Origin of the sequence: Hymenobacter guriensis, from assembly GCF_015773195.1 — a bacterium.
GTDB lineage: Bacteria > Bacteroidota > Bacteroidia > Cytophagales > Hymenobacteraceae > Hymenobacter > Hymenobacter guriensis.
Genome location: NZ_JADWYK010000007.1, coordinates 114,187 through 169,734, shown reverse-complemented (window position 1 = coordinate 169,734; position 55,548 = coordinate 114,187). Strand labels below are relative to the sequence as shown.

Annotated in this window: 54 protein-coding genes and 4 tRNA genes (2 of these 58 cut by a window edge); 31 read left to right on the top strand and 27 right to left on the bottom strand. The window is 58.9% G+C overall.

Annotated features, from left to right (window positions below):
* The 4 genes from gltX to I5L79_RS13195 form a co-directional block, all read right to left on the bottom strand.
* On the bottom strand, nt 1-430 hold the start of the coding sequence (gene gltX / locus I5L79_RS13210; RefSeq protein WP_196955528.1) for a glutamate--tRNA ligase. It extends 1,118 nt beyond the left edge of the window; 430 of the gene's 1,548 nt are visible here — the first part of the coding sequence; it begins with the start codon at nt 428-430; its stop codon lies off the left edge, out of view.
* 108 nt (nt 431-538) lie between these two features.
* Complete coding sequence (locus I5L79_RS13205) at nt 539-1,153, bottom strand: pentapeptide repeat-containing protein (RefSeq protein WP_196955527.1); 615 nt, start codon at nt 1,151-1,153, stop codon at nt 539-541.
* Nucleotides 1,153-1,338, bottom strand: coding sequence for a hypothetical protein (locus I5L79_RS13200; protein ID WP_196955526.1), 186 nt, complete (start codon nt 1,336-1,338; stop codon nt 1,153-1,155). Before I5L79_RS13200 ends, I5L79_RS13205 begins: the two co-directional genes overlap by 1 nt.
* A 137-nt stretch (nt 1,339-1,475) precedes the next feature.
* The gene (locus I5L79_RS13195) at nt 1,476-1,865 is read right to left on the bottom strand and encodes a RidA family protein (protein ID WP_196955525.1); all 390 of its coding nucleotides are present in this window, start codon (nt 1,863-1,865) and stop codon (nt 1,476-1,478) included.
* Nucleotides 1,866-1,928: 63 nt separating this feature from the next.
* On the opposite strand from I5L79_RS13195, the gene I5L79_RS13190 reads away from it, so the two are divergent.
* Nucleotides 1,929-2,597, top strand: a complete 669-nt coding sequence (locus I5L79_RS13190) for a 3-hydroxyacyl-CoA dehydrogenase family protein (RefSeq protein ID WP_196955524.1) — start codon at nt 1,929-1,931, stop codon at nt 2,595-2,597.
* A gap of 70 nt (nt 2,598-2,667) precedes the next feature.
* Here I5L79_RS13190 and glmS read toward each other — a convergent pair whose 3' ends face one another.
* The 3 genes from glmS to I5L79_RS13175 all read right to left on the bottom strand — a co-directional run bounded on the left by glmS (nt 2,668) and on the right by I5L79_RS13175 (nt 6,931).
* Nucleotides 2,668-4,503 carry a glutamine--fructose-6-phosphate transaminase (isomerizing) gene (gene glmS / locus I5L79_RS13185; RefSeq protein ID WP_196955523.1) on the bottom strand — a complete coding sequence of 612 codons (1,836 nt, stop codon included), beginning with the start codon at nt 4,501-4,503 and terminating at the stop codon, nt 2,668-2,670.
* 105 nt (nt 4,504-4,608) lie between these two features.
* Nucleotides 4,609-6,135 (bottom strand): DUF4270 family protein, encoded by a 1,527-nt coding sequence (locus tag I5L79_RS13180; protein WP_196955522.1) that lies wholly within the window; start codon nt 6,133-6,135, stop codon nt 4,609-4,611.
* Nucleotides 6,119-6,931, bottom strand: coding sequence for a glycogen/starch synthase (locus I5L79_RS13175; RefSeq protein WP_196955521.1), 813 nt, complete (start codon nt 6,929-6,931; stop codon nt 6,119-6,121). The genes I5L79_RS13180 and I5L79_RS13175 overlap by 17 nt, the downstream gene beginning before the upstream one ends.
* A gap of 128 nt (nt 6,932-7,059) precedes the next feature.
* On the opposite strand from I5L79_RS13175, the gene panC reads away from it, so the two are divergent.
* From panC to I5L79_RS13140, 7 genes are all read left to right on the top strand, one after another.
* Nucleotides 7,060-7,911 carry a pantoate--beta-alanine ligase gene (gene panC, locus I5L79_RS13170; protein ID WP_196955520.1) on the top strand — a complete coding sequence of 284 codons (852 nt, stop codon included), beginning with the start codon at nt 7,060-7,062 and terminating at the stop codon, nt 7,909-7,911.
* Between the two features lie 106 nt (nt 7,912-8,017).
* Nucleotides 8,018-8,365: an aspartate 1-decarboxylase gene (gene panD, locus I5L79_RS13165; protein ID WP_196955519.1), complete on the top strand. Its 348-nt coding sequence runs from the start codon at nt 8,018-8,020 to the stop codon at nt 8,363-8,365.
* A gap of 122 nt (nt 8,366-8,487) precedes the next feature.
* Nucleotides 8,488-9,522 carry a lysylphosphatidylglycerol synthase transmembrane domain-containing protein gene (locus I5L79_RS13160; RefSeq protein WP_196955518.1) on the top strand — a complete coding sequence of 345 codons (1,035 nt, stop codon included), beginning with the start codon at nt 8,488-8,490 and terminating at the stop codon, nt 9,520-9,522.
* A 64-nt stretch (nt 9,523-9,586) separates the two neighbouring features.
* Nucleotides 9,587-10,069: a D-glycero-beta-D-manno-heptose 1-phosphate adenylyltransferase gene (gene rfaE2, locus I5L79_RS13155; RefSeq protein WP_196955517.1), complete on the top strand. Its 483-nt coding sequence runs from the start codon at nt 9,587-9,589 to the stop codon at nt 10,067-10,069.
* Nucleotides 10,070-10,128: 59 nt separating this feature from the next.
* Nucleotides 10,129-10,821, top strand: coding sequence for a zinc metallopeptidase (locus tag I5L79_RS13150; protein WP_196955516.1), 693 nt, complete (start codon nt 10,129-10,131; stop codon nt 10,819-10,821).
* 204 nt (nt 10,822-11,025) lie between these two features.
* Nucleotides 11,026-12,165: an acyl-CoA dehydrogenase gene (locus I5L79_RS13145; protein ID WP_196955515.1), complete on the top strand. Its 1,140-nt coding sequence runs from the start codon at nt 11,026-11,028 to the stop codon at nt 12,163-12,165.
* 156 nt (nt 12,166-12,321) lie between these two features.
* Nucleotides 12,322-13,248 (top strand): helix-turn-helix domain-containing protein, encoded by a 927-nt coding sequence (locus tag I5L79_RS13140; RefSeq protein WP_196955514.1) that lies wholly within the window; start codon nt 12,322-12,324, stop codon nt 13,246-13,248.
* A gap of 142 nt (nt 13,249-13,390) precedes the next feature.
* Here I5L79_RS13140 and I5L79_RS13135 read toward each other — a convergent pair whose 3' ends face one another.
* Genes I5L79_RS13135 through I5L79_RS13125 form a run of 3 tightly spaced genes read right to left on the bottom strand, consistent with a single transcriptional unit; the run spans nt 13,391 to nt 15,269 of the window.
* A complete protein-coding gene (locus I5L79_RS13135; RefSeq protein ID WP_196955513.1) occupies nt 13,391-14,152 on the bottom strand; it encodes a geranylgeranylglyceryl/heptaprenylglyceryl phosphate synthase in 762 nt (253 codons plus the stop codon).
* Nucleotides 14,130-14,882: a hypothetical protein gene (locus I5L79_RS13130; RefSeq protein WP_196955512.1), complete on the bottom strand. Its 753-nt coding sequence runs from the start codon at nt 14,880-14,882 to the stop codon at nt 14,130-14,132. Before I5L79_RS13130 ends, I5L79_RS13135 begins: the two co-directional genes overlap by 23 nt.
* A 9-nt stretch (nt 14,883-14,891) precedes the next feature.
* Nucleotides 14,892-15,269 carry a phage holin family protein gene (locus tag I5L79_RS13125; protein WP_196955511.1) on the bottom strand — a complete coding sequence of 126 codons (378 nt, stop codon included), beginning with the start codon at nt 15,267-15,269 and terminating at the stop codon, nt 14,892-14,894.
* A gap of 156 nt (nt 15,270-15,425) precedes the next feature.
* Between I5L79_RS13125 and I5L79_RS13120 the strand changes: the two genes are divergently transcribed.
* Nucleotides 15,426-16,574: a J domain-containing protein gene (locus I5L79_RS13120; RefSeq protein WP_196955510.1), complete on the top strand. Its 1,149-nt coding sequence runs from the start codon at nt 15,426-15,428 to the stop codon at nt 16,572-16,574.
* An 8-nt stretch (nt 16,575-16,582) separates the two neighbouring features.
* Here the strand turns inward: I5L79_RS13120 and I5L79_RS13115 are convergent, their stop codons facing one another.
* The 3 genes from I5L79_RS13115 to I5L79_RS13105 all read right to left on the bottom strand — a co-directional run bounded on the left by I5L79_RS13115 (nt 16,583) and on the right by I5L79_RS13105 (nt 19,706).
* Entirely contained in the window at nt 16,583-18,139 is a 1,557-nt protein-coding gene (locus I5L79_RS13115; RefSeq protein ID WP_196955509.1) for an FAD-dependent oxidoreductase, read from the bottom strand.
* 117 nt (nt 18,140-18,256) lie between these two features.
* The gene (locus I5L79_RS13110) at nt 18,257-19,369 is read right to left on the bottom strand and encodes a fatty acid desaturase family protein (RefSeq protein ID WP_196955508.1); all 1,113 of its coding nucleotides are present in this window, start codon (nt 19,367-19,369) and stop codon (nt 18,257-18,259) included.
* Between the two features lie 264 nt (nt 19,370-19,633).
* Nucleotides 19,634-19,706, bottom strand: a tRNA-Phe gene (locus I5L79_RS13105).
* A 166-nt stretch (nt 19,707-19,872) separates the two neighbouring features.
* Between I5L79_RS13105 and I5L79_RS13100 the strand changes: the two genes are divergently transcribed.
* The 5 genes from I5L79_RS13100 (at nt 19,873) to I5L79_RS13080 (ending at nt 26,347) form a co-directional block, all read left to right on the top strand.
* Nucleotides 19,873-21,246 carry a 4Fe-4S dicluster domain-containing protein gene (locus tag I5L79_RS13100; RefSeq protein ID WP_196955507.1) on the top strand — a complete coding sequence of 458 codons (1,374 nt, stop codon included), beginning with the start codon at nt 19,873-19,875 and terminating at the stop codon, nt 21,244-21,246.
* A 152-nt stretch (nt 21,247-21,398) separates the two neighbouring features.
* Entirely contained in the window at nt 21,399-22,253 is an 855-nt protein-coding gene (locus I5L79_RS13095) for a (Fe-S)-binding protein (RefSeq protein ID WP_185890103.1), read from the top strand.
* A gap of 195 nt (nt 22,254-22,448) precedes the next feature.
* Entirely contained in the window at nt 22,449-22,955 is a 507-nt protein-coding gene (locus I5L79_RS13090) for a hypothetical protein (RefSeq protein ID WP_196955506.1), read from the top strand.
* Between the two features lie 101 nt (nt 22,956-23,056).
* A complete protein-coding gene (locus tag I5L79_RS13085) occupies nt 23,057-25,000 on the top strand; it encodes an OmpA family protein (protein ID WP_196955505.1) in 1,944 nt (647 codons plus the stop codon).
* Nucleotides 25,001-25,195: 195 nt separating this feature from the next.
* Nucleotides 25,196-26,347 (top strand): DUF4476 domain-containing protein, encoded by a 1,152-nt coding sequence (locus tag I5L79_RS13080; protein ID WP_196955504.1) that lies wholly within the window; start codon nt 25,196-25,198, stop codon nt 26,345-26,347.
* Between the two features lie 260 nt (nt 26,348-26,607).
* Here the strand turns inward: I5L79_RS13080 and I5L79_RS13075 are convergent, their stop codons facing one another.
* Entirely contained in the window at nt 26,608-27,075 is a 468-nt protein-coding gene (locus I5L79_RS13075; protein WP_196955503.1) for a DUF4293 domain-containing protein, read from the bottom strand.
* Between the two features lie 91 nt (nt 27,076-27,166).
* Here I5L79_RS13075 and I5L79_RS13070 point away from each other — a divergent pair, with 91 nt between their 5' ends.
* From I5L79_RS13070 to I5L79_RS13055, 4 genes are all read left to right on the top strand, one after another.
* Complete coding sequence (locus I5L79_RS13070; RefSeq protein WP_196955502.1) at nt 27,167-28,369, top strand: thiolase family protein; 1,203 nt, start codon at nt 27,167-27,169, stop codon at nt 28,367-28,369.
* A gap of 113 nt (nt 28,370-28,482) precedes the next feature.
* On the top strand, nt 28,483-29,274 hold the full coding sequence (truA, locus tag I5L79_RS13065; RefSeq protein WP_196955501.1) for a tRNA pseudouridine(38-40) synthase TruA: 792 nt from the start codon (nt 28,483-28,485) through the stop codon (nt 29,272-29,274).
* A 240-nt stretch (nt 29,275-29,514) separates the two neighbouring features.
* Nucleotides 29,515-31,287, top strand: a complete 1,773-nt coding sequence (locus I5L79_RS13060; RefSeq protein ID WP_196955500.1) for an ABC transporter ATP-binding protein — start codon at nt 29,515-29,517, stop codon at nt 31,285-31,287.
* A 19-nt stretch (nt 31,288-31,306) separates the two neighbouring features.
* Complete coding sequence (locus I5L79_RS13055; protein ID WP_196955499.1) at nt 31,307-31,831, top strand: hypothetical protein; 525 nt, start codon at nt 31,307-31,309, stop codon at nt 31,829-31,831.
* 66 nt (nt 31,832-31,897) lie between these two features.
* Here I5L79_RS13055 and I5L79_RS13050 read toward each other — a convergent pair whose 3' ends face one another.
* From I5L79_RS13050 to I5L79_RS13040, 3 genes are all read right to left on the bottom strand, one after another.
* Nucleotides 31,898-32,560 carry an outer membrane beta-barrel protein gene (locus I5L79_RS13050; protein ID WP_196955498.1) on the bottom strand — a complete coding sequence of 221 codons (663 nt, stop codon included), beginning with the start codon at nt 32,558-32,560 and terminating at the stop codon, nt 31,898-31,900.
* A 173-nt stretch (nt 32,561-32,733) separates the two neighbouring features.
* Nucleotides 32,734-32,807 (bottom strand) — tRNA-Pro (locus I5L79_RS13045).
* A 90-nt stretch (nt 32,808-32,897) separates the two neighbouring features.
* Nucleotides 32,898-32,971: transfer RNA gene (locus I5L79_RS13040), tRNA-Pro, on the bottom strand.
* A 216-nt stretch (nt 32,972-33,187) separates the two neighbouring features.
* Here I5L79_RS13040 and I5L79_RS13035 point away from each other — a divergent pair.
* Both I5L79_RS13035 and I5L79_RS13030 read left to right on the top strand, forming a co-directional pair.
* Nucleotides 33,188-33,721 (top strand): T9SS type A sorting domain-containing protein, encoded by a 534-nt coding sequence (locus I5L79_RS13035; RefSeq protein WP_196955497.1) that lies wholly within the window; start codon nt 33,188-33,190, stop codon nt 33,719-33,721.
* A 78-nt stretch (nt 33,722-33,799) separates the two neighbouring features.
* Nucleotides 33,800-34,945 (top strand): NAD(P)/FAD-dependent oxidoreductase, encoded by a 1,146-nt coding sequence (locus I5L79_RS13030; protein WP_196955496.1) that lies wholly within the window; start codon nt 33,800-33,802, stop codon nt 34,943-34,945.
* 82 nt (nt 34,946-35,027) lie between these two features.
* Here I5L79_RS13030 and I5L79_RS13025 read toward each other — a convergent pair whose 3' ends face one another.
* Complete coding sequence (locus tag I5L79_RS13025; protein ID WP_196955495.1) at nt 35,028-36,818, bottom strand: ABC transporter ATP-binding protein; 1,791 nt, start codon at nt 36,816-36,818, stop codon at nt 35,028-35,030.
* A gap of 306 nt (nt 36,819-37,124) precedes the next feature.
* Here I5L79_RS13025 and I5L79_RS13020 point away from each other — a divergent pair, with 306 nt between their 5' ends.
* From I5L79_RS13020 to coaE, 8 genes are all read left to right on the top strand, one after another.
* Nucleotides 37,125-38,216 carry a Glu/Leu/Phe/Val dehydrogenase gene (locus I5L79_RS13020; protein WP_196955494.1) on the top strand — a complete coding sequence of 364 codons (1,092 nt, stop codon included), beginning with the start codon at nt 37,125-37,127 and terminating at the stop codon, nt 38,214-38,216.
* A gap of 114 nt (nt 38,217-38,330) precedes the next feature.
* Nucleotides 38,331-39,515 carry a transcription antitermination factor NusB gene (gene nusB, locus I5L79_RS13015; RefSeq protein ID WP_196955493.1) on the top strand — a complete coding sequence of 395 codons (1,185 nt, stop codon included), beginning with the start codon at nt 38,331-38,333 and terminating at the stop codon, nt 39,513-39,515.
* Between the two features lie 130 nt (nt 39,516-39,645).
* Complete coding sequence (locus I5L79_RS13010) at nt 39,646-39,960, top strand: YtxH domain-containing protein (RefSeq protein ID WP_196955492.1); 315 nt, start codon at nt 39,646-39,648, stop codon at nt 39,958-39,960.
* A 120-nt stretch (nt 39,961-40,080) separates the two neighbouring features.
* On the top strand, nt 40,081-41,085 hold the full coding sequence (locus I5L79_RS13005; protein WP_196955491.1) for an isocitrate/isopropylmalate dehydrogenase family protein: 1,005 nt from the start codon (nt 40,081-40,083) through the stop codon (nt 41,083-41,085).
* A 241-nt stretch (nt 41,086-41,326) separates the two neighbouring features.
* Entirely contained in the window at nt 41,327-41,854 is a 528-nt protein-coding gene (locus tag I5L79_RS13000; protein ID WP_196955490.1) for a DUF1573 domain-containing protein, read from the top strand.
* Nucleotides 41,855-42,009: 155 nt separating this feature from the next.
* Nucleotides 42,010-42,348, top strand: a complete 339-nt coding sequence (gene yajC / locus I5L79_RS12995) for a preprotein translocase subunit YajC (protein WP_196955489.1) — start codon at nt 42,010-42,012, stop codon at nt 42,346-42,348.
* A gap of 30 nt (nt 42,349-42,378) precedes the next feature.
* Nucleotides 42,379-43,347, top strand: a complete 969-nt coding sequence (locus tag I5L79_RS12990) for a YbbR-like domain-containing protein (RefSeq protein WP_196955488.1) — start codon at nt 42,379-42,381, stop codon at nt 43,345-43,347.
* A 10-nt stretch (nt 43,348-43,357) separates the two neighbouring features.
* Nucleotides 43,358-43,951 (top strand): dephospho-CoA kinase, encoded by a 594-nt coding sequence (gene coaE, locus I5L79_RS12985; RefSeq protein ID WP_196955487.1) that lies wholly within the window; start codon nt 43,358-43,360, stop codon nt 43,949-43,951.
* Between the two features lie 73 nt (nt 43,952-44,024).
* On the opposite strand, the gene I5L79_RS12980 is transcribed toward coaE, so the two are convergent.
* Both I5L79_RS12980 and I5L79_RS12975 read right to left on the bottom strand, forming a co-directional pair.
* Nucleotides 44,025-45,197: a GNAT family N-acetyltransferase gene (locus tag I5L79_RS12980; RefSeq protein ID WP_196955486.1), complete on the bottom strand. Its 1,173-nt coding sequence runs from the start codon at nt 45,195-45,197 to the stop codon at nt 44,025-44,027.
* Nucleotides 45,198-45,380: 183 nt separating this feature from the next.
* A tRNA-Val gene (locus I5L79_RS12975) sits at nt 45,381-45,458 on the bottom strand.
* A 409-nt stretch (nt 45,459-45,867) separates the two neighbouring features.
* Between I5L79_RS12975 and I5L79_RS12970 the strand changes: the two genes are divergently transcribed.
* The gene (locus I5L79_RS12970) at nt 45,868-46,785 is read left to right on the top strand and encodes a TerB family tellurite resistance protein (protein WP_196955485.1); all 918 of its coding nucleotides are present in this window, start codon (nt 45,868-45,870) and stop codon (nt 46,783-46,785) included.
* Between the two features lie 77 nt (nt 46,786-46,862).
* Here I5L79_RS12970 and I5L79_RS12965 read toward each other — a convergent pair whose 3' ends face one another.
* Together I5L79_RS12965 and I5L79_RS12960 are read right to left on the bottom strand one after the other, a co-directional pair.
* Nucleotides 46,863-48,005: a mechanosensitive ion channel family protein gene (locus I5L79_RS12965; RefSeq protein WP_196955484.1), complete on the bottom strand. Its 1,143-nt coding sequence runs from the start codon at nt 48,003-48,005 to the stop codon at nt 46,863-46,865.
* 118 nt (nt 48,006-48,123) lie between these two features.
* The gene (locus I5L79_RS12960) at nt 48,124-49,350 is read right to left on the bottom strand and encodes a Glu/Leu/Phe/Val dehydrogenase dimerization domain-containing protein (RefSeq protein WP_196955483.1); all 1,227 of its coding nucleotides are present in this window, start codon (nt 49,348-49,350) and stop codon (nt 48,124-48,126) included.
* A gap of 243 nt (nt 49,351-49,593) precedes the next feature.
* Between I5L79_RS12960 and I5L79_RS12955 the strand changes: the two genes are divergently transcribed.
* The gene (locus tag I5L79_RS12955) at nt 49,594-49,902 is read left to right on the top strand and encodes an ArsR/SmtB family transcription factor (protein ID WP_196955482.1); all 309 of its coding nucleotides are present in this window, start codon (nt 49,594-49,596) and stop codon (nt 49,900-49,902) included.
* A 133-nt stretch (nt 49,903-50,035) separates the two neighbouring features.
* Here I5L79_RS12955 and hemA read toward each other — a convergent pair whose 3' ends face one another.
* Nucleotides 50,036-51,313, bottom strand: a complete 1,278-nt coding sequence (hemA, locus tag I5L79_RS12950; protein ID WP_196955481.1) for a glutamyl-tRNA reductase — start codon at nt 51,311-51,313, stop codon at nt 50,036-50,038.
* 296 nt (nt 51,314-51,609) lie between these two features.
* On the opposite strand from hemA, the gene I5L79_RS12945 reads away from it, so the two are divergent.
* Nucleotides 51,610-52,800, top strand: coding sequence for a HAMP domain-containing sensor histidine kinase (locus tag I5L79_RS12945; protein ID WP_317191381.1), 1,191 nt, complete (start codon nt 51,610-51,612; stop codon nt 52,798-52,800).
* Nucleotides 52,801-52,896: 96 nt separating this feature from the next.
* Here I5L79_RS12945 and I5L79_RS12940 read toward each other — a convergent pair whose 3' ends face one another.
* The 4 genes in view from I5L79_RS12940 to I5L79_RS12925 are tightly spaced (at most 51 nt apart) and all read right to left on the bottom strand, a layout consistent with a single transcriptional unit that may run on beyond the window.
* A complete protein-coding gene (locus tag I5L79_RS12940; RefSeq protein ID WP_196955480.1) occupies nt 52,897-53,982 on the bottom strand; it encodes a lipocalin family protein in 1,086 nt (361 codons plus the stop codon).
* 51 nt (nt 53,983-54,033) lie between these two features.
* A complete protein-coding gene (locus I5L79_RS12935) occupies nt 54,034-54,729 on the bottom strand; it encodes a carboxypeptidase-like regulatory domain-containing protein (RefSeq protein ID WP_196955479.1) in 696 nt (231 codons plus the stop codon).
* A 33-nt stretch (nt 54,730-54,762) separates the two neighbouring features.
* Complete coding sequence (locus I5L79_RS12930) at nt 54,763-55,485, bottom strand: carboxypeptidase-like regulatory domain-containing protein (protein WP_196955478.1); 723 nt, start codon at nt 55,483-55,485, stop codon at nt 54,763-54,765.
* 7 nt (nt 55,486-55,492) lie between these two features.
* Nucleotides 55,493-55,548, bottom strand: partial view of a carboxypeptidase-like regulatory domain-containing protein gene (locus I5L79_RS12925; RefSeq protein WP_196955477.1) — the 3' portion only. It continues 667 nt past the right edge of the window; the window shows 56 of its 723 coding nt (coding positions 668-723); its start codon lies off the right edge, out of view; its stop codon occupies nt 55,493-55,495.

The following is a 55,548-nucleotide window of genomic DNA, read 5'->3' as shown; positions in this document are numbered from 1 at the left end:
TGCGCATCTGGGTGCGCGTGATGCTGTTGTACTGCGGGTTGGGCACTTTGGCCGCCGTGAGGCGGGCGCGCATGGCATCCAGCTCCTCGGGCGTATCGAAAGCGTAGTACGCGTAGCCGTTGTCGATCAGCTGCTGGGCGTACTGGCGGTACATGGGCTTCCGCTCGCTCTGGCGGTAGGGCGCGTGCGGGCCCGGCGTTTCGGCCCAGGGGCTTTCGTCGAGCTGGATGCCGCACCACTCCAGGCTCTGGCGGATGTAGTCCTCGGCGCCGGGCACAAAGCGGTTCTGGTCGGTATCCTCGATGCGGAGCAGCATTTTGCCACCCAGCTTGCGGGCTAACAGGTAATTATAGAGCGCAGTGCGCACGCCGCCGATGTGCAGCGGCCCGGTGGGACTGGGCGCGAACCGCACCCGTACTTCTCTTTCCATACAATACAGCTGATTCGCGCCCGGTACACGTGCCGAAACGCGCCGCAAAGGTACGATATCCAGTGAGTGAATCGGTGACTGAGTGAATGAGTGAGTTTTTGCTACGACTTAACCCTCAATCACCAGTTCATACTGCTCGAGCAGACCGGGCAGGCTGCTGAGCGCAAACCGGGCCTGTTTGACGTTGTTGATGGCCGGGTCGAGCGATACGCCCTGGGCGGTGGTGAAGTCGGCGCCTGGCAAGCTGGTCTGGCTGAATACAGCCCGATGGAGCTGACTGTCCTGAAAAACGGCGCCCGCCAAGTCGCAGCGGGTGAAGTCGGCTTCCTGGAGGGAGCAGCCCACAAAGCGCGTATTGGGCATCACCTTGCCCCAGAACGAGGCGTAATCGAGCTGGCACTGGTCGAAGTGCACGTCGAAGAGCAGGTCCCGGCACGCGGTAAACTGCAGCCCCAGAAGCTTGCAGCCCGCAAAGGCCACGTTCTGCAGGGCCGTATTGGCCAGCGTAGTGCCCGCCAGGTTGCAGTTCTCAAACAGACACTCGCTGAACCGCCGCCCCGACAGATCGGCCTGGCTTAAATCGAAGCCGATGAAATGGTACTGCTCAAACTCCCGCTGACCTACTAACTCGGGCGGCAGCACGCGCGTTAGCACGTTTTCGGGTGGAAAATATTCGGGCTTGCGCAGGGGCTTGGCTGGCTTGCGGGCAGCGGGTCGGCGCATCAGTCGCGGTTTTTGAAGCTGAGCCACAGCACCAGGCCCAGCAGCGTGGCGCCGCCGCGAATGGCCCAGGCCGTGCTCGGCCCCCATTGTTCAATCCAGGTCAGGAACATGAATTTCAGGCCTAGAAACGGCAAAATCAACGATACCAGTCCGATAATAAATAAACCGAGTCCCAGTTCTTTCATGGTTTTCAGAGGATAAGGTGAAACGTGATGAGGAAATGAATTGATGAGTAAACGGTCATCAATTCATCTTTAGTATGGTGCCAGCAACCGCATGACGGCTGACTTTTTTACCCTCTCACGTATTACCCGTAACCTTTTCATTCCCCCACGGCCACGCAGGAAATTTCCACCTGCACGTCTTTGGGCAGGCGGCTTACCTCCACGGTTTCGCGGGCGGGGGCGTAGTCGGCCTCAAAGTAGCTGCCGTAGATTTCATTGATGAGGCCGAAGTTGCCCAGGTCCTTCACGAAGATGCTGCACTTCACCACGTGGCGGAGCGTGAGGCCGGCTGCGTGCAGCACGGCTTGCAGGTTGCGCATTACCTGGTGCGTTTCTTGGGCTACGTCGCCGTTGCCTACGAGTTGGCCGGTGGTGGCGTCCAGCGCAATCTGGCCCGAAACGTACACGGTATTGCCCGCTTGAATGGCCTGGCTGTAGGGGCCGATAGGAGCAGGAGCGTCGGAGGAGAAGACGATGGTGTGCGACATAGAGCGGGAAGTTTTCGTGGAAGGGGAAAGCCTATCTTTGAGCTAAAGTAAGCTGAAAAATTCATGCACCTGTTCATTGTGGAGGGCCTGCACGTGGCCGACGAGCTGCGCCGCAAGTTTGGCGAAACCCATACCTACGACTTCTGCCCCGCCGCGGCCGCCGACCTGCTCCCGCGCCTCGGTGCCGCCGATGTGGCCTTTGATCTGCGCGACTGGCCCGAGCTGCACTACGAAAAGCCTCGGCAGGCGCTGTTCTACAATACCACGGCTCGCAGCTTGGCGCAACTGTTCCACAACGAAGAGCCGCCATTCGGGCCGGTCTTCGGCTTCTGTGGTCTGCCCACGCTCATCGACCGGAAGCTGCTGGAGGTAAGCTTGTTCCGGCCTGATGATTCCATTAAGCTAGCAGAGGTATGCACCGCCCTGGGCTCTGATTTCCGGGTAGTGCAGGACCGCGTGGGGATGGTCACACCGCGGGTCATCTGTATGATTATCAACGAAGCGTGCTACACCCTGCAGGAAGGCACTGCTTCCGTCAAAGACATTGATTTGGGCATGAAGCTGGGTACCAACTATCCGCACGGCCCGTTTGCGTGGGCCAACGCCATCGGCGTAAGCCGGGTGTACGAAACCTTGGAAAATCTGTACCTCGACACCCACGACGAGCGGTATAAAGTCTGCCCGCTGCTCAAAACCATGTACCTGCGCAATGAGTCTTTCGAGTTGGGCTGATCCGTAAGGCAACAAACGTAAAAAGCCGCCCCGTGCTCACAGGGCGGCTTTTTCATGTATCTGTTACGGGTTACTCTACCGTTACGGACTTGGCCAGGTTGCGGGGCTGGTCTACGTTGCAGCCGCGCATTACGGCAATGTGGTAGGAGAGCAGCTGCAGCGGCACCACCGATACCAGCGGCATCAGCACTTCGCTTGTAGCCGGCACTTCAATAGTGAATTCAGCCATGCTTGGGATAGTGGTGTCGCCTTCCGTTACCACGGCAATGATGCGGCCTTTGCGGGCTTTCACTTCCTGGATGTTGCTTACTACCTTTTCGTAGGAGCTGTCCTTGGTAGCAATAACCACCACGGGCATGTTCTCGTCAATCAGGGCGATAGGGCCATGCTTCATCTCCGCGGCCGGGTAACCCTCGGCGTGGATGTAGCTGATTTCCTTTAGTTTGAGGGCGCCTTCCAGGGCTACGGGGAAGTTGTAGCCGCGGCCCAGGTACAGGAAGTTCGGCACGTCCTTGAACGTCTCCGAAATGCGCTCAATCTGGTCGTTCAGCAGGAGCGCCTTTTCCACTTTCGCGGGGATGCTGCTCAGCTCTACCATCAGCTCACGCAGCTTCGAGTCGGTGAGGGTGCCGCGCTTATGGCCCACAATCATGGCCAGCAGGGTAAGCACCGTTACCTGTGCGGTAAAGGCTTTCGTGGAGGCTACCCCAATTTCCGGGCCGGCGTGGGTGTACGCTCCGGCGTCGGTGGCGCGAGCAATACTGCTGCCCACCACGTTGCAGATCCCGAAGATGGTAGCGCCCCGGCTCTTGGCCAGCTCAATAGCGGCCAAAGTATCAGCCGTTTCACCGGACTGCGAAATAGCAATAACGATGTCGCGCTCCGTGATAATGGGGTTACGGTAGCGGAATTCCGAGGCGTATTCCACCTCCACCGGAATCCGGGCCAGGTCTTCCAGCAGGTATTCGGCTACCAAGCCAGCGTGCCAGGAGGTGCCGCAGGCCACGATGATGATACGGTCAGCATTTACGAACTTACGCTCGTAGGCCCGCACACCACCCATGTTCAGGTGGCCGGCTTCCAGCTCCAGGCGGCCCCGCATCGAGTCGAGGATAGAGCGGGGCTGCTCGAAGATTTCCTTCAGCATGAAGTGTTCGTAGCCGCCTTTCTCAATGCGGTCCAGCTCCAGTTCCAGCGTCTGGATGTACGGCGTCTGCTTAACGTCTTCCCGCGAGCGAATTTCCAGCTCACCGTTCTTGATAACCGCCAGCTCGTAATCATTTACATAGATTACCTCGTTGGTGTACTCAATGATGGGCGTAGCATCCGAAGCCAGGAAGAATTCGTCCTTGCCCACGCCAATCACCAGGGGCGAGCCTTTACGGGCCGCAATCAGCTGGTTGGGGTTGTCTTTGCTGAGCACGACAATAGCATAAGCGCCGACAACTTCGTGCAGGGCCAGGCGAACGGCTTCCTCCAGGGAGCAGCCGTTCTGCTTCTGGATTTCCTCGATCAGGTTGACGAAAACTTCGGTGTCAGTGTCTGAGTGGAACACGTGGCCCTGCTGCTGCAGGTGCTGCTTCAGCGCCGCGTAGTTTTCGATGATGCCATTGTGAATGATGGCAATGCGCTCCGAAGTGGAGTAGTGCGGGTGAGCATTTACATCGTTCGGCTCGCCGTGGGTAGCCCAGCGGGTGTGGCCCATACCAATGTTGGCGTGGGTGTCCTTTTCGGCGATAAACGCTTCCAGATCCGCTACTTTCCCTTTCTTCTTGTAAACGCTCAACTGGCCGTTGAGCAGCGCTACACCGGCTGAGTCGTAGCCGCGGTACTCAAGGCGGCGCAAGCCTTTAATAATGATAGGGCAGGCTTCACGATGCCCGATGTATGCTACAATTCCGCACATGGCAGTTTGAAATGAAAATTGACAACAGAAAAAAACGACTGGGGCCGGCCAGGCAAAAACCTTACCAGCCAACCAGCCGACAAAAATGCAACAAAAAAAGTTTGATTAGAGCCGCGAGTAGTAGACGCGAAGCTTAATGTTGTTAGCGTCCAATACAGCCCGGTTGAGCGTTAGGTTGTTGGCTATAGCTAAGGTTGTAGAAGAGGCATCTCCGTTGGTACGGGGCGTCACTAAATTGGAGAGCAGACGCGGCGAAGCCGTTAAGACAAAGCCTGCGGGTTTTTCGCCCAGCGTATTATTCAGGTACGCCTGGATATAGCTGGTTAACAGTACGCTGTAGCCTTTAGTGGCGGAGCCGGAGTCATAAAAGTCCACGGGGGCAGCGTTGCCGGAAGAGGTGGGGGAGAAGCCGCTTGCCTGCACTACCCGGTCTATCTCCTGGTTGTCGATAACGCGCGTTAAAATTTGGTTGTTTTTGTTGACTTCGTACAAGAAAGCCTGCAATGGATACGCAAACCGGGCATTGGCGTAAGGCCTGGCCGGAATGATGAGCTCGGCTCGGTTAACCACAATGTTCTTCTGCTGGGCCAATTCCGCCAGACCACTCACGTAGAGCTTGGTAGCTATGCCTGTGCCTTCCTGTAGATACGTCAGGCCATTGGTATTGGCCGACGGTACAGAATCCTTGTCAGATACTAGCGTAGCCAGTGCACCATTAAGCTGCGTGGTAAGCTGCGTGAAATAGCGGGGCGCGTTTGGATCCGGCTGCCCGGTAGCGCTGCTGCTGGAAGCATTGGCGTACCGGATGATATACGTGCGTTTTATGGGCACATCTGGCTGCTTGGTTTTACCGGCCCGGTAATAAACAATGGCCCGGGTGGCAGTGGTGCGGCCAAAACGCAGAATGCTGCTCGCGTAGCTTGCATTAGGCTGCAAGGAAAAGCCTGGCAGCAAATTATTAAGTGCGGCCTGATTGAAGCCAGGGGTATTGAGCGCCGTAAACAGAGCCGTCGTAAAAGCGGTGCTCTGTCCACTCTTTACCAATGGGAGCCGAATGACGTTCAAAGGGCCCGCATCTACAATTTTAGTCGTCGTGTCCGTAGTAGAAGACGGGTTTACACGCTGCCGGGCCATCTGTCTGCGGTTGGTTTTGACCGCTACATTCGTGGCCAGCGCTACGTCAGTTGGCAAAGAGCTGGAAGAGTTATAGGTTGTGCGGCTGTCCAGGGGCGCGGCCAGCTTATACACATCGAAGCGGGGAGCCACGGTGGTTGGGCCATAGATCTGGTCGAACCCAAAGTACAGAACCACGGAGTCGAGCTGCGCCCCCGTAAACAGGGCCGGAATGGAATCGTTGCTTACCTGTGCCTCAAAAAACGTGCGGGCAGTGATAGTACCGAGCGTGGCGTCCTGAAGGCGCCCCACAAGGTAATGATTGCGACCAGTAGTAGGCAGCGAATCCTGCTGAATAGTGGAGGCCGTGACGGCCAGGTCTTTGAACTCAGTGGTCAGTGGGGTGGAGCCCGGAAGCTCCAGTCCTACTGTATTCGGGTCTTCACAGGCGGTGAGCAGCAGAGAAGCGGAAAAGAAAATGGCTGCCGCCCGCTGGAAGGACCTAGTTGGCCAATTCATTATACAGCGCGTAGTAAGAGGTAAGCAGGGTATCATCGGCCGCTACCTGGCTGATGCACCGTTTCTGGGAGTACTCGTTGAACAGCGCGTTCAGGTTGTCGCTGAAATCCTCGTCCGATTTCACCACGGAGTCGGCGTACTGCATCCCAATTTTGATGAACCCACCAAAGTCAGCCGATTTCAGCTGCTCCAGCATTTCATCATCGATGTCCAGCATTTTGGCCTTCTCGATGATGTCGCCTTCGAATTTGTGGGCAAACTCGTTGTTGTAAATCGTGAAAATCGACTTGGCATCCTTGAAAATCGGGTCCTTTTTGTAGGTCGTTTTCAGGTACATCGGAATCAGGCCCGTCATCCAGTCATTGCAGTGAACGATGTCGGGGGCCCAGCCCAGCTTCTTCACCGTTTCGAGCACGCCCTTGCAGAAGAAGATAGCCCGCTCGTCGTTGTCGGCGTGGAACTGGTTGTTTTTATCAACCAGCACCGACTTGCGGTGGAAGTAATCCTCGTTGTCGATGAAGTATACCTGCAGCTTCGCGTTCGGAATAGATGCCACCTTGATAATCAGCGGCTTTTCTTCCTCGCCCACGGCAATGTTGATACCCGAGAGGCGCACTACTTCGTGCAGGCGGTTCTTGCGTTCGTTGATAATGCCAAAGCGTGGGACGAAAATCCGAATTTCCATGCCCATTTCCTGCATTCCCTGGGGCAGCATCCGCAGAAACTCCGCTACCTTGGTCGTCTGCAAAAACGGATTGATTTCCGTGGCAGCATAGAGTATTCTCAGCTTAGACATACAGCTTCCTGGGGTTTTTAATGGGAGGACACACTTTTGGATGCACAAAATTAAACAATTTTAGGCGAAAATTCAATGTAACCCGCCCGAGCGTTGCCATTGCAATGATGAAGCGGCCTTGTTTGTCTATGGAGATTCTGCAAACCGCAGCCGGGTTGCAAGACCGCACCGAATTGTGGCGGCGGGCCGGCTTGCGTATTGGGCTGGTGCCTACCATGGGTGCCCTGCACCAGGGGCACCTGCAATTGGTGCGCGCTGCTGCTCAGCAAAACGATGTGGTGGTGGTCAGCCTGTTCGTGAACCCCACCCAATTCAACAACCCCGAGGACTTCCGGCTGTACCCGCGCCTGCCCGAGGCCGATGCCAAGCTGTTGGCCGGCACGGGCTGCACGGCGCTGTTTGCCCCCTCGGTGGAGGAAATGTACCCGCAGCCCACGCTGCTGCGCTTTGATTTCGGAACCCTAGAGCGCGTGATGGAAGGCGCGCACCGGCCCGGGCACTTCAACGGCGTAGCTACGGTCGTAAGCAAGCTGTTTCACCTGAGTCGCCCGCACCGGGCCTATTTCGGGCAGAAGGATTTGCAGCAGGTTGCCGTGGTCCGCCAGTTGGTGCAGGACCTGAGCTTCAACTTGGAGCTGGTGGTCTTCCCGACGGTGCGCGAAAAAGACGGGCTGGCCATGTCCTCGCGCAACCGGCGCCTCTCGCTGGAAGCGCGGGCCGTGGCCCCGCACCTGTACCAGGCTCTCACGCTGGCCCGCACCCTCATCGAGCAGGAGCAGACGGTAGCTGAAGTACAGCGGCAAACCACCGAGTTTCTGCAGCAGCAGCCGGCCATTGAGCTGGAGTACTTCGATATCAGCGACGCCCGCACGCTGCAGCCGCTGGCCTCCGAGCGGCCGGCCAGCGGCCCGGTGGCGCTCTGTCTGGCGGCCTGGCTGGGCGGCGTGCGGCTGATTGATAACGTGGTGGTAGAACGGTGAAGTGGTGAATGAGTGAAGTAGGCATACCTCCTGCATGTCTACTTCACTCACTTGCTCATTCCCCAATCGTATCTTTGCGGCCGTTTTCTCATTCCACCCGGCTTCCATGCATATCGAAGTTCTCAAGTCGAAGATTCACCGCGTTAAAGTAACCCAGGCCGAGCTGCACTACGTGGGCAGCATCACCATTGATGAAGACCTGCTCGACGCCGCCAACATGGTGGAAAACGAGAAAGTGACCATCGTGAACGTGAACAACGGGGAGCGGTTCGAAACCTATATCATCAAAGGAGAGCGGGGCTCCGGCATGATTTGCCTGAACGGGCCCGCCGCCCGCCGCGTGGCCGTCGGCGACATCATCATCATCATTTCCTACGGCCTGGTTGATTTTGCCGAAGCCCGCCAGCACCAGCCTACCATCATCTTCCCCGACCAGCACAACCGCCTGGGATAAGGCCGGAGTGGCTGGTTGCATGGCTCATGGCTGTATGGCTGAATGGGTGTTGGAGTAGACTGCCGTACGCAGTCGTTTGACAATTTAACCCTATAGCCATTCAGCTATACATTCCCCTGTTCGTGAAGAAGCTTCTCAATATTCTTAAGTACGTGCTGTTGCTCGCCTTCTCGGCGGTGCTGATGCGCTACGCCGTGCGGGGGCAGGATCTGAGCCTGGTAGGCCGCTACATGCGTGAGGCCAATTACTTCTGGCTGGGCTTTACCATGGTGCTGTCGGCACTGGGCTACTTCAGCCGGGCCTACCGCTGGAAAATGCAGCTGGATGCTACCAACGCCAAGCAAACCGCCACTTACTGGGACGTGTACCATGCCATGATGGTGGGCTACCTAGCCAACATGGTGCTGCCGCGGATGGGCGAAGTTATCCGGTGCTCGGTGTTGCGGCGTACCAGCGGCGTACCCGTGCAGGTGGCGCTGGGCTCGGTCATCACGGAGCGCGTTATCGATGTGCTGGTGCTGCTGTGTTTGATCGGGGCCACCGTGCTGGTCGATTTTAACCGCTTCCGGGCATTTGTGTTGAGCTTGTTTTCAGATAAGTACGACTCCCTGGCCCGCAGCCAGCAGACGCTCCTGGTGGCCGGTGGCCTGCTGCTGCTTATCGGGCTGATTACACTGTACGTGCTCTACCGCAACCTGGAGCGGCTGCGGCAGTTGGCGTTGTTCAACAAGCTGGAGCGGTTCGTGCGCGGCTTGCTCGATGGTGTTTTCAGCATCCGCAAGCTTGCGCACCCAGGGCTGTTTCTGCTGCACACGCTGTTTACCTGGCTGGTCTACTACCTCATGGATTACCTGGCCTTCTTTGCCTTCCCCGAAACGGCGCAGCTAAGCATGGCTGCAGGGCTGGGGGTGCTTACCTTCGGCGCTATTGGCATGGCCACGCCGGTGCAGGGCGGTATCGGCGCGTTTCATCTGATGGTGCAAAGCACGCTGCTGGTGTACGGCATCAGCAAGGAGGCGGGCATTGCATACGCCCTGGTGGTGCACGGCTCCCAAACCCTGCTGGTGGTGCTCATGGGTGGTATCAGCTTTGTGGCCAGCATGGTCAAATCGGGGCGGACGGCGCAGCCGCTGGCGGCGGGTAACCAGCCTGGTTAGCCTCCCACGTACAACACACTCAACGACATTCCGTCAGGCAGCTGGCGGCATCAGCTACGGGCTTATGTGGAGCAAAGACAAGATTGTGAGCCGCGCCGCGCTGCCGGCCGTGGTAGCCCAATGGAAAGCGGAAGGGCAACGCGTGGTGTTCACCAACGGCTGCTTCGACCTATTGCACCTGGGCCACGTCGACTACCTGGAAAAGGCCCGCCACCTCGGCGACCGGCTGGTCGTCGGCCTCAATACCGATGCCTCCGTAAGCTGCCTCAAGCCCGGCCGCCCTTTGCAGGACGAAATGTCACGGGCGCGCATCCTGGCGTCGCTTTTGTTTGTGGACGCCGTGGTGCTGTTCGACGAGCAGACCCCGCTGCAGCTGATCGAAACCGTGCTGCCCGATATCCTGGTGAAGGGCGACGACTACGCCATCAGTGGAATTGTGGGTCACGAAGTGGTGTTGCAGCATGGCGGGCAGGTGCTTACGGTGCCGCTGGTAGCGGGCTACAGCACCACGCGCATCGTCGAGCGAATCCGCCAGCTGGGCGACTAGCCGGGAGCAAGTGGCTGCCGGTAGCATAGTTCCCGTTCACGCTTTTTCTTTCCTGAACCATGTACTCTACCGGTCCCCTCTACCTGATACTGATCCTGGCCACGGTGGCTGGCATGATCATCCAGTGGCGCCTGCGCAGCAAATTCACCCAGTACTCACAGATTGGCCTGCAGTCGGGTCTCTCGGGCAAGCAGATTGCCGAGCTGATGCTGGCCGATCACGGCATTACCGATGTGCGCGTTATCAGCACCGAAGGACGCCTTACTGACCACTACAACCCCGCCGATAAAACGGTAAACCTGAGCGAGGAGGTGTACGCCGCCCGCAGTGCCTCGGCCGCGGCAGTGGCTGCCCACGAGTGCGGGCACGCTGTGCAGCACGCCACGGCTTATGCGGCGCTGCAGTTCCGCTCGGCTATGGTGCCGGCCCTCAGCGCGGTGTCCCGGTTTATGCCGCTGGTGCTGCTGGCCGGGGTGATACTGCTGCGCACCACGCCAATTCCGCTAGGCGTAGGCATCGTGCTGTTTTCGCTTACCACGCTTTTCTCCTTTGTTACGCTGCCGGTGGAGTTCGACGCTTCCAAGCGCGCCCTGGCCTGGATTGACAAGCGCGGTATTGTAACCCCGCAGGAGCATAGTATGGCCAAAGACGCGCTTTGGTGGGCCGCTATGACGTACGTGGTAGCAGCGCTCAGCTCCCTGGCCACGCTGCTTTATTACGTAAGCATCTTCGGCAGCCGCGACCGGCGCTAATCTTTAACGCAGTTGGTTTGTTGCCGCTATGGAGCGCCTGACTTCCCATACAAGTCGGGTAGCAAGCGTGGGTGGCCGAAATATTCGGCATGCTGCGTAATCTACGATTTCTAAGAAGTAATTTTGACAGCCGGTAGCTCCGCCACCACTCAGTTGTGGCTACCGGCCTGCTCTTTTCCCAATTCCCACCCACGTACCTTTTACATGAATTTTCAGCTCACTGAAGAACAATTGGCCGTGCAGGCCGCAGCCCGCGACTTTGCTCAGAACGAACTATGGGCCGGCGTGATTGAGCGCGACGACCAGCAGAAATTTCCCACCGAGCAAGTCAAGAAAATGGGCGAGCTGGGATTCATGGGAATGATTGTAAGCCCCAAATACGGCGGCGGCGGTATGGATACGGTCAGCTATGTGCTGGCTATGGAAGAAATTTCCAAGGTTGATGCTTCCTGCTCCGTTATCATGTCGGTAAATAATACCCTGGTATGCTGGGGCCTGGAAAAGTACGGTACTGAGGAGCAAAAGCAGAAATACCTGACCAAGCTGGCCACTGGCGAAATGATTGGCGCCTTCGCCCTGTCGGAGCCCGAAGCCGGCTCTGACGCCACCAGCCAGCGTACCACCGCTGAGGACAAAGGCGACTACTACCTGCTGAACGGTACCAAAAACTGGATTACCAACGGCACCACCGCCTCGGTATACTTGGTGATGGCTCAAACCAACCCCGAGCTTAAGCACCGCGGCATCAACGTGCTTATCGTGGAGAAGGGCATGGAAGGCTTCCAGACCGGTCCCAAGGAAAACAAGCTGGGCATCCGCGGCTCTGATACCTGTTCCCTCATGTTCAACGACGTGAAGGTGCCCAAGGAAAACCGCATCGGCGAAGATGGCTTCGGCTTCAAGTTCGCCATGCAGGCGCTGGCTGGCGGCCGTATCGGCATAGCGGCGCAGGCCCTAGGTATTGCCTCGGGTGCCTACGAACTGTCGGTGAAGTATGCCAAGGAGCGGAAGGCGTTTGGCGTGCCTATTTCCCAGCACCAGGCCATCCAGTTCAAGCTAGCCGATATGGCAACCAACATTGATGCTGCCCGTCTGCTCTGTCTGCAGGCCGCCCACGATAAGGATGCACACCTCGACTATGCCAAATCGGGGGCTATGGCTAAGCTGTTTGCTTCCAAAACAGCTATGGACACCGCCGTAGAGGCGGTGCAGATCCACGGGGGATATGGTTTTGTGAAGGAGTATCACGTGGAGCGCATGATGCGTGACGCCAAAATCACCCAGATTTATGAGGGTACTTCCGAGATTCAGAAAATTGTAATCTCGCGGGAAATCCTGAAATAAGCGTCGAATTGCCTAAAAGTCAGATTCATTGCACTAAACCCAGCTATTTTTTTGGCTGGGTTTAGTTTTTGTGAATTTTTATATCTTGTTTTGTATTGTATACATCCGGGCTGCAACTGCCCGTTTCCCTGCAAGCAACCCAACAAGTAGAGGTTTATGGAAGATTACAATAAAGTGATTGAGTCGCTCGGGGTTCGCTACATCAAAGCGAAGAACCTGGTACTGCAGCAGCCTTTCACTGTGCGCAATTCATACGACGTTGGCAACAACCTCATTCTGCTGCATAAAGGCCGCCTGAGTTTCGGCGACGACGAGCAGCAGAACGTGGAAGAAGGCGAAATGCTCTTTATTCCCGGGGGCCGCGCCACCAAAGTAACGTATGGCGACGCCGCTGGCAAGGTCATCACCAACGACGACCTGATCAGCAACAAGGATAAGTTCTTCCATTCCAACTCTGATCTGGACCTCATCGGTGATGCCGAAGAAAGCCACTCGTTTGTAAGCTTTGAGGCCAAGGTATTCGACTCGGTGAATTTTTTCGCCTCGCTCGACGTGCCGGCCTTTCTGATTACCGGCAACTCCAAGCTGGCTAATCTGGTCATCAAGGTCGTAGAAGAAAGCCTGCAGGAACTGCCCGGTCGGGAGCGGCTCATCACGATATACACTGAGAATATTGTGGTGGAAATCGTGCGCTACATCCTGAAAAACAAGATGTTCGTGGAGCAGCTGGCTACCAACAGCACGTACTTCAAGGACCCGCGCCTCATCGACCTGTTCAACTACATCAAGGAGAACCTGGGCGGCGACCTGTCAAACAAGGTGCTATCAGGGGTGGCCAACGTGTCGGAAGATTATGTAGGGCAGTACTTCAAGATGCTCACCGGCATCAACCCGCAGGACTACATCGAGTATCAGCGCATGGAGCGTGCTGTATTCCTGCTACGCACCACCAAAAAGAGCATCCGTGATATCGGCAAGGAAGTGGGCTATAAGGACACGGCGTACTTCTGCCGCCGCTTCAAGATGATGTTCGGCATTCCGGCCGGCAAGATGCGCCGCCGCGAGTCGGCCATGAACATCTAACGACGGAACCACGGATTCCACGGATTTTGTAGTCGGCGCGGTTCCAATTGGAGCAGAAAACAAAAGGGCTTGCCTTCCGGCAAGCCCTTTTTTATCGTCTACAAAATCCGTGGAATCCGAAAAATCCGCGCGAATCCGTGGTTCAGACGGTCACTTGATTGTAGGAGTGCACTACCCGCGAAACCTCTGCCAGGAATCCGGGGTCTTTTTCAATCTGGTTGCCGACCACAATGACATCAGCGCCGGCAGCCAAAGCAGCCTGGGCTTTTTCGGGCGTGTTGATGCCACCCCCTACGATAATAGGCACTTCCACAGCTTGGCGCACCGCCTGAATCATGGCCGGAGAAACGGGGTACATGGCCCCGCTGCCACCATCGAGGTACATCAGGCGCAGGCCTAGCTGTTCGCCGGCCATAGCAGTACAGGCCGCAATGGCCGGCTTGTCGTAGGGCAGGGGCGTGGTGCCGCTGATATAGCTGGCCGTGGTCTGGCGGCCGGTATCTACTAGCATGTAGCCGGTAGGTAGGATCTGCAGGTTGCTGGCCCGCAATAGCGGCGCGGCAATAACGTGCTGGCCGATCAGAAACTCCGGGTTTCGGCCCGAAATCAGGGAAAGGAGCAGAATACCGTCGGCGGGGCCTTCCAGGTGCAGGCTGTGGCTCGGGAACAGCAGTACCGGCACCGTAGAGCGGGACTTTATCAACTGAATGAGGGTAGCCTGATGAGAATTCATCACCAGGCTACCCCCTACAAAAAAGTACTCAACGGAATGCTGCGCGGTCAGCTCCAGCAGGTGTTGGCAGCCGGCTTCGTCCAGGTTGTCCGGATCGAGCAGGACAGCCAGCGACTTGCGGCCTTGCGCGCGGCGGGTGCTAAGCGTCTCATACAGGCTGTTGTGGCGCATTCGCGTCGTCGTGGTGATACGTAAAGTCGATATCCTGCGTCGTGGCCTCATTGGCGGGCGACGTTGCAAGGTCGGGATTTTTGTCCGATGGTAGATATTCCCCGATTTTTTTCGCCACGTAAGCCATCAGCACGGCCGAAATCTGTGCAATCAGCATCTTACCCGTATCCGACTGCAGAAACGAGTGGAAGGCCTCGGCCACAATAGAAGAAGCGGCATCCGAGCCCGGCGCGGCTACGGGGGGCCGCCGCGTGGCCGGCGTGCTAGACGAGGCAAAGTTTACCGGCTGAAACGGGTCGGCATCGGTGTGGTACACGTCGGGAGCCAGGTGGGCGCGGTCATGGGTGGCAGCGTGGTAGCCGGCCTGCGCGCCCCGGTCGTTTTGATGATGGCCTACCCCAAAGCCCAGGTCATCGGCCACCGCTTCATCAACAGCCGAACGGCGGGCCGGGGCGGGGCGGGAAGAGTGGCTGGCGCGGTGCAGGTGCCGGGCGTATTCGTCTTCTTCCTCGTCCTCATCGGGCGAGTATTTGGGCTTGGAGCGCAGTGCCTTGGCAATCAGCCAGATGCTGCCGGCCAGGCCTGCACCAATAAGAGCAAACTTGCCCACGCGCTGGCTTTGCTCCTTGATATTTTCCACGTCGCCCAGCAGGGCACGCTCGTATTCCAGCTTCTGGCGCTCCAGAAACTCTTTTTCGTCCTCGAACAGGGGATTGTGCAGATCAGCCATAGCAGCAGCTTACGCTTGACGTTTGTCGGATTTGTAGATGGTATTGCTGAGGGTTTTATCGGCTAGGCTCTGAAACAGCTTCTTATCCACTCCTACGATGAAGATAATGAGCAGCAGCAGGTAAAAGCCCGCTACAATACCAAAACCCCAGTACGAGCTGTCGAGAGCTTCATTGAGCGCCAGGCCGGCGAAAACACTTAGAAACACGAGAAACATGAGCCCGATAATGGCCATGGTGAGGCCGTGGGCTGTGCCTACGAAGGCTACTTTTACTTTTTCCTGAACCTCGAGCCGTACCAGGTCGATGCGGGTGTCGAGGTAGCCCATCAGGTTTCCCATCAGGCTGTCGTTGCGGGGCGTTTTGGATGCGTCGTCGTCGTAAGCCATGCGGCAGCGAGGAATTAGTAGAACATCAGATGACAGAAAACCAGCTCAACCATAAACAAGACGGTCGAACTGGAATGGAACTTCATACGGAAAACCCTGTTCAACGTCTAGGTTCGCCCGGAAAAATGGCGTACTTGTTGCCCCGAGTCCTGCCCCTTGAGCCAGAATCATTACCACGTACTTGGCGTGTCGCCCACAGCCACCCGGCTGGAAATCAAGCAAGCGTATAAGCAGCTGGCTTTGCGCTACCATCCCGACCGGCACCAGGGAGATACCCGCTACGAGGAGTTGTTCAAGCAAATCAGCATTGCCCACGGAATTCTGGCCGACCCCGCCCGCCGCGCGGCCTACGACCAGCAGCTGTGGCGCGAAGCTCAGCAGATCGAGCAAGCCCGCCGTCAGCAGCAGTTCCGGCACCAGCATCAGCACATCTACGGGGCACCGCCGCCGGCCGCCGGCCCCGTGCGCACCCGCCGGCCGGCTTCTTCGGCAGAACGACACTACCGGCCCATTCCGCGCCAGAAAACGCGTTTCACCCGCCGCGACTACCTGCTTACCTTCCTCTTTGTAGCGCTGCTGATAGCTTTCATGCTTTCCGTGAAGCTGACGATGGACCACGTAACCGCCCGTAGCAACTACGAAGACGGCCTGAAAGCCTACACGGAGCAGCAATGGAGCACGGCACACAGCTACCTGTCAGCTGCTATTCACTTCAAGCCCAACTATCCCGAAGCCCATCACCGCCGGGGCGAAATCGAGCAGCTGGCTTACCACGACTACCAGGCCGCGCTGGAAGACTACACGGTGGCGATACAGCAGGAGGAAATGGCCACGCCGCGCCGCGCCCGGCTGTGGTGGCGCATGGGCCAATGCTACGCGGCCGTTGGGCAATCCGGCAAGGCGCTACGGAGCTTCAACCAGGCGCTGGCCGCCGACTCCACGCAAACCGGAGCCTGGCTTGACCGGGGCGAGTTGCGCTTGTTTGAGCAGCGGCAGTTTCAGCCGGCCATCCTGGATCTAACTACCGGCCTGCGCCAGCGTGCAGCTCAAGGCAAAAGCCCGTCGGGCCGCTTCCTCACGTACCGCGGGCTGGCTTGGTTTAAGTTGGGTGAGTTTCAGGCTGCTCGCGCCGACTACCAGCAGGTGCTGCTAAACCAGCCGCGGAACGGACAGATTTACTTTCTGTTGGGCCGGTTGGCGGAGGCTCAGCAGAACCGCGCCGCCGCCTGCGAGTTCTTCGGGCGCGCCGCCCGCCTGGGTTACCTGTATGCAGAAGAGGCCCGGCTGAAAACGCCTTGCCTGTAGCCAGGGCATTACTTCTCTATAGCACCCAAATCTGAATTGGCGGGGCCCATCAGGAGCTTGCCGTAGGCGTCGAAGCGGGAGCCGTGGCAGGGGCAGTCCCAACTGCTTTCCAGCCCGTTCCAATGAACCACGCACCCCAAATGCGGACAAATTGCCGAGCATTCGTGGGTCTGGCCGGCCTTGTCTTTGTACACGGCCACTTTGGTAAGGCCGCGCCGGAGTACGGCACCCGAGCCTGCCGCAATTTCCTCGTCATTTGCCACGTCACCACCGGTGAGTAGTTCCGTGTATTCCGCCGCCACGTTCACGTTCTCCCGCACAAATTCCTTGATAGACTCGGGCTTCAACGTGATGCGGCCTGGGTCATAGAGCTTTTCCCAGGGGTTAGGCTGGTCTAGAATCAGGTCCCGAATGAGCATAGCGCCCAGGGTGGCGTGTGTCATGCCATGACCCGAGTCGCCGGTGATGATGTACACATTGTCTTTATCCAACGGATTACGGCCGGCGTAGGCTAGGCCATCCGTGGGTTCCATCACCTGCCCCGACCAGCGAAAATCGATGCTCGTGATTTGCGGAAAATGCTCCCGCGTCCAGTCTTCTAGGCATTGCAACCGCTCGGCGGGGTTGGCTTCCTGGCCGGTTTTGTGGTCCTCACCGCCCACAATTAGCAGGTCGTCTCCCTGGTTGGGGTCTTCCTGCAGGCGGATATAATGGTAGGGGTCGGCCGTATCCCAGTACAAAGCCTGTGTAACAGAGCCTTTGGGTACGCGAGCCGCCAAGGCATATGTGCGGTAGGGAGCCTGCTTGGTGTGCATCACCACCCGGTCGTTGAAGGGCGTATTGGTGGCAACGACAATAGCCCCGGCAGTTACTTCTTGGCCGGCTGTTGTCGTCACGCGGGCAGTGCTGCCGCCTTCCACCGCTTCCACGTGCGTGTGGGTGAAAATCTGCCCGCCCTGGGCCGTAATGGCAGCTACGAGACCGTGGAGGTATTGCAGAATATGGAACTGGCCTTGCTCGGGAAAGCGTAGGCAGGGGCCGGTATGGAAGCCGGGAGTGCCCGAGTCGCGCAGCTTTTTCACCGATTTCAGGCCGGCCCGATGCGCGGCTTCCAGCTCTTCGTCCAGTTCCTGCTCTGTACCATCGGCCGGCAAAAACAGGTAGCCATTGAGGCGGGTGAAGCCACAGGCTATTTTCTCGGTCAGGACGATTTTCTCGATTTCGGCAATGGCCGCCGTATGGCTTTCGGCTGCCAGCCGGGCGCCTTCCTCCCCAAACAGCTGCTCCAGCGTGGAGTATCGGTCATCGAGGGCATTGGAAAGGTGGGCCGTGGTACGACCGGATTCGCCGCTGGCTATTTCCCCGTCTTCCAGCACCACCACCTTTTTGCCGGCCTTGCCCAGCAGGTAGGCAGTAGTCAGGCCTGCTATGCCTGCTCCCACTACCACTACATCGGCCGTGGTACTCTGGCGAAGCGGCTTAAAGGTTGGCAGCGGGTCGGCAGTCGGGAACCAGACGGATTGCGTGGTGCCGGACGAGCGGGCAGGAGTGAGGCGAGCAGCCATAGCAGACAGGAATAGGTTTCCTGTGCTTACGCCCGCCGGGAGGCATAGTTAACGTCGAGCTTACTTCTGCCTTATGATATATGATATCAGAACCAGATACCGATTTCTGAAGTCAGCTTAGGCGTAGGCCCGCACTTTTTCCAGCGCATAGGCTTCCTTGCCCAGCTTGCGCAGCACGCGGTAGTGGGAGCGAAGTGCCATGAAAAAGGTCCGGTTTTCCAGGTAAGGCAAGCCAAACTCGTGGGCCGTCTGCTTCACGATGCCCGAAATGGCCGGGTAGTGGATATGGCAGATTTTCGGGAACAGATGGTGCTCGATCTGCTGGTTGAGGCCACCGCAGAGAAAATGCGCCAGCGGACTGGTTGTGGAGAAGTTGGCTGTGGTGCGCATCTGGTGAGCGGCCCAGGCTTCGCGCATATCGCCGGTTTCGTCGGGCACCGGAAACTCAGTGCCTTCTACCACGTGCGCCAGCTGAAATACCAGGCCCAGCACCAGGCCTTCCACGAAGTGCATCAGCAGAAAGCCCAGCACAAACTGCCACCACGTAATATCGAGCACCACCAGCGGCAGCACAATAAACAGCACGTAGTAGAGGGCTTTGTAGAAAAACAGGTTGAAATACTCCTGGCGCGGATGCTTTCGGTTGTCGTGCTGGCCGATCTTGTCCTTGAAGAATTTCAGATAATCCTTGCGCAAAACCCACGACAGCGAGGCCAGCCCGTACAGGAAAAACGCGTAGAGGTGCTGGTAGCGCTGCACCCGGTTCACCGGCTCGTCCTCCGACAGCCGCACCAAACCCGGTGCTACTTCAATGTCCTCGTCGTGGCCCGGAATGTTAGTGTAGGTGTGGTGCACCACATTGTGCGTGATGCTCCACATGTAAGGATTGGCCCCGATGAGGTTGAACAGCAGGCTGAAAACTTTATTTACCCGCTTGTCGGCCGAGAAGGAGCCGTGAATGGCGTCGTGGCACACATTGAAGCCGATAAAGGCGCTGAACGCGCCCAGCAGCCCCGCCAGCAGCGCCATGCCGCCCAGCCCGAATTGCCCGGAAATCAGCAGCGCATAAAAAACCACGAAGCTGGTCAGGTAGAACGCCGTTTTGGCCCACATAGCGCCGTTGGCGTGCTTGGAAAGGCCATTGGCCTGAAAATGGGCTTCTACCCGCTGGCGTACCGTGGCGAAAAAAGCAGATTGGGTGGTGTTGGTGAATCGAACTTGCTGAGCCATGTGGAGAGTAAGGTGCAGTACAGCAGCGCAGGCCACTCATCCACAAAATTGCGAAGATGTCGTTGCCAAGCGGCAACATATAACTCTTCAACCGAAACCCGACAGGAATAGTACCCGGCCGGAAAAAGAATTTGCGTTGGTATCCGGCAGGCTCACCTGTTTTGGGCGGGCAGATCTACGAAAAAAGCCGCAGAGTCAGAATAGCCGGGTTTATCCGGAAGAAATAAAAAAGCCCTCTTTGCAGGCTGCAAAGAGGGCTTTCCGTGGTAATGGTTGGAATCGAACCAACGACACCAGCATTTTCAGTGCTGTGCTCTACCAACTGAGCTACATTACCATCTTCCCGCAAAAGGCCCGTATGGCCGTTGGGGAGCACAAAAGTAGTAAACCAATTTCAACCTGCAAGCCGTAGGGTAAAAAAATCTTTCCGGCCGGAAAAAGACGGGATTTGTTATGCATACCGAGTATATTTCGGCCTAAACCCCAAACCTACCCATTTCTCCGTGCACTTTTCTATTCAAAACATCCTCTTCCTGCTGGTGGCGGTGGCAGGCTTCGGCCTATTTGCCTGGCAAGTGCGGAAGATTCGGGCCAATATCCTCGTCGGGCGCGACCGGGACATGAGTGGCCACGTGAATGAGCGGCTGTGGAAAACCCTGCTGGTAGCCTTCGGGCAGCAGAAAATGTTCAAGCGCCTCACGCCGGCCATTCTGCACCTCATCGTGTACATCGGCTTTATCGTCATCAACATCGAGGTTATTGAGATATTGATTGACGGTATTTTCGGCACGCACCGGGTGCTGAGCTTCCTGGGCCCGCTGTACTCGCTGCTCACGGGCACCAACGAAGTGCTGGGGGCGCTGGTGGTGCTGGCCGTGGCGGCTTTGTGGTGGCGGCGCAATGTAAAAGGCGTGCGGCGCTTTACCGGCCCGGAAATGCGCGCCTGGCCCCGGCTCGATGCCAACGTCATTCTCTACATCGAGGTGGTACTGATGATGGCCCTGTTCACCATGAACGCCGCCGACCTGAAGCTGCACGGCGCCAGCCTGCCCGGCGCTTTTCCCGTCAGCCAGTTCCTGACAGGCCTGCTGCCGGATAGCCCAACGGCTCTGCATGTGCTGGAGCGCGTGGGCTGGTGGGCGCACATTGTAGGCATTCTGCTGTTTCTGAACTACCTGCCTTCGTCCAAGCACTTTCACATCATTATGGCTTTCCCGAACGTGTACTTCTCCCGGCTGGTGCCGCAGGGGCAGTTCTCGAACGTGGACAGCATCACTCACGAGGTGAAGGCCATGATGGACCCTTCTTACCAGGTGCCCGCCCCCGCCACGGAGCCCGATGGCTCAGCCGCCGCGCCCACGCCTTTCGGGGCCAAGGACGTGAATGACCTGGCCTGGACCAACCTGCTGAATGCTTACTCCTGCACCGAATGCGGCCGCTGTACCTCGGTGTGCCCGGCCAATATCACCGGCAAGCTGCTTTCCCCGCGCAAAATCATCATGGACACGCGCGACCGGGTGGAGGAGAAGTACAACGCCCCGCTGATCTTCAACCCCAACCTCTACGGCAAGGAAGCCAAGCACGACCCGCAGGAGCAGCTGGACCGCGAAAACCACACGCTGCTGCGTGGCTACGTGACGCCCGAGGAGCTCTGGGCCTGCACCACCTGCAACGCCTGCGTGGAAGCCTGCCCGGTAAACATTAATCCCCTGGAAAGCATTGTGGAAATGCGCCGCTTCCTGGTGCTGGAAGAGTCGGCCGCGCCCAACTCGCTCAACGTCATGTTCTCCAACATCGAGAACAACGGCGCGCCCTGGGCCTTCTCGCCCTCCGACCGCTTCAACTGGGCCGACGACCTGTTTGTAGCGGAAAAGTAGTAAGTATTGGGTAATGAGTACTGAGACACTCATATTTTGGTGTCTGTGCTTCACTCAAACCATTGCTGCTCCTCTTTCCCTTGTCTCAATACTCAATACTCACTACGATAATGGCTGAGTTAACTGCCAAGCGCCAAGTAAGTGTTCCGATGATGGCTGATCTGGCCGCGCGGGGCGAAACGCCGGAAATTCTGTTCTGGGTAGGCTGCGCCGGCGCCTTCGACGACCGGTACAAGCGCGTGACGCGGGCTTTCGTGCGCATTCTGGAGCACGTGGGCGTAAACTACGCGGTGCTGGGCATGGAAGAAAGCTGCACCGGCGACCCGGCCAAGCGGGCTGGCAACGAATTCCTGTTTCAGATGCAGGCCATGCAGAACATTACCACCCTCAATGGCTACGGCATCAAGAAGGTGGTAACGGCCTGCCCGCACTGCTTCAACACCATCAAGAACGAGTACCCGGCGCTGGGCGGTGAGTACGAGGTGATTCACCACAGCACCTTCCTGCAGCAGCTCATCAACGAAGGCAAGGTGAAGGCCGAGGGCGGGGAGTCATTCAAGGGCCGCCGCATTACCTTCCACGACTCCTGCTACCTGGGCCGCGCCAACAACATCTACGAGGCGCCCCGCGCCGTGCTGGAAGTGCTGGACGCCGACCTGCTGGAAATGAAGCGCTGCAAAACCAACGGCCTCTGCTGCGGTGCCGGCGGCGCCCAGATGTGGAAAGAGCCCGAGCCCGGCAAAAAAGACATCAACGTGGAGCGCGCCGAGGAGGCCCTGGCCACCCTGGACGGTGACGCCGACGTGCTGCTGAACCTGCAGGGTGTGGAAAGCACCGCCCCGGTGCTGCCCGCCGGCTCCAACCGCGGCGGCAGCGTTATTGCCGTAGCCTGCCCGTTCTGCATGACTATGATGGCCGACGGCGTGAAAAACAAAGAGCGGGAATCGGACGTGCAGGTGTTTGACCTGGCCGAGCTGATTGCCTCCGCCGAAGGCCTGAACGCGTAATAGTGCTTAGGCTGTTATATCATCTGAAAGCAGAGCAACCTAAGCACTACGCACTAACAACTAAGCACTAATAACAGCCCCGCGCCGGAACTTCCGGCCGGGGCTGTTTCTTTGTAGTAAGATGGGTGATTCAACAGGCTGCTTTCCGGCCGCCTATCCGTCACATCCGTTTTTCATCCGTAAAATCTGAGGTCCGTGTACGTTCCCTTCGACCAATTGCCCGCCTCGGCGCGCGTGTGGATTTATCAGGCCAACCGGCCTTTCACCGAGGCAGAAATAGCCGCCGTGCAGCCGGCCTTGCGGCAGTTCGCCAAGGAGTGGACCAGCCACGGCCGCACCCTGGCCGCCTCCGCCGAAGTCCTGCACGGGCAGTTTCTGGTGATTGGGCTGGATGAGGCCGTAGCCGATGCCAGTGGCTGCTCTATTGATGCCTCCGTGCGCTTCGTGCGCGGGCTGGAAGAAGGGCTGGATATTCAGCTGCTAGATAAGGCCCGGCTGGCGTTTCTGCTTGATGGGCAAGTGCAACTGCTGGACCGGCTGGCTCTGCGCGCCGCCGTAGCGGAGGGCCGCCTTCAACCCGATACTCCCTACTTCAATAACACCGTGGCCACGTACGCTGACTTGCAGCAGCAGTGGCCCGCGCCAGCCCGCGCTACCTGGCTGGCCCGGTATTTCGCGGCGGCGGCAACCCCGCCAGCCTGAGCGCGGTACAATCCTGTCCAAACTGCTTATACTTGCCCGGCGGCGGCCAGCGTTACCTGCCTGAGTGCAAGCTTCAGCCCGACCTTTTTTCTTCTATTCCTATGCGGAAATTTCTAATCCTATGCGCGGCGGCCGGCACCACGGGGTGGCTGAGCGGCTGCAGCGCCTCGGACCAGCTCACCAAGGCCGACCGGCGTTTTGTGCGGGGGGAGTACGAGGAGGCTATTCCCCTCTATAAGGCCGATGTGAAAAAGGGCAAGCGCACCGCGTTTTCCAACTTCCGCATTGCGGAATCCTACCGCCTGTCCAACCGCATCGAGCAGGCTGAGGACTATTACAACTCGGCCATTGGCGGCGGGGTGAAATCCAACGACGCCAAGTTCTACTACGCCGAAGCCCTGAAAGCCAACGGCAAATACGAGGAGGCTACCACGCAGTTTGAAGCCTACGCCCAGAACGGAGCCAACGCCAAGCTGGTACCCCGCGCCGAGCTGGAAGCCAAAAACACCAAGCTGGTACCCGAACTGCTGGCCCAGCGCACCAACAACGAAGTGCAGGACTTGGACTCGGTGAACTCGCCTTCTTCGGACTTTGGCGCGACCATACTGCCCACTACCAAGGAGCTGGTGTTTGCCTCGGGCCGCGACGGGAAGAAATATCTGGGCAACGGGGAAGGCTTCAACGACCTGTACGCCGTAACGCTGGCGGCCGAGCCGCAGCTAACGGGTGGCCACACCATTCGTCGCCTGGAGCCCGTGTTCAACACCGCCGATAAGCACGAGGCCAGCGCCACCTACTCGCCCGATGGCAAGACGATGGTGTTTGCCCGCTCCAACAACGGCACCAAGAAGCAGGCCAAGGAAGGCTACCAGAGCGTGGACCTGTTTGTGTCGTACTTCCGGGGAAATGAGTGGACGGAGCCGGTGCTGGCGCGGGGCCTCAACAGCAAAACCGCCGACGACTTCTCGCCCGCCTTCTCGCCCGACGGCCGCACGCTGTACTTTTCTTCCAGCCGCACCGGCGGCAGCGGGGGCAATGACCTTTATAAGACTACGCTGGAAGAGGGCAACCGCTTTTCGACTCCCGAAAACCTGGGCGACAAAATCAACACGCCCGGCAACGAGAACTTCCCCGCAGTGGCACCCGATGGCACGCTGTACTTCTCCTCCGACGGGCACCCCGGCCTGGGCCGGCTCGACATCTTCCGGGTAGAGAAGGGCGCGGTGAAAAACGTGGGCGCCCCTATCAACAGCACCGCCGATGACTTTGCGCCCTTCTTCACGGCCAAAGATGCGGGCGTGTTTTCGTCCAACCGCAGCGGCGGCAAAGGCTCCGATGACCTGTACCTGTTCCGCCGCAAGCCCCTGAAGCTGGTCACGCTCTTCGCCGACGGCACGCTGCTGGAAAAAGACGCCAAAACCGGCGAAACCAAGCCCTTGGCGGGCGAGGAGGTGGCCCTGCTGGGCCGCAACGGCCAGCGCCTGCAAACCACGCAGTCGGGTCCCGATGGCAAGTTCAGCTTCAAGCTGGATACAGCCAGCACCTACGCGCTGGTGGCCGACCGCCCGGGCTACTTCACGGCCCGCCAGAGCCTGACCACGGTGGGCAAGGTGCCCACGCAGGATGAGCTGCCCGCCCCGCAGAACGACATCAAGTTGCCCGTGACGCTCACCCTGGATAAGATTGTGGTGAACAAGGCCATTGTGGTCGAAAATATCTTCTACGACTACGATAAGTGGAACATCCGGCCCGATGCCGCTCTGGAGCTGGATAAGCTGGTGCAGACGCTGGTGGACAACCCCAAAATCACCATCGAGCTCAGCTCCCACACTGACTCCCGTGGCAAGGACGCCTACAACCTGAGCCTTTCGCAGAAGCGGGCCCAGTCGGCGGTGAACTACATTATCTCCAAGGGCATTGCCAAGAGCCGCATTACGGCCAAAGGCTACGGCGAAACCCGGCCCGTGCTGAAAAATGCCCGCACCGAGGATGAGCACCAGCGTAACCGCCGCACCGAGTTTAAGGTGACGCGTATTTCGCAGTAACGTGCAGGATTTTTTCTTGAGCTGAAAACGCCCGATACGCTCTGTATCGGGCGTTTTTTGTGAAGATGCCGGGCGAAATCAGTCGGCGCAGGCGCGCGCCAACAGCCGGGCGGACGGGAAAGTTCCGGGTTGGCATAATCCTTGGAAAAAGCTCCGGCAAGGGCCAGCTACACGGCCCGGCTTATCCGCTCTGCCATGAAAAAGGCCCTACTTCTCTGCTGCAGCTTCCTGCTATGGGCTGCGCAACTTCTCGCCGCCCCGGCCAACGTCAACTTTATTTCGGAGCGCGGGGTGCCCTTCAAGCTCATCTTCGATGGCAACCTGCTCACCCGCCGGGTAGCGCGGGAAGTGTACCTGGACCGGGTGCAGCCCGGCTCCCACTGGGCCGAGTTCCGGTTGCCAGCTGGCCGCGGCTACGTGAAGTACCGCACCCGCGTGTTTCTGGAAGCCGGCTACGAATCGAGCTACGTGCTGGTGACGCGCCAGGGCTACCCACCCGTGCTGCGCAAAGCCTCGGCGGTGCCCATGCGGGGCCCCTGGCGCCGTAACCCGCACTACAACGACTACCCCGGCCCCTACGGCAACTCCGACGCGGGCTACGACAGCCGCAACGACGACCGTGACGGCAGCTACGACAACCGCGACCAGGACCGCGACGGACGCTACGACGACCGGGATGACCAGCGAGATGATGATCGGCGTGACGACCGGCGCCCCGAATACTCCGGCCGCTACCGCACTCTCATGAATGCCGCCGACGTGGATGCGCTGCTCCGCGTGCTGAAAACCAAGGCCTTCGACAAAGACAAGCTGCCCATTGCCCAGGAAGCCCTGGCCCAATCGGCCATCCGCACAGAGGAACTGAAGCGCCTGCTACGCGGCTTCGATTTCGAGAGCCAGCGCCTGGAAATGGCCAAGTACGCCTACGACCACGTGGCCGACCCCCAGAACTTCTACCAGGTGTATGAGCTGTTCAACTTCGACTCCAACGTGAAGGAGCTGCAGCAGTATAGCGCCCAGAGCCGCCCCACCGACGACTACCGCGGCAACTACCGCTCCACCATGACGGTGGCCGAGGTAGATGCCCTGGCCCGGGCGGCCGAGCGGCAGGCCTTCGATAAAGACAAGCTGAGCATCATGCAGGATGGGCTGGCTCGCACTGCCCTGCGCACCGAGGACCTCAAGCGCCTGCTGCGTGTGTTCAGCTTTGAGGATCAGCGCGTGGAACTGGCCAAGTACGCCTACCCCCGCCTCACCGACTCCCAGAACTTCTACCAGGTGTACGAGCTGTTTTCCTTCCGCTCCAACGTGGACGCGCTGCAGGACTTCGTACGTCAGCAGCGGTAGCTACCGGGGGTTGAACAGCATCTTCACCGGTGCGGGATGCTTTCGCAGGGGTGCCGAAGAGCCCTTCACCGATGAAGGGTGGCTTCGGACCCCTGCGGAAGCATCCCGCACCGGTGAAGACAGCCTAAATACTCCTGTTAAAGTATCCTGCACCGGTGCGGCTACTACCGCAAACACAAAACAGGGCCTTCCGGCAACTGGAAGGCCCTGTTTTGTGTTTGCGGTATTGGAGGCGGGACTTACCCCCGCCGTTGGCCTCGTTACCGCAGGCGGTCCATGCTGCGCACCAGCTTCTCGTCGCGGCGGATAAAGCGGTTGGCCAGCACGTTGAGCAGCAGCGCCAGCGTAGGCAGGTAAAAGCCCGCCTCGAAGGTGCCGGGCACTTTGATGTTGAGCAGCCGCTCCCCAATGCCGGAGTAGTAGAAACCCGCGCCGATGGTGCTCATGATGAGCAGCAGGTTGAAGGTGCCAATCTGCTGCTGGCGGAGGCGGTTGCGGAACTGAAATATTTCAAACACGGCCAGGGCCGCGGCCGCCACGGCCAGCGCCGCAATAGGCCAGGTGCTGGTAGTGGGCCCCTGCCCCTTGGTGAAGGCTAATTGGGTGGCCGTCAGCACCACTTCGTTGCCGGTGAGTGGGTCGGTCTTCGACCAGATGGGCAGAAAAACGACGCTCAGCATGGCCAGCGCCAGCAACAGAAGGAATACGCTTTGAATTCTTTGTATCATCTTTGTGGGTTGATTGAATCGACAGGGTCCCGGCCGCGCCGGGGCCGGCAAAAGTAGCCAACAACCACCGGAAAAACCGCATTTACCTTCCATGCCCCAAGCCTATATTGTGGACGCCGTCCGCACGCCGATTGGCAAATTCGGCGGCGCCCTGAGCAGCGTCCGCCCCGACGACATGGCCGCGCACGTGCTGCGCGAGCTGCTGCGCCGCAACCCCTCCGTAGATAAAGCCGCCATTGAAGACGTAATTATGGGCGCCGCCAACCAGGCCGGCGAAGACAACCGCAATGTGGCCCGCATGGCTGCGCTGCTGGCCGGTCTGCCCCTGTCGGTAGGCGGCAACACCGTGAACCGCCTGTGTGCCTCGGGCCTGCAAAGCATCATCGACGCCGCCCGGGCCATCAAGGCTGGGGAGGGCGACGTGTACCTGGCCGGCGGCGCCGAGAGCATGACGCGCGCCCCCTTCGTGGTAGCCAAGTCGTCCACGGCCTTTGCCCGCGACTTCACCGCCCACGACACCACCTTGGGCTGGCGCTTCGTGAACCCCAAGCTCTCGAAGCTGCACCACCCCTTTGCCATGGGCGAAACGGCCGAGAACGTGGCCAAGCGCTACGGCATCACCCGCCAGGAGCAGGACCAGTTTGCCTTCGACTCCCAACTGAAGTACCAGCGCGCCAACGAGAAAGGCCGGTTCCGCCGCGAAATCGTGCCCGTGTTCATTCACCAGCCCAAAGGTGACGCCGCCTTGTTCGACACCGACGAGCCCCCGCGCCTGTCGTCGCTGGAGAAGCTAGCCACCATCAAGCCTGCCTTCCAGCCCGTAGATGGTACCGTAACGGCCGGTAACTCGGCCGGCATCAACGATGGTGCCGCCGCCGTTATGCTGGTGAACGAAGATGCCCTGGAGCGCTTCAAGCTGAAGCCGATGGCCCGCGTGGTAGCCTCGGCTATTGCGGGGGTAGACCCTGCTTATATGGGCATCGGGCCCGTACCGGCTATTCAGAAAGTGCTGCAGCGTGCCGGTCTCACCCTGGACGACATCGACCTGATTGAGTTGAACGAGGCCTTTGCCGTGCAAAGCATTGCCTGCATCCGCGACCTGGGCCTGGATATGACTAAGGTGAACGTGAACGGCGGCTCCATTGCCATCGGGCACCCGCTGGGCTGCTCCGGGGCGCGCATCACGGCCACGTTGGTGCACGAGATGCAGCGCCGTGAGGGTGTGCGCTACGGACTGGCTGCCATGTGCGTAGGCGTAGGCCAGGGCGCCGCCGTGATTTACGAGAAGGTATAAGGCGACTTGCGGCCGTCCGGCAGCCAACAGGAGGGTAGTGGGGCCACCCGGCCCGGCTACCCTCTTTCTGTCTGTTATCAGCCAGATAGCCTTCAACTCTCAACCATTTACCTGTGCGCTACTTTCTTCATCTGGCCTACGATGGTACCCAGTACCACGGCTGGCAGATTCAGCCCAATATGGTAACGGTGCAGCAGGAACTGGACCGGCGCCTTTCGCAGGTGCTGCGCCAGCCAGTATACTGCCTGGGCAGCGGCCGTACCGACTCGGGCGTGCACGCCAGCCACCAGGTGGCGCACTTCGATGCCGAAGTGCCCGAAAGCCTCGACCTGCCCACGCTGCTCTACCGCCTCAACCGGGCGCTGCCGCACGACATCCGGGCGTTGGCTATTCACCCGGTGCCCGCCGCGGCCCACGCCCGCTTCGATGCTACGGCCCGTACCTACCAGTACCACGTGCGCCTCGTGCCCGACCCGTTCAGCCCCGCGCACACACTGTACCTGGACCGTGCCCCCGATGTGGAAGCTATGAACGAAGCCGCCGCTTATCTGGTAGGCGACCATGACTTTACCAGCTTCTCGAAGGTAAAAGGCAGCGAAAAGCACTACCGCTGCCATTGCTACGAAGCGGGCTGGCACCGCGTGCCGGGCGGACTAATCTTCCAGATCCGGGCAAACCGCTTTGTGCGGGGCATGGTGCGGTTGGTAGTGGGCACGCTGCTGGATGTAGGCCGGGGCAAGCTCACCCCGGTGCAATACAGCGAAATACTGCACAGCCTGCAGCGCGTGCACGCCAGCGGCGCAGCAGCGGCCCAGGGCCTGTTCCTGTGCCGGGTAGAATACCCTACCGAGCTGGTAGCCGACGTGACCCTGCCCGTAGGTTTGCCGTACTTTGCGGCAGGGTGACAGGTGATGGGGTGACAGGTAACACGTAACAGGTTGTCATTGCGAGGCGTAGCTGAAGCAATCCGTCCTGGACAACGTGCTGAACATCTTTAACCCAGAAAGCTTTTGACCACAATAGGTAAGAGCTTGTCACATTTTTGTGCTTTGTGCGTTGCCCAGGACGGATTGCTTCCCTTCGCTCGCAATGACAGCGTTTCACCTGTTACTTGTTACCTACCCCATCACCTGTTACCCTACTACATGGAGCACGCCACTACGGCCACCAAAACCGGTAATATCTTCGACTGGCAGGTGCTGCGCCGGCTGATGACGTACGTGCGGCCCTACCAGCGCATCTTCTACTTCCTGATTTTCCTGACCATTGCCACCGCTGCCTTGGGTACGCTGCGCCCCTTCCTCATTCAGCGAATGGTGGACGTGAGCATTGAGCAGGGCGACATAGTGAGTGTGAACAAGATGTTCGGGCTGCTGATTGTGCTGCTGGTGGCCCACACCCTGGTCAGCTACCTGCAAACGTACTTCGGCGGCTGGCTGGGCCAGTACATCGTGCGGGACATTCGGGTGGACCTCTACCGCCACATTCTGGACCTGCGCCTGAAGTTCTTCGACCGCACACCCATCGGTCAGCTCGTGACGCGCAACATCTCCGACGTGGAAACCCTGTCCGACGTGTTCAGCGAAGGGCTAGCAGCTATGATTGGCGACATCCTGCAGCTGGTGTTCATCATGGCTTTCATGTTCTACATCGACTGGCGCCTGACGCTGGTGAGCCTGTCCGTTATTCCGCCGCTGCTGTTCAGCACGTACGTGTTCAAGGAGAAGGTTAAGAAGTCGTTCCAGGAAGTGCGCACGGCCGTGGCCAGCCTCAACTCCTTTGTGCAGGAGCACCTGACGGGCATGAACGTGGTGCAGATCTTCAACAACGAGCAGCGGGAGTTTCGCAAGTTTGAGAAGATCAACCGGGAGCATACCCGGGCCAACATCCGCTCGGTGCTCTACTACAGCATCTACTTCCCGGTGGCCGAAGTGCTGGCGGCGGTAGGGGTGGGACTCTTGGTGTGGTACGCGGCCCAGGGGCAGATTGAAGGCACCATCTCCAAGGGTGCGCTCATTGCCTTCATTATGTACAATGCCCTGTTCTTCCGCCCTATCCGCCAGATTGCCGACCGGTTCAACACCCTGCAGCTGGGTCTGGTAAGTACGGAGCGCCTGCTCAAGCTGCTCGACAGCAAGGAGCTGATTGCCGACAACGGCACCTACACGCCCGCCACTCTGCGCGGCGACGTGGAGTTCGACCACGTATGGTTTGCCTACAACGAGGAAGAATGGGTGCTGCGCGACATCGATTTCCAGGCCCAGGCCGGCCAGACGGTGGCCTTCGTGGGCGCTACGGGCGCGGGCAAAACCAGCATCATCAACCTGCTCAGCCGCTTCTACGAAATCAACCAGGGTACCATCCGCATCGACGGGCACGACCTGCGCGAGTACGACCTCAAGCACCTGCGCCGTCACATCGGGGTGGTGCTCCAGGATGTGTTCCTGTTTGCGGGCACCATTCGGGACAACATCACCCTGGGCAACGCCGATATCACCGACGAGCAGATCTGGCAGGCCGCCGACCTGGTAGGCGCCCGGCGCTTTATTGAGCGGCTCCCCGGCGACCTAAGCTACCAGGTGATGGAGCGGGGCGCTACGCTGTCGGTAGGCCAGCGCCAGCTTATTTCCTTTGTGCGGGCCATGGTCTACCAGCCCCGCATCATTATTCTGGACGAGGCCACCTCCTCGGTGGACTCCGAGACGGAGGAGCTCATTCAGCAAGCCATTGAAAAGCTGATGCAGGGCCGTACTTCCCTCGTCATTGCCCACCGCCTGAGCACCATTCAGAAAGCCGACCGCATCATCGTGCTCGACCGGGGCGAAATCAAGGAAAGTGGCACCCACGAGGAGCTGCTCCGCCTGGGTGGCTACTACACCCAGCTCTACCAGATGCAGTACAAAGATGCGTTGGCCTAATCACCCCTAACTTTGCCCGATGACTCGTTGGCTTTTTCTGCTTTTCATCGGCGTAGCAGCCGTGGCGGCTGGTATCTACGCGTACCTGGGCGGCTTCCGTGCGCCTGAGGTAACGCTGATAACTACTTCGCAACCCATATATCTGGCCGGCCGCTACTTCCAGGGCCGCGCCGATAGCAAGGAGTTTGGGCCGTTGTTCCGGCAGGCGCAGCAGCTGCAGGAAAGCGGCCAGTTGCGCGGCGACCTGGGCAATGTGTACTACAACGACCCCGAAGCCGCCGGCGACACGGTAAAAGCCTTCGTCGGCCTGATTGTGTCCGACACCACTACCCAAGCCCTGCCCAGCGGCTACCGCTTCAGCACCTTCACTAGCGGCCAGCGCGTGGTGCGGGCTCGGGTACAAGCCAGCTATATGGTAGCCCCCGACCGGCTTTATTCCGGCATCAAGCACTTTGCGGAAGCCCAGAAGATTAAGCTGGGTAAGGTATACGTAGAGCGTTTCCCGGCGCAGGGGCCAGTAGAAGTGCTGGCCTTGGTGAAGTAAGTCAGATACCAAAACGCGAAGGCCCACTGCAATACTTTCCAGCGGGCCTTCTCTTGATAAATTGGCTTAACGGCCCAGGTAGAAGGAAATGCCCAGGTTCACATCTTCAACCCCTAAGCCGAAATCGAAGCCAGTGTTGGTGATTTCCTGAGTATTGTTGTTTCCGTAGTCGGTTTTCTCCTTTAAACTGGCGTAGCGGATACCATTGAGCGTAACTTCGAGGCCTACTTTGGGCACCGGGAAATATACCAGCCCAGGTGTTAGGGCCGCATATACTCCCTTATTGGATGTTTCTATGGGAGAACCTTCCATTTCTGACCCCGAACTGCTGTAACCAGCTCCAACCTGCCCGTAAAAGGCAAAGTTGTCGCCCAGAAACTTGTAATACCGCACCATAGGGCCTACGGCCAGCCCGTGGAAGTTTATTTCCTGCTCCCGGTAGCGGCCGGTGTAAGAGTCATAATCAACCCGATTTACTTGTCCGCTCGATACGGTCAGCATCAGGCCCAGCGCCAGGTTATCCGCTACGAAGTAGCCCGCTGTAGGAGAAAAAGAAAACTGTGACTCTTTAGTTGGTGGGGGTGGGGTGCCAAATGCCCCTGTTGTTGCCTCCTGCTTGCGGCTGGAATAATTAATTGCTCCCGACAATAAGGTGGTTCCTGCACTTATCTGAGCCTGTACGGCCCCGCCTGAGCTCAACAGCAGCAGGAAAAGGAAAGATCTTCGCATCTTAGGGAAGAATAGAGTAAAAAATGAACAGGTAAATCTACTCCATAAAATATACCGCATGGGCTCCTGGGGCGGTAAGAAAACCGTTGCTCTAGTTCTAATTAAGACCATACGGAAAGAAAAACGCCCGCTGAACCTAATTCAGCGGGCGTTTGTGCAAGAGAGCAGCAATGTCGGGGTGGCAGGATTCGAACCTACGGCCTCGTCGTCCCGAACGACGCGCGCTACCGGGCTGCGCTACACCCCGCTAGGGAAAAGCGGGCAGTTACTCTCTTCTTCTGCCGAAAAAAGCCTCCGGGTGGGGTTCCCAGAGGCTTTTCGAACAGTAATTCTTCGGTCGGAGTGGCAGGATTCGAACCTACGACCTCCAGCACCCCATGCTGGCGCGATACCAGGCTACGCTACACCCCGAGGAATTGAGTTGCAAATGTAAGCGCCTTTCCGGTAGAATCGCAACGTTTAGCGGCAGAAAATTCGCCGAAGCTACCGGCTATACGCATTCCGGTCTGAGAATCAGACGGATGGCCTGGTGAAAAAAACAGCTTTCCTGGCGTGGTTTATGCAGTGCGGAAAGAGAAAATCGTATTTTTACCGTTGGCTTGTCCCTTTGCTTTTCTCTGGTTCCTTATGAAGCTTTTCTCCTCTCTGTTGGCCGTACTGCTGGTTTCTGCGAGTGCCCAGTTGGCTACGGCTCAAACCAAGCCCGCCGCGAAACCCGCCGCCAAGGCCCCTGCTGCTAAAGTTGCCGCCAAACCGGCGGTAGCCGGCGCCAAGCCTGCCGTAAAGCCCGCGGCCCCGAAACCGGCCGTTGCCGCCAAGCCCTTAGCAGCCGGAGCCAAAGCTGCGCCGGCCGAAGCCGCCCCCGAGCCGCCCGCGCTGATCAGTGATAAGCTGGCACCGGCCGCGCCCAATAGCACCACGCTGAAGGTACGCCTTGAAAATAACCCTATTACCAAGCGGATGCAGGTGCGAACCAACGCTACTGGCCCCACCCGCGTGGAAGTGAATGATGAGGCCGGCCGCCCTGTAGTAACGAGCGACCTGGTATCGGGCGACGACGTAGCCACCATTGATGTAAGCAACCTGCCTGCGGGCTACTACATCATCAAATGCACCTCCGGGGAGCGGACCGGAATGAAGCGCGTGATGCTGGGCAAATAGCCAACGGCACGCTCGCGAAAACGTTAAAGCCCGCGAATTCCGGTTCGCGGGCTTTTTTATGCTTCTATCTTCGGGCCTATGATGGCAGGCCAAAACTTTTCCTTCTGGGAGCGGCAGACGTTTCTGGGGCGCTACGACGTGGTGATTGTAGGCGGCGGCATTGTGGGTTTGTCGGCGGCCATCTACGCCCGGCAGTTGCGGCCCACGGCTCGGGTGTGCGTGCTGGAGCGCGACCTGCTGCCCAACGGCGCCAGTACCAAAAACGCCGGCTTTGCCTGCTTCGGCAGCATCTCGGAACTGCTGGCCCAGGAGCAGAAAAATGGCACAGCCGCGCTGCTGCAGGTAGTGCAGGCCCGCTGGGAAGGCCTGGCGCGGCTGCGCAGCCTGCTCGGCGACGAGGTTGTCGGGTACGAGGGCGTAGGTGGTTTTGAGCTGTTTCGGCCCGAGGACGAAGAGCTGGCCGAACGCAGCCTCAGCCATATAGCCTACTACAACCAGCTGCTGGCGCCCATTATCGGTACCAGGCAGATTTTTCGGAATGCCACTAGTATTGTGGGTGCTATGGGCCTGGCGGGCGTAGAAACTATGCTGGAAAACATCGCCGAAGGCAGTCTGGATACCGGCCGGATGATGGAAGCTTTGCTGCGCCGGGCCTGGCAGGCAGGCGTGACGGTGTTGCACGGCTGCGCGGTTGAAGCCGTGGATAGCGAGGCAATGGAAGTACGGGTGCAGACCAACGCCGCACCCATTCGCGCCGGGCAGGTGCTGCTGGCTACCAATGCCTTCACCCGGCAGTTCTTACCGAATCTGGATGTAATGCCCGGCCGCGGGCAGGTGCTCGTCACTGAGCCCATCAAAAACTTACGCCTGCGTGGCACCTTTCACTACGACGAAGGCTACTACTATTTCCGGACAGTTGGCAACCGCGTACTGCTGGGTGGTGGCCGCAACCTCGATTTCGCCGCCGAAGCCACCACCGCGCCCGGCCTGACGTCCCTGGTGCAGGAGCGGCTGGAGCATTTGCTGCACCGCGTTATCCTGCCCGGCCAGCGCCCGCGCATCGACTATCGTTGGAGCGGCATCATGGCCTTTGGTGAGGAGCTGGCCCCGATTATCAAGGAAGTCGAGCCCCGCGTTTTCGTAGCCGCGCGCTGTAACGGAATGGGCGTGGCCATGGGAGCTGGCAGCGGCCACCGCGCCGCTTTGCTGATGTGCGGTTGCTAATGTGCGAATGTGGTTGAATGTGGGGAATGTGCTGATGATACGCCTCATTAGCACATTCCCCACATTCAACCACATTAGGACATTACAGAGGAGTTCCTTCGCTTTGCAGCTGCCGCTCGTAGAGGGCGCGGTAGAGGCCTTGCTCATCCTGCATGAGCACCTCGTGGGTGCCGTGCTGCACAATCTGGCCATCGTCGAGCACTAGGATTTCGTCGGCCAGCTTCACGGAGCTTACCCGGTGGGAGATGATGAGGCTGGTGCGGTTGTGCATGATGCGCTGCAAGCTGGCCAGAATGGCGTTTTCGGTGTTGGTATCCACCGCCGACAGCGAATCGTCCAGAATCAGGATTTTGGGTTCCTTCACCAGGGCGCGGGCTATGCTTACGCGCTGCTTCTGGCCCCCGGACAGCGTGATGCCCCGCTCGCCTACCTTCGTGTCGTAGCCTTCAGGGAAGCGCAGGATGTTTTCGTGCACGTTGGCGTCCTTGGCGGCCTGCAGCATTCTGGCTTCGTCGGGCTGGTCGAGGCCGAAGTTGATGTTGTTGCGGATGGAATCAGAAAACAGGAACACATCCTGGGGCACGTAGCCGATTTGCTCCCGCAGGGAAGTCAGGGCAAAGTCGCGCACATCGGCCCCGTCAATCTGAATGCTGCCCTCCGTTACGTCGAATAGGCGACACAGCAGTACGGCAATGGTGCTCTTGCCCGAGCCGGTGTTGCCGATAACGGCCAGCGTCTGGCCCGGCCGGATGCGGAACGACACGTCTTTCAGGGCCTGAATGCCGGTGTCGGGGTAGGTGAAGGAAACGTGGTCGAACACGATGTCGCCCTGGATTTCCCGGGCCAGGTTCTGGCGCGAGACGATGTCCGTTTGCTGGTGCAGGAACTCGTTGATGCGGGCCTGGGAAGCCTCCGCCCGCTGCACCAACGACGAGGTCCAGCCCAGGGCCGTGACGGGCCAGGTAAGCAGGTTCACGTAAATTAGGAACTCGGCAATGCTGCCCGTAGTGATGGTGCCCCGGATAACCTCCTGGCCGCCCACCCACACGGTGATGATGGTGCTGAGGCCCACCAGAAACAGAATCAGCGGAAAAAACAGGGAGTTCACGAAGTTCAAACTCAAGGACTTCTGCTTGTAATCCTCCGACGCCACCGCAAACTGCCGGTGCGAGTCCTCCTCCCGCACAAATGACTTCAGCACCCGAATACCCGAAAAGGCCTCCTGCACGAAGGTGGTCATGCCAGCCAGGGAGCGTTGAATTTCGTCTGACTTCTTCTCAATCAGGTTGTTGACGTAGAAAATGCTTACGCTCAAAACCGGCAGCGGCAGCAGCGTGTAGAGGGTGAGCTTCACATTCACCATCAGCATGAGCGGGACGATGAGTACGAACAGCACCACCAGCTGCAGAAAGTACATGATGGCCGGCCCAATGTACATGCGCACCCGGCCCACGTCCTCGGAAATGCGCGACATCAAATCCCCGGTGCTGTGGCGGCGGTAGAAAGCCAGCGGCAGGCTTTGGTAGTGCTGGTAGATTTCGTTTTTCTGGTCGTTTTCAATGAGCCGGCTCATCACGATAAGTGTCTGGCGCATGAAAAACAGGAAGATGCCGCGCAGCAGCGCCATGAGCACAATCAGCAGTCCATAAAGCAGCACGTTGCGCCCAAACAGCTCATACACGAAGCTCTGGGCCTGGGTGCCGGCGTACAAGTGGTACAAGTCGATGCCTTCGCCCACAAGGTCGAAGGCGTAGCGCACAATCTGAGCCGGGAAGATGGCCAGCAGCGTACTCAGCGCCACAAACAGCACCCCACCCAGGAAATGCCACTTGTAGCGAAACAGGTATTTGTTGGTAGAAGCTAAAGCACGCACGGCAGGAGAAATAAAGACGAGAAACCGAGCCGGAGCCAAACGGTTTGCCGGGGCCCGACAATGACCGGGACCGGAAAATGGATTACTTTTGCACCCGAATTGGGGCAGGGCTAGAACCAGCGCCGCAAGAGGGCATCCGGGCCGGAGAAAGACGTTCGTCAGCCCTCCGTTTTCCGTAGTACTCCTCTGGTTGGTGCAACGTTTCGGCCCGCCATCCGACTGCTACCGCAGGCGGGCCCCAAAGATAGTACCCACCGCCTCCCACCACCCACATTTCCCACCCACCCTTTTATTTCTTCCCACCCCATGGTAGAAGTACAAACCCTGACCGATACGTCGGTCTTCGGCCAGATTGCCGAGCATCAGCATGAGCAAGTTGTTTTCTGCCACGATCAGGAAACGGGCCTGCGCGCCATCATTGGCATTCATAACACCGTGCTGGGCCCGGCCCTGGGCGGCACGCGCATGTGGCACTACGCCTCCGACGCCGAAGCTCTGAACGACGTGCTACGCCTCTCGCGCGGTATGACCTACAAAGCCGCCATTTCGGGCCTGAACCTGGGCGGTGGCAAGGCCGTCATCATCGGCGACGCCAAAACCATGAAGACGGAGGCCCTGCTGCGCAAGTTCGGCCGCTTCGTTAAAAACCTGAACGGCAAGTATATCACCGCCGAAGATGTGAACATGACCACCAAGGACATGGAGTACATCCGGATGGAAACCAAGCACGTAGCCGGCCTGCCCGAGAGCATGGGCGGTAGCGGCGACCCGTCGCCGGTAACGGCCTACGGTACCTACATGGGTATGAAGGCTGCTGCCAAGAAAATGTACGGCTCTGACTCCCTGGCTGGCAAGCGCATTGCCGTGCAGGGTGTGGGCCACGTAGGCACCTATTTGCTCGAATACCTGCAGAAAGAAGGCGCCAAGCTGGTGCTGACGGACTACTACGAAGACCGCGCCCTGGAAGCCGCTGCCCGCTTTGGCGCTAAAGCCGTGAGCCTCGACGAAATCTACGATCAGGAGGTAGACATCTACTCGCCCTGCGCCCTGGGTGCTACCATCAACGACGACACGATTGACCGGCTGAAGTGCCGCATCGTGGCCGGCTGCGCCAACAACCAGCTGAAGGACGAGGAAGTACACGGCCCCGGCCTGGTAGAGCGCGGCATCCTGTACGCCCCGGACTTCCTGATTAATGCTGGTGGCCTGATCAACGTGTATTCCGAGGTGGTAGGCGGCAGCCGCCAGTCGGCCCTTACCCAAACCGAAAAAATCTATGACTTTACCCTGCAGGTGTTCCAGCGCGCCGAACAGGAGCAGAGTCACCCCCAACACGCTGCCATCCGGCAGGCTGAGGAACGCATTGCGGCCCTCGGCAAAGTCAAATCAACTTATTAAAAGAGGAACTTAGGGTTTTGGGGATTTGGGACTTGGGTTTTGTTCAGAAGTTTGAATGAAGCCGAACGATAACCAAGCCCCCAATCCCCCAAGACCCTAAGACCCCAATAACCCATGCTCAACCGTCGCACGCTCCGCATCAAGGTCATGCAGGCCCTGTACGCCTACCATCAGGCCGAGGGCTCGGATATGCTTTTGGCAATTGACCGCTTTGCGGATGACTTCGCGCCCGATCTGACATCGCCCGAGCCCCAGGACCGCCGCGTGCTGCAGGGCCAGCGCAAGCTGGCGGAGGTGCAGTTCCGGGAGTGGTATAAGACCGGCGAGGAGCCCGAAGCCACCGACGACAAGGACGTGAACGACGCGGTGAGCGAGGCCATCAAGTTTTACCAGAAAAGCAAAGCCAAGGACGCCACCTTCTACGGCGGCCAGCTGGTGCACGCGGCTGAGAGCATCCACGACCAGTACATTCACCTGCTGAACGTGCCCTCGGCGCTGCTGCAGGTGTTTGAGGAAGAGAAAAGCCGGGAGTCGCGGCGCTACACTGCCCCCAAGGAAGCCCGCCTCGATACGACCCGCCTGGAGGAAAACCCGGTGTTCCAGAAACTGGCCGACAACAAGCAACTGCAGGACCTGACCATCCGCCGGCGCATGGACTGGAGCGGGCAGGAGGAAATGGAAGCCCTGCGCGAAGCCTGGCGCAACGAAATCCGGGCCGATGCCGAGGTGCACAGCTACCTGGCTTCCCCGGCCGGTGACTACGCCGCCGACCAGGAAATCCTGAAGTACCTCTTCAAGGAATACGTGTTTAAAGGCACTGCCCTGCCCACCTTCCTGGAGGAAGACGACCTGAACTGGGAGGAAAACCGGCCCATCGTGAAAAGCCTGGTGCTGAAAACGGTGAAGATGCTGGACGAAGCCGCCACCGACGAGCTGGAGCTCATGTCGCTTTCCGCTAACTGGCAGGACGACAAGGAATTTGCCGAAAGCCTCTACAAGCAGACGCTGGACGACGACGCCAAATACGAAAAGCTCATTGCCGAATCGGTGCAGAACTGGGACGTGGAGCGCGTGGCCCTCATCGACAAGATTATCCTGAAGATGGCCCTGTGTGAAATGCACCTGTTCCGGGCTATTCCGGTGAAGGTGACCATCAACGAGTACATCGAAATCAGCAAGCTCTACAGCACGCCCAAGAGCAAGCAGTTCGTGAACGGTATTCTGGACAAGCTGGCCCAGGATCTGACGGCCAGCGGCGCCATCCGCAAGTCGGGCCGCGGGCTGCTGGATAATCAGTAGCGGAATAGGGGAGAGTATGGCTTGTTGTCTATATTCACCCCCAATACTTCATCCGGCAGGTACCCAAACGCCGAGTTTTGCGTAGTACCACCTGTTCTCTTTCCCACCTCTGTACTCATCTTCCGCAACTATGGGTAGCAAAACCACTACCGGTCTTCTCTGCTTTGCTGGCGGCGCCCTCACTGGGGCCGTGCTAGGCATCTTGTACGCCCCCGAAAAAGGCCGCGAAACGCGCAGCTGGCTGAGCTATCAGCTGGAAAAATACCGCGAAACCCTGGCCGACCTCACCGAAAGCCTCGTGACCAGCCGCACCGATGTAGCGCCGTCCTCGGCCAAGTCGGAAGGCCAGCGCGTGATTCGGGATGCCAAGGACAAGGCCGAGCAGCTGCTCGGCGACGTTGATCAGCTCATCAACCAAATCAACTCCCGGCGCTCCACGCTGTAACCTGGAAATGTTTGGAATGTGAAAAATGTGCTGGAATGAGCTAGAAGGTGAATTATCCTTCTGGCAGCACATTCCGCACATTTTTCACATTCCGCACATTTTTCACTCATTCATACCAAGATGCATATCATCACCCTTATTCCCGGCGACGGCATTGGGCCGGAAATCACCAAAGCGGTAACGGACATTTTTGCGGCGGCCCAGGTGCCCGTACAGTGGGAAGAGCAGAACGCCGGTCAGACGACCTTCGACCAGTCGGGCGAATTGATTCCGCAGGCCTTGCTGACTTCGCTGGAGAAAAACCGGGTGGCTCTGAAAGGCCCCATCACCACGCCGGTGGGTAAGGGTTTCCGCAGCATTAACGTGACGCTGCGCCAGAAGTACGACCTGTACCAAAACGTGCGCCCCTCCAAAACCACGGATGGCATCAAAACGCGCTACGAAGGCATCGATCTGGTGCTGTTCCGCGAAAACACCGAGGGCCTATATTCCGGCCTGGAAGTGTACGACGAGCGGCTGGGCATTGCCGACTCGTTTAACCGCATCACCAAGGAAGGCTCCCGCAAAATCTGCCGCGCCGCCTTTGCCTACGCCGCCAAGCACGGCCGCAAGAAGGTGACGTTGGCCCACAAAGCCAACATCCTGAAAATGGCCGGCACGCTGATGCTCAACGCCGGCAAAGAAGCCGCCAACGAGTTTCCGCACATCATCTTCGAGGACAAGATCATCGACAACATGTGCATGCAGCTGGTAAACAAGCCCGAGCAGTTTGACGTGGTGGTGACGACCAACCTATTTGGCGACATCCTCTCCGACCTGTGCGCCGGCCTGGTAGGCGGTCTGGGCGTAGTAGCCGGCGCCAACATCGGCGACGACATGGCCATTTTTGAAGCCGTCCACGGTTCGGCCCCCGACATTGCCGGCCAGGGCAAAGCCAACCCTACGGCCCTGCTGCGCTCGGCGTTGATGATGCTGCACCACATTGGCGAGCATGAGCACGCCGACAAGCTGGAAAAAGCCCTGGAGCTCACCCTGAAAGACAAAGAGAAATGCACCGGAGACCTGGGTGGTAAAGCCTCCACCAGCGAGTTTGCCCAGGCCATTATCGACAACCTCGGTAAGTAAGCGGTAGCATAGTAATTTGCTGTTGTCAGTTGCTTGTTGTCGGTAGTCGGCGTGCCTGTTGGGCAGCCTGGCAACCGGCAAGGAGCAACTGACAACTCGTTTTTGGGTGTTTGGTCTGATAACTGATTAAGAACAACCGGCAACTGAAAACGGGCAACTTGTTTTCGGCCGGCAAGCCGTACATTTGATTTCAAACCTGTCGGGCCGCGCACAGCTGGCCCGCTTTCACTTTGCTTGTTTTATGAAACGTACGCTGTTTTCTGCGCTGTTGCTGTCGGCTGGCCTGTTTGTGGGCGCCTGCAACCGCGACAAAGCTTCTGCCGAAGGCACGGAAGGCATGAATGCCGCCGCAACTGCTGCCGCCGACGTGGCTAACCCCACCGTGGACAACCCCAACGCCACGGAGGAATCGGAGACGCCGAACCCTAATGCCCCGGTGATGACCTTCACCGAAACGGAGTTCGACTTTGGCGACATCAAGCCCGGCGCGGTAGTAAACCACACGTTCTCGTTTACCAACACCGGCAAGTCGCCGCTGCTGATCAGCAACGCGGTGGCCAGCTGTGGCTGCACCACGCCCAACTGGACCAAGGACCCCATTCAGCCCGGCGGAAAAGGCACCATCGAGGTGCAATTCAACAGCCAGGGCAAATCGGGCGTGCAGCACAAGGAAATTTCCATCCAGGCCAACACCCAGCCCAGCGTCAACAAAATTGCCATCAAAACCAACATCCTGCCCGACGGCACGGCTGGCCCGGTACGGCAGTAGCGGTTCCTGATAATGTGAGAAATGTGGTGGGAATGTGAATGAATGTGGGTAACTAGGTTGGAGTTGTTTTGACCGCACCAACCACAGTTCCACTTCATTTTCACATTCCCACCACATTTCTCACATTTCTGCACATTTATCACATTCCCTTTTCCATGTTCCTGACGCTTCTGTTGCAGGCCGCCCCGGCCGGTGAAAACTACACCTCCCTGCTGTTTCCGGTCGTTATCGGTCTGATTGTGTACTTCTTCATGATCCGGCCGCAGCAGCGCCGGGCCAGCGAAGCCAAGAAATTCCGGGAAAGCATTGCCAAAGGCACCAATGTGGTAACCATTGGCGGCCTGCACGGCAAAGTGATAGACGTGACGCCCGAAACTGTGGTGCTGGAAGTGGAGCGGGGCATCCGCCTGCGCTTCGACCGCTCGGCCGTGGCCCGGCAGGCTGGTACACCCGCTGCGCCGGCCGCTGCTGCCACCACGGAGCCTGCTGCCTAACCTCGCCAAGCTCCGCCGGATGTGTCGCTGATGAACGCCCGAAATATCGCCCGCTGGTTTATCAGCCCGTTTTCCGGGCAGGAGCGCAGCTATTGGCGGGCCATAACGGCGTGTTTTCTGGCGGCATCCACGTTCTGGCTGCTCAACGCCCTCAATAAAGTCTACACCACGCGCATCACCTACCCGCTGGAGTGGCGCTACGACGCCCGGCGCTACGTGCCCGTGCAACCCCTGCCCCGCGAAGTAGCCGTGAACGTAACTGGCCGCGGCTGGAAGCTACTGCGCCGCTCCCTGATGCTGGACGTGCGCCCCGCCGAGATTCAGCTGGAGCGGCTGCCTGGCACGCGCTACGTGGCCGGCCTGCAGATGCGCCCGGCGCTGCTGGCCGCTATGGAAGGCCTGCAGCTGAATTATGTGCTGACGGACACCATCTTTGTAGAGTTCGATCGACTGGTGACGCGCCGTCTGCCGCTTATGCTCAGTCCTTCGGCCGATGGGGCGGCCCTGCCCTTCGTCGCCCGCTTCGAGCCCGACAGCATCACGTTCCGGGGGCCTTCGCAGGTAATTGCCCGCCTGGCCAGCCCGTACCTAGTGCATTTGCCGCAGGCGCCGGCGGGTAGCAGCAGCGGCAGTATCCGGGTGCCCATCGGCGGGCCTAACCTGGTGAATACTGACGTGCAAAACGTGAAAGTGCGCTTGCAGCCTCGGCCGCTGGTGAGTCAGGTTATTTCGGTGATGCCGGCGTTGCACAACTTCCCGGTGGGCCAGCCCTACACCATCCGGCCCGTGATGCTGCGGGTGGAAGTGCAGAGCTTTGCCGAAGACACGGCCCACCTCGACCTCAAGCAGGTGCGCGCCCTGCTCGACTTCGGCCAGCTCCACGTGGCTGACTCTACTTTGCAGCCGCTGCTGATGCCTACGCAGCCACCCGTGCGCGGGGCGCGGCTGCTCACGCCGCTGGTGCGTGTTTCGTTGTCCCGCTATTCTCCCCGCCACTAACCTGCCTCGTATGCTGCGTATCGGAATCACGGGCGGTATTGGCTCGGGCAAAAGCGTGGTGTGCCGAGTATTTCAGGTGCTGGGAGTGCCAGTCTACGACTCGGATGCCCGCGCCAAGTGGGTAATGGCCCACGATACGGCCCTGCGCCAGGAGCTGGTAGCCGCCTTTGGGACAGCTGTATTTGGGGCAGACGGTCAGCTGGACCGGCCTTATCTGGCGCGCCTGGCCTTCAACGACCCCGCTCAGCTGGCCAAGCTCAACGGCCTAGTACATCCGCACGTGGGCCGCGACTTTGCCGAGTGGTCTGAGGGACAGGCGCAGCTGGGCAAGCCCTACATTCTGAAAGAAGCCGCTTTGCTCTACGAATCAGGAGCGTACAAGCAGCTCGACCGGATCATCACGGTATTTGCTCCCGAGACGGTGCGCCATGCCCGCGTGCTGCTACGCGACCCGCACCGTACGGCCGACGACATTGTGAGCATCATGGGCAAGCAGCTCAGCGAGGAGGAAAAGCTGCAGCGCGCCGATTTCATCATCCACAACGACGACCAGCATCTGGTGCTCCCGCAGGTACTGAAGTTACATCAGATCATTCTGAATTAAGAGAGTAGCTCTGCGGCAACCGTGGTTTCGGTAAGTATGTCGTTGCCGCCAATTCATAATTCAGCATTCAGAATTACCGGATGATGGGACACCGCTCGAAGGGGCGGGTTTCGTCGAAGAGCTTGCGGTAGGTGACGTGGGTTTTGTAGATGCGCGCGCCGATGGAGCGCGTCACGGCCAGCATGCGCGGATTGAAGTCTCCAATCCAGTTCATTTCGATATCGGTGTAGCCCGCGTCGATAAACGCCTGCTGGGCATGTACTAGCATAGCCGATTCCACGCCCTGTCCCTGCCAGGCCGGCACCACCCCGAAGATTACGCCGAACATCTTTTTGGGCTGACGACGCTGGTAGCGCCACCGCTCCCACACAAACTTCAGCTTGCCCCATACATCAAGGCGCGGGCCCACGTGCTTGAAAATCTGATTCAGCTCGGGCAAGCTCACGAAAAAGGCCACGGGCTCATCCTGGTGGTAGGCAAACCACACGATGCGCTCATCCACTACGGGCTTCATCTGCCGAACGAGGGCGCGGGCTTTTTCCAGTGACATAGCTACCACGCCGGAATGATTGGCCCAGGCCAGGTTGTACACGTGGTGAAAGTCGCGGCTCATCTTCTCCAGGTCGCGCAGGTTGGCGTGGGCAAAGCGGAACTCCGGCTTTTCCTGAGCGTAGCGCTCCGCCGCCTTATGGAAGCTGGCGTGCAGCGGCTCCGCAACCGGGCGGTAACAGGTGTACTGCTTGAAATACACCTGAAACCCGTAGCTCTCGAACAGCTGTTGATAGTAGGGCGGGTGGTAGAACATGCCGTAGTTGGGCTCGGTAAAGCCCGCCACCAGCAAGCCCCAGAACCGGTCCCGCTCGCCAAAGTTGATAGGCCCGTCCATGGCCTGCATCCCGCGGGCAGCCAGCCAGCTTTGTGCGGCCTCAAACAGCTCGTTGGCCGCCGCCTGGTCCTGCACGCACTCGAAGAAGCCCATGCCGCCCGTGGGCAGCGTGGCGTCGGTGTGGGCGGTGGCAGGGTTGATGAAGGCAGCTACCCGCCCAATGGGCTGCCCAGCCGCGTTGGTGAGCACCCACCGAATAGCTTCGCCCTGGGCCAGGTTGGGGTTGCGGGCCGGGTCGAAAGTGGCTTCCAGGTCGTCGTCCATGGGCCGGATCCAGGCCGGATGGTCGCGGTAGATCTGCTCGGGAAAGTCCCGGAAAAGGCGCTTTTGCTCGGCGGAAACAACTTCAATTAACGGCATCGGAAACGGCACGCAAGTGTACGGAAGGGGCAAGTTACGGCGCGGGTGCGTACTTCCGACTTGCCGATGGGCAGTCAGCGGGAAGCAAGCGCCATGACCGACTTGAGGCGCAGGCTATGAGGCGGCAGGGGCTGTGAGAAAAACAAAAGCCCCTCAGATAGGAATCTGAGGGGCTTTTCGATGTGGTGGGAGATACTGGGTTCGAACCAGTGACCCTCTGCTTGTAAGGCAGATGCTCTGAACCAGCTGAGCTAATCTCCCGTTTCCTTCGTGGCTACGTGCCGTTTGGGATTGCAAATATGGGGGGCGTTTTTGATTACACCAAACATCCAGCGGAATTTAGGCTATATTTTTTCTTCTCAAAAGGTCTTTGAAGGGCTGAGAAAGGCATAAATTATTCAAAATCAGAAATGTGGAGCCTGTAAATTTTTTCAGGAAAATTCGCGCTGGCTGGAATAAATAGGAGCTGATATTCGCGGGTAGGCTATTACCGGCTCCAAAAAGCTGTGGCGTCGCGAGCAGAAGCACCGGCAACAGTAAAACTTCCGATGAACCAACGGGAGGATAGTACGCCAGATAGGAATATGACCGGATCGAAAGTCAACATTCCTGAGAGCGGGCCGTTAAGAACCTCGAAACTGTTTTCGTTTTCTCCCAAAACTCCCGCATCATGAATGAGACCCAACTGCTCCAGCAGTATTCCGAGCCCGAAAAAACAGCTTATCTAAGCGTTATTGCCAGCCTGGCCTCCGCCGACCGCGAAGCCTCGGCGGCTGAAGTAGAGTTTCTGCAGCAGCTGGCTCAATCGGCTGGGTTGAGCAGCGGTGCTACCCAGCAAATCATTGCCGCTGCCCAGGATTCTACCAATGAAAGCGTAAAGAGCAACCTGGATGCTCTGCGGCAGAGCGACCTGCGCTTTTCGCTGGTGACTGACCTCATCAGCTTTGCCCGCGCCGATGGCGCTTACTCCAACACGGAGGAAGAAATGGTCAATAAAATTTCAACTTACCTGGGCATCACGCCCCAGCAGACACAGGCGCTGGAGCAGGTAGTGGACCAGGCCGCGCAGGTGCCACATTCGGCCAGCGACCCAGCCAAGCAAAGCTTCCTCGGCGGTATCGGCGACAAGCTGGATAGCGTGGGCATTCCAAAAGGGGCGCTGATGGCCGGCCTGCTCGGCGTGGTGGCCCCCATGGTTATTTCCAAAGTGATGGGTGGCCGTGGCAGCCAGATGGGCGGCATTGGCGGCATGGGCGGTGGCCCGCTTGGTGGTAGCATGGGAGGCCTGCTCGGCGGCGCTATGGGCGGCAGCTCGATGGGCGGTTTGCTCGGCGGCCTGCTCGGTGGTGGCTTGCTAAGCGGTGTGCTTGGTGGCGGTGGCTCGGCCAATACCGGCAGCTACGGCAACTACCCGCAACAGGGCACGCACGTAGGTAGCGGTGGCCTGGGTTCCCTGGTGTCAATTCTGGGCGGTCTGGGCGGTCAGCCAAACTCCGCGCCGCGTAGCGCTGGCGGCGGTGGCCTGGGTGGCCTGCTAGGCGGTAGTGGAATGGGCGGCCTGTTGGGCGGCTTGTTTGGGGGCCGCTAAGCCTGATAATCATTGCGTCAAAAACGCCTGCCCGTAGATACGGGCAGGCGTTTTTATTGAACAGGAACGTACGTTGGCTATTCTCCAGCCGGGCTGGGGTTGCCGCCCAGTCCGCCGAGCGGGCCGGCCAGCTGCACCACGGTAGTGCCAGCGTTGGCAAACGAGCCGCCGTGCTGCTCCACTGCGTGAATCAGCTCGTAGTTGAGAGCTTCCTTGGCGTTCAGGTACTCATCGTAGCTGGTGGTATTCACGAAGTACTGCACGGTTACTTCCTTGGCCGTGGGCGTGAGGGCCGCAAACTTTACTTCGGGCTCATCGGTAACCAGCGGGTGCGCTTTGATAACGGCGCGGGCGTCTTCCACGATGGCGCGTAGCTGCTCACTGGTGGTATGCTGGCTAAGCGACAGGGTAAAGCCCACGCGGCGGGCGGTGCGCAGGGAGAGGTTATCCAGGGGCTTGTCAATCATGCTTTTGTTAGGCACCGTCACGTAGCTTTTCTCGGCCGTGCGCAGGCGCGTGCTCCGGAAGCCGACTTTCTCCACCGTGCCCGTAATGCCGCCCACCATCACCAGGTCGCCCACAGCGAAGGGACGGTCGAGGAAGATGGTAAAGGAGGCAATGAGGTTTTCGAGGCTTTCCTTGGCAGCAAACGCCACCGCCAGCCCACCAATGCCCAACCCCCCGATAAGGGCCGTGACGTTGACGCCAAACACCCGGCTCAGCATGATCAGGAAGGTGAGCGTGAGCACCAGCACCTTCAGCAGGTCTTTGGCGAAGGGAATCAGCTGGTTGTTGAGCCGCGAAGGCGTGGCCTCCGCCCGGCGCTGAAATACCAGCACCAAGAAGTCAATCAGCCGCAGCCCAATCCAGCCTATGCCCATGAACACGGCCAGCTGAAACAGCCGAAACAGCGCTACCTGCGGCCAAGGCTCGTTGCGGGTCAACTCGGAACTGCGCACCGGATAGTCGAGCACCTGAAACGCGAAGTAGGCGGTAATCAGAAAGATGACGATGGACAGGGGCTGGATGAGTAAGGCCTGAAACTGCTGCTCCGACACGCCTTCGGTGCGCTTGCGAATGGCCCGGAATACCAGCTTGGAAAGCAGACGGGAAAGCAGGGTTTTGAAGAGGTAGCCGAACAGCAGAATGCCCGCGCACCATAGGTAGGCCGCTATATCATTGCCGAGAAACTGAATCCGCAGAATTTCCTGGAAAGTCATGATTGGGGTTTTGGGGACTTAGGGACTTGGGGTCTTGGGGACTTGGTTGATGTTCCTGTAAACAACGATTCGTTGAACATCAACCAAGTCCCTAAGTCCCTAAGACCCTAAGTCCCTTTTATACTAATTGCCGCAAGGCCAGCTCGAAGGAGGTCATGGCCAGGCCGGTGCGCTGCTCGCCCTGCTGGCGGGTGCGGGCCAGGGCCGAGCGGATGATGCGGGAGGTGTCGCTGAAAATGGCCTCGTCGGTGATTTCGGCGTTGGTTTCCATGAGGTAGGCAAACACCCGGGCCATGCCGCAGTTGGCCACGAAATCGGGAATGACCGACACGTGCTGGTCGGCATACTCGCCGGTGGGGCCGAAGAAGATTTCCGGGTCCTGAAACGGCACGTTGGCCCCGCAGCTGATAACCTCCAGCCCGGCCGCAATCAGCTGTTCTACCTGGCTCTGCGCCACAAGGCGCGAGGAAGCTGCCGGGATAAAGATTTCGGCTCCGCTGCTCCAGATCTGCCGGTTGATTTCCTCGAAGGAGAGCAGGTTGTCGGCGGTGAGGGCGTTGCCTTCGCGGCGCAGAAACAGCTCCCGGATTTCCTTGAAGGAGAAACCCTCCGGTTTGAGCAGCCCGCCGGCCCGGTCGATGATGCCGGTGATGCGCACGCCCTGTTGGGCCAGGTAGTAAGCGGCGGCGGCGCCCACGTTGCCCCAGCCCTGGATAATGGCGCGCTTGCCGGTTAGCTCTCCGCCCCACAGCTTGTAGTAATGGCGCACGGCCTCGGCTACGCCGTAGCCCGTAATCAGGTCGGCCACGGTATAGCGGCGGCGGCGGTCAGGGGTAAACTCCTCATTCTCCACCACCTTGATGACGCCCTGGCGCAGCTGGCCCACTTTCTGGATTTTCTGGGGTTCGGTAGCGCGGTAGTGGCCGTTTACCACGCCTTCCTGCGGGTGCCACAGGCCGTAGTCTTCGGTAATCGGTATCACGTCGTGGATTTCGTCCACGTTCAGGTCGCCGCCGGTGCCGTAGTAGCTTTTCAGCAGCGGAATCACGGCGCGGTACCAGCGCTCCAGCACGCCGCGCTTGCGCGGGTCCTGCGGGTCGAAGTTGATGCCCGACTTGGCCCCGCCAATGGCCGGCCCCGACACGGTAAACTTCACCTCCATGGTTTTGGCCAGGCTTTCTACCTCGCGCTTATCCAGGCCCTTGCGCATGCGGGTGCCGCCCCCGGCTGCTCCACCCCGCAGGGAGTTGATGACAACCCAGCCTTCGGCTTCGGTTTCGGCATCTTTCCATTCAAAAACGATTTCCGGGCGTTTGTTTTCGAATTTGGCTAGCAGGTCGCGCATGGGCAGCAAGGGGTAGGGTGGGTGAAAAATGGGTTGGTTGCAAAGGTACGCACGGCCCGCAAAGGCCGGCGGATTTGGACATTTTAGCGCTGTGGGGGTCTAATTAGCCCTGCCCGTCGGCTTGGTTTCAGCGGTAGGCCCAAATCTTTTTCGGGCGCAGCTACGTTTGGGTGGAACTTTGGAGGTACTGTATAGCGTATTAGCCATACTCAACTCCCCCCGCCGTTTTACACTCATTTTTGTATGAAACCATTGCTTTCTCGCGTCGAATCGAAGAAAGTAGATAAGGCTGCCGCGATGCTGAAGGTGCTGGCGCACCCCAAGCGTCTCGCCATCGTTGATCTGCTGGGTAAAGAAGACAAACTGACGGTCACGGAAATCTACCGCAACCTGGATTTGCCACAAGCTATTGCTTCTCAGCACCTCATCACGCTCAAAGACCGGGGCATCCTGTCTTCGTTCAAGGTCGGCACCAAGATCTACTACTCGCTTTCTATCCCCAAACTGCTGGACGTTATCGATTCGCTCGAAGAGTGTTGCGATACAATCTAAGGTGGTCACCAGCCTACCATACTGCAGAATCGCCGCTTTCGAGCGGCTTTTTTGTGCCCGTATATTCCTTAAAACGCCCGTGCCCCGCTAGGGTATAGTAGCGGGGCACGGGCTGTTGATAGTAAGGTGATGCTTAAGCCGACGCAGGCTGCTTTTCCAGGTCGAAAAGCTCTGATAGGACGTCGATGAGTTGCTCGGCGTCGTCGCGGCGGCAGACGGCTTTGAGCTGCAGAACGCGCTGCTTGAGCACTTTCTGCATCAGGTTGCGGGTGATGTCGTCGAGGCGCTTGACTTCCTCGGGCGAGAGTTTCTTCTGGTGGCGGTCCAGCTCTTCCTGGCGCAGCTGCTCCAGCCCGGCCTTCATCCGCTGAATGAGTGGCGAAACCAGCATGTCCTTGGCCCAGTCGGCGAGGCCGGCAATGCTTTCGGCAATGATGGCGCGCACGTGCGGCACGGCGGCCAGGCGCTGCTCCAGGGCAGCCGAAGCCTTGCTCTGGATGGCGTCGATATTATACACCAGCACACCGGGCACCTGCTCCACGTCGGAGGCAATGCTGCGCGGCACGGAAAGGTCAATGAAGAACTTGTAGCTGAGCACTTCCAGCCGTTCCACCATGCCGTGGGTGAAGAACGGCTCGTCGCGGGCAATGCTGCTGATGACTACGTCGGCCTCCTTCATGCCCTCTACCAGTCGCTCGAAGTCCAGCACCTGCAGCCCACATTCCTGAGCCAGGGCATCGGCTTTGGAGCGCGTGCGGTTGCAGATGGTCACGTTCTGGAACACCTTGCTGTCGCCGAGGTGGCGGCACACATCCGCCCCGATTTCGCCCAGGCCTACCACCAGTACGCGCGGGTTGGCCACGTCAGCGGTCAGCTCTTCTACCAGCTCCAGGGCGGCGTAAGCCGTAGAAGCAGCCCCGTCGCGGAAAGATGTTTCCTGCTGCACGCGCTTGTTGGTGAAGAACACCGTGTGCAACAGACGGTGCAGGAATGGCCCGGCGGCATCGGCATCAGCCGACCACTGGTAAGCCATTTTCACTTGGTTGCTGATCTGCAGGTCGCCCACCACTTGGGCATCAAGGCCCATAGCTACCTCAAACAGGTGCTGTACGGCTTCTTCGTAGGTATTCAGCAGGTCGAAGTACGGGTAGTACTCCGTGATGTCGGTATCGGTGATGCCCTTGAGCTGGGCCAGGGCCTCAATGATGGCGAGGCTATAGTCGCGGTCGGCGGCGTAGTACACCTCCGTGCGGTTGCAGGTGCTCAGCACGAGCAGGTCGGAAAGGCCCAGGTCGTGGTGCAGGATGTGCAGAAAGCGGCGGCAGGCCGTCTCGTCCAACGCAATAAGCTCGCGAATGGCGAGCGGCGTTTTTTTAAAGGAAAGACTAACGGCCTTGAACGGGTGGAGCATAGCGCGGACTAGTGCGTATGGTAGGCGGCAAAATTACGGTACAATTCAGTAGGATGCTAACAGCCATTTATACTCCGGGGTTCGGCAGGGTAGGCAGATAGGCCTGAAAGGCTCAAAAAGCCCTTGCAGGCGGGAAAGGATGATAAAAATCATCTGTTTATCCACTCGGTATCCCATCATCATGGGATGCCTGGGCGTTAGCAAAAAAGTCAAAAACCCGCCCGCGAAGCCCGTACTTTCGTACCCGTACCCCAAGCGCCCGGCTTCCGACCGGCCCACCTTTCCTCTGCCGCTCCGTGCCTTCTCTGCCTATCTACGACCAAAAGTCCCGCATCAAGCTCGTCATTGTGGGCGTGGCCCTGTTTATCGGGGCCATTACGGTGATATACACCAACCTGCTGGTGCAGCGCCTCTCGGAGCGGGAGCAGCAGCAGATTGACCTGTACGCCCGCACCCTGCGCTTTATGATCAGCTCGGAAGTGGACGACGCTAACACCAACTTCGTTTCCAACGAAATCATCGACGCCAACAAAACCATTCCCGTTATCCTCACCGATGGGGACGGCAACCCGCTGGACGCCCGCAACCTCACCGTGCCGGCCGGGCTGTCGGAGGAAAAGCGGACGGCGTTTCTGCGGGCCGAAGTGGCGGAAATGAAGCAGCTGCACCCGCCCATTGTGGTGGAGCTGGGCGCCGGCCTGCGCAACTACATCTACTACCGCGACTCGGTGCTGCTGGGGCAGCTGCGCACCTACCCACTGGTGCAGCTGGCCGTCATTACCTGCTTGGGCGTTATTGCCTACTTCGCGTTCAGCTACTCGCGGCGGGCCGAGCAAAACCGCGTGTGGGTAGGCCTGGCCAAGGAAACAGCCCACCAGCTGGGCACCCCGCTGTCGTCCCTGATGGCCTGGCAGAGCTACCTGGCCGAGAGTGAGCGGTTCCGGGACGAGCCCATTGTGGAGGAACTGAGCAAGGACATCCGGCGGCTGCAGATCATTACGGAGCGGTTCAGCAACATCGGCTCGGTGCCTATTCTAAAGCCGGAAGACATTGCCGTGACCACCCGCAACGCCATTGAGTACCTGCAGAGCCGCCTGTCACGCAAGGTGATATTCACCATTCAGGACGATCTGCCGCCCGGCACCACGGCCCAGATCAACGTGCCGCTGTTCGACTGGGTGATTGAGAACATCTGCAAGAATGCCGTGGATGCCATGACGGGCCGCGGCAGCATCACGCTGCACCTGCGCCGCCCCGTGCGCAGCAAGCACCAGATTGCCATCGACATTACTGATACCGGCAAAGGCATTCCCAAAAGCAAGCTGGATCGGGTGTTTCTGCCGGGTTACACCACCAAAAAGCGCGGCTGGGGCCTGGGGCTGGCGTTGGCCAAGCGCATCATCGAGAACTATCACGAAGGCAAGCTCTTCGTGAAGTGGAGCGAAGTAGGCCGCGGCACCACGTTCCGACTGGTACTTAATGAGTAGCGGTGACTTAGCGAGTGAGTGGCTTAGTGAGTTTTATGTTTTGTCGGCGCAATTTTGCGCAAGTGGCGCAGCTAAAACGTCAAACTCACCATTTCACTATTTCACCACCTCAGCACTTTCCTTTCCCCGGTTGGTGATTTCGACGTAGCTGTTGCCGGTGACGGGGCGGCCGTGGTGGGTGCCTGTGACGCGGCACATGCCTTCCCAGTAGCTCATGCCGATGCCCGCAAACAGCCGGAGCGTCAGCTCCTGATCGGCCATGACGGGGGTGATAGTGAGGTCGTAGCCCTGGCTGGGCACGCGCAGGCGCCACTTGCTGGGGTAGCGGCGCTTGGTGGTGGGGCTGGTCCAGTACTCCAGGGTTTCAAGCTGGAAGTCGGCGGCGGCCAAGTGAGTGTTCTGGCCTTCGGGCCCGAAGTGGGAGCCGCCGTTCACGGCCTTGCCGGTTTTCTTGTCGAACAGGTGGTAGGCCATCAGCTCCTCGCGGGGCTCGTCGAGCTGAATGCTGAACCAGTCCCAGCCAATGCCCTTGTTGGTAACGGAGTTGCAGTTCCACTGCCGGTCGTACCACAGCTCGCCTTCCACCTCGTGGACTTTGCCATCTACCTCAATCGTGCCGGTGGCCTGGAGGCGGGGGTAGCTATAGTAGCCGGCCCGGGCCACGTTGCCGTAGTTTTCGTAGCCGGTGCCGCCGTGTAGCAGAATGGGCTTGCTGGGCACGGTGCTGAGGTTGATGGCCTGGCCGGGGTGCTGGACCATGCGGGCCTGCAGCTGGTAGCGGCCTTCCTGCCCGGAAAGCGTCCATTGCTGGTCTTGCTTGGTCATATGCAACGCCAGGGGCAGGGTGGGGGCCAGCAGGTCGGGGAGCTTTTCTACTTTATAGTCGTAGCGGAACTGCTGGGTTTTGGGGTCGGTGAGGGCAAAGTTCACCATCTGCCAGTCCTGCTTGCCGGTGAGGTTGAAGTGAAAGAAAACGTACTCCACCCCGAACGTTTCGCCGGTGGCTTTGTCGCGCAGGTGGCCGGTGAAATACCACCATTCCAGGGAATTGCGGGCGTGTACGGCCTCTTCCTGAGGCAGCTGGGCCCGCTCCGTGAACACGTCGTACTTGTTGGTGGGCTTGAGGACGCAGCCCGAGAAGGTGCCTAAGAATAGCAGGGTAGCCAGCAGCAGGTGTTTCATACTGCCGGAATAAGGGTTTTGGGGCGGGAAAGGTTTGGTGAATGTTAGTTTCTAATGCAGCGGTGGCTTCCGTGGTAGTTCGCTTCGAACAAGCTTCCCTTTGATTCTGTCTCCTTCTGGAATGCGGCCCAACCGTACGGTAAATGGGGTAACGGTGCCCTGAATATTTACAATAGGGTTTTGTGGTAGATAAGTGAACTCATAACCTCGTACCCGCAACGACACGCGTCCATCCTGCACAGGTGCCCATTCCCGAAGCATAATGAAACTGAAATTGCCCTGCTCATCGGTCATAGCTCCGTACTCTGTGTCGCCAATAAGCACCCGAGCCCCGGCCACACCCTGATTCGTTGAGTCTTCCACCACGCGGCCCCGGATGATAATCTGGTTGTCGGGCACCTGGGCAGAAGCGTCAATCTGCTCAGTGCCAAGCTCGGTTTGGGCGTGGGGAGCAACCGTTTGGCAGCCGGTGAGCAAAGGCTTGAAGCCCAGCAGGGCTACTGCCGCCACCAACCAGCGGCGCCAGCGCGGTGCCGCGGCGGGCATCGTTTTGAACTGATGGGCCCGGAAGGAGCCACAAACAGAAGCAGTCCTACTCTGAGCAAGCCACGCTACTACCTCCGCCTCTGTCATGCGCGAGAAGTCAACCACTTCGTGTTGGCAGCTTCCGCAAAACTGGCCAGCGGCCGTAGGTGTCATGGCAGCCCAGGGCTGGGCACAAGGTTTCGGTATAGTGATGGTAGGCATAAGGGAAAATAATGTGACAGAAGTAGAAGACTGTTAATGACGGAAAGAGCTCCGGATGCGGTTCCACAAAGTGCGCGGGTGCCAGGGCCAAGGCTTGCGCTCAATAATGATAGCGCCAGTTATTGGACGTTTGTCAAGCTTGAGCGATACGGCAATAAATCCTTGCTGTATATCTGAGATGATTCTTTCCTCTCGCAGAAATCCAATGGATGAAAATTCTAGCTTCTGCCCCGGTACTATGGGCATTGGTATCTGTAAGCTAAAGGTTCCGCCTTGGTTAGTGGAAGCTCCATTCATGGTTTCTCGTATGAAAACAGTAACGTTAGGTAAACCTTGACCAGTGCTGGCGTCAATCACCCTCCCTCTAATTGCAATAGTTGATTCCGTAGAAATATCAGCTGATTGCACAGGGGTATTCCATATCGGCTGCTGCCCCAGCTGCGAAACTGGCACCTGGGCCCGTGCACTGCTGGCTACCACCTCACCCAACCCCAGTGCCAGCGCGGCCGCTGCCAGCCACCGTCGCCACGGTGAAGCTGCCGCCGGCACTACCAAGGGGCGGTTGAGCTGCTCTGATGTAAACCGCCCGCAACTGGTGCCGGGCTGCCGGTGTAGAAAAGCCAGCAGCTCCGCGTCGGTCATACGGGTGAAGTCGACCACAACTTTATTGCAGGCGGCGCAGTGGCGGCCTTGGGTGGCGGGCGTCATTCCCGACCAAGACTCTCCGCAGGGTTTTGGAACGTTGATGGTAGGCATATCTTATTTAAGTAAGGAACGTCTGCCGCAGAACTTCCAGTTTGATGCGAAATAGCTGATAGG

Excerpts from the sequence above, each read along its gene's own strand:
- I5L79_RS13125 (WP_196955511.1), bottom strand. The coding sequence starts at position 15,269 with ATGGCTTACGACGACGACGCATCCAAAACGCCCCGCAACGACAGCCTG.
- I5L79_RS13060 (WP_196955500.1), top strand. The coding sequence starts at position 29,515 with ATGGAGCACGCCACTACGGCCACCAAAACCGGTAATATCTTCGACTGG.
- I5L79_RS13050 (WP_196955498.1), bottom strand. The coding sequence starts at position 32,560 with ATGCGAAGATCTTTCCTTTTCCTGCTGCTGTTGAGCTCAGGCGGGGCC.
- I5L79_RS13130 (WP_196955512.1), bottom strand. The coding sequence starts at position 14,882 with ATGGCTGATCTGCACAATCCCCTGTTCGAGGACGAAAAAGAGTTTCTG.
- I5L79_RS13095 (WP_185890103.1), top strand. The coding sequence starts at position 21,399 with ATGGCTGATCTGGCCGCGCGGGGCGAAACGCCGGAAATTCTGTTCTGG.
- I5L79_RS13175 (WP_196955521.1), bottom strand. The coding sequence starts at position 6,931 with ATGTCTAAGCTGAGAATACTCTATGCTGCCACGGAAATCAATCCGTTT.
- I5L79_RS13150 (WP_196955516.1), top strand. The coding sequence starts at position 10,129 with ATGTACTCTACCGGTCCCCTCTACCTGATACTGATCCTGGCCACGGTG.
- I5L79_RS12965 (WP_196955484.1), bottom strand. The coding sequence starts at position 48,005 with ATGACTTTCCAGGAAATTCTGCGGATTCAGTTTCTCGGCAATGATATA.
- I5L79_RS12960 (WP_196955483.1), bottom strand. The coding sequence starts at position 49,350 with ATGCGCGACCTGCTAGCCAAATTCGAAAACAAACGCCCGGAAATCGTT.
- I5L79_RS13135 (WP_196955513.1), bottom strand. The coding sequence starts at position 14,152 with ATGCGCCACAACAGCCTGTATGAGACGCTTAGCACCCGCCGCGCGCAA.
- I5L79_RS13190 (WP_196955524.1), top strand. The coding sequence starts at position 1,929 with ATGCACCTGTTCATTGTGGAGGGCCTGCACGTGGCCGACGAGCTGCGC.
- nusB (WP_196955493.1), top strand. The coding sequence starts at position 38,331 with ATGCTCAACCGTCGCACGCTCCGCATCAAGGTCATGCAGGCCCTGTAC.
- I5L79_RS12940 (WP_196955480.1), bottom strand. The coding sequence starts at position 53,982 with ATGAAACACCTGCTGCTGGCTACCCTGCTATTCTTAGGCACCTTCTCG.
- I5L79_RS13055 (WP_196955499.1), top strand. The coding sequence starts at position 31,307 with ATGACTCGTTGGCTTTTTCTGCTTTTCATCGGCGTAGCAGCCGTGGCG.
- I5L79_RS13070 (WP_196955502.1), top strand. The coding sequence starts at position 27,167 with ATGCCCCAAGCCTATATTGTGGACGCCGTCCGCACGCCGATTGGCAAA.
- glmS (WP_196955523.1), bottom strand. The coding sequence starts at position 4,503 with ATGTGCGGAATTGTAGCATACATCGGGCATCGTGAAGCCTGCCCTATC.
- I5L79_RS13115 (WP_196955509.1), bottom strand. The coding sequence starts at position 18,139 with ATGGCTGCTCGCCTCACTCCTGCCCGCTCGTCCGGCACCACGCAATCC.
- I5L79_RS13140 (WP_196955514.1), top strand. The coding sequence starts at position 12,322 with ATGGAAGATTACAATAAAGTGATTGAGTCGCTCGGGGTTCGCTACATC.
- I5L79_RS12930 (WP_196955478.1), bottom strand. The coding sequence starts at position 55,485 with ATGCCTACCATCAACGTTCCAAAACCCTGCGGAGAGTCTTGGTCGGGA.
- I5L79_RS13205 (WP_196955527.1), bottom strand. The coding sequence starts at position 1,153 with ATGCGCCGACCCGCTGCCCGCAAGCCAGCCAAGCCCCTGCGCAAGCCC.
- I5L79_RS13080 (WP_196955504.1), top strand. The coding sequence starts at position 25,196 with ATGAAAAAGGCCCTACTTCTCTGCTGCAGCTTCCTGCTATGGGCTGCG.
- I5L79_RS13075 (WP_196955503.1), bottom strand. The coding sequence starts at position 27,075 with ATGATACAAAGAATTCAAAGCGTATTCCTTCTGTTGCTGGCGCTGGCC.
- I5L79_RS13110 (WP_196955508.1), bottom strand. The coding sequence starts at position 19,369 with ATGGCTCAGCAAGTTCGATTCACCAACACCACCCAATCTGCTTTTTTC.
- yajC (WP_196955489.1), top strand. The coding sequence starts at position 42,010 with ATGTTCCTGACGCTTCTGTTGCAGGCCGCCCCGGCCGGTGAAAACTAC.
- I5L79_RS13200 (WP_196955526.1), bottom strand. The coding sequence starts at position 1,338 with ATGAAAGAACTGGGACTCGGTTTATTTATTATCGGACTGGTATCGTTG.
- I5L79_RS13000 (WP_196955490.1), top strand. The coding sequence starts at position 41,327 with ATGAAACGTACGCTGTTTTCTGCGCTGTTGCTGTCGGCTGGCCTGTTT.
- I5L79_RS12980 (WP_196955486.1), bottom strand. The coding sequence starts at position 45,197 with ATGCCGTTAATTGAAGTTGTTTCCGCCGAGCAAAAGCGCCTTTTCCGG.
- I5L79_RS12955 (WP_196955482.1), top strand. The coding sequence starts at position 49,594 with ATGAAACCATTGCTTTCTCGCGTCGAATCGAAGAAAGTAGATAAGGCT.
- hemA (WP_196955481.1), bottom strand. The coding sequence starts at position 51,313 with ATGCTCCACCCGTTCAAGGCCGTTAGTCTTTCCTTTAAAAAAACGCCG.
- I5L79_RS13020 (WP_196955494.1), top strand. The coding sequence starts at position 37,125 with ATGGTAGAAGTACAAACCCTGACCGATACGTCGGTCTTCGGCCAGATT.
- I5L79_RS13035 (WP_196955497.1), top strand. The coding sequence starts at position 33,188 with ATGAAGCTTTTCTCCTCTCTGTTGGCCGTACTGCTGGTTTCTGCGAGT.
- I5L79_RS13010 (WP_196955492.1), top strand. The coding sequence starts at position 39,646 with ATGGGTAGCAAAACCACTACCGGTCTTCTCTGCTTTGCTGGCGGCGCC.
- I5L79_RS12990 (WP_196955488.1), top strand. The coding sequence starts at position 42,379 with ATGAACGCCCGAAATATCGCCCGCTGGTTTATCAGCCCGTTTTCCGGG.
- panC (WP_196955520.1), top strand. The coding sequence starts at position 7,060 with ATGGAGATTCTGCAAACCGCAGCCGGGTTGCAAGACCGCACCGAATTG.
- I5L79_RS13195 (WP_196955525.1), bottom strand. The coding sequence starts at position 1,865 with ATGTCGCACACCATCGTCTTCTCCTCCGACGCTCCTGCTCCTATCGGC.
- I5L79_RS12970 (WP_196955485.1), top strand. The coding sequence starts at position 45,868 with ATGAATGAGACCCAACTGCTCCAGCAGTATTCCGAGCCCGAAAAAACA.
- I5L79_RS13005 (WP_196955491.1), top strand. The coding sequence starts at position 40,081 with ATGCATATCATCACCCTTATTCCCGGCGACGGCATTGGGCCGGAAATC.
- I5L79_RS13145 (WP_196955515.1), top strand. The coding sequence starts at position 11,026 with ATGAATTTTCAGCTCACTGAAGAACAATTGGCCGTGCAGGCCGCAGCC.
- coaE (WP_196955487.1), top strand. The coding sequence starts at position 43,358 with ATGCTGCGTATCGGAATCACGGGCGGTATTGGCTCGGGCAAAAGCGTG.
- rfaE2 (WP_196955517.1), top strand. The coding sequence starts at position 9,587 with ATGTGGAGCAAAGACAAGATTGTGAGCCGCGCCGCGCTGCCGGCCGTG.
- I5L79_RS13085 (WP_196955505.1), top strand. The coding sequence starts at position 23,057 with ATGCGGAAATTTCTAATCCTATGCGCGGCGGCCGGCACCACGGGGTGG.
- I5L79_RS12935 (WP_196955479.1), bottom strand. The coding sequence starts at position 54,729 with ATGCCTACCATCACTATACCGAAACCTTGTGCCCAGCCCTGGGCTGCC.
- I5L79_RS13180 (WP_196955522.1), bottom strand. The coding sequence starts at position 6,135 with ATGAATTGGCCAACTAGGTCCTTCCAGCGGGCGGCAGCCATTTTCTTT.
- I5L79_RS13030 (WP_196955496.1), top strand. The coding sequence starts at position 33,800 with ATGATGGCAGGCCAAAACTTTTCCTTCTGGGAGCGGCAGACGTTTCTG.
- panD (WP_196955519.1), top strand. The coding sequence starts at position 8,018 with ATGCATATCGAAGTTCTCAAGTCGAAGATTCACCGCGTTAAAGTAACC.